54 protein-coding genes and 2 pseudogenes (2 of these 56 only partly in view) are annotated in these 55,184 nt (G+C 70.7%); 25 read left to right on the top strand and 31 right to left on the bottom strand.

Annotated features, from left to right (window positions below):
* The 4 genes from I3F58_RS07410 to I3F58_RS07395 form a co-directional block, all read right to left on the bottom strand.
* Window positions 1-810, bottom strand: the 5' portion of a protein-coding gene (locus I3F58_RS07410) for a hypothetical protein (RefSeq protein ID WP_240107439.1). It extends 279 nt beyond the left edge of the window; only the first 810 of its 1,089 coding nucleotides appear in the window; its start codon is at window positions 808-810; the stop codon falls past the left edge of the window.
* Window positions 807-1,697 (bottom strand): N-acetylneuraminate synthase family protein, encoded by an 891-nt coding sequence (locus I3F58_RS07405; protein WP_240107438.1) that lies wholly within the window; start codon window positions 1,695-1,697, stop codon window positions 807-809. Before I3F58_RS07405 ends, I3F58_RS07410 begins: the two co-directional genes overlap by 4 nt.
* 82 nt (window positions 1,698-1,779) lie before the next feature.
* Window positions 1,780-3,060: an acylneuraminate cytidylyltransferase gene (locus I3F58_RS07400; RefSeq protein WP_240107437.1), complete on the bottom strand. Its 1,281-nt coding sequence runs from the start codon at window positions 3,058-3,060 to the stop codon at window positions 1,780-1,782.
* A gap of 2 nt (window positions 3,061-3,062) precedes the next feature.
* Window positions 3,063-4,334, bottom strand: coding sequence for a DUF6716 putative glycosyltransferase (locus tag I3F58_RS07395; RefSeq protein WP_240107436.1), 1,272 nt, complete (start codon window positions 4,332-4,334; stop codon window positions 3,063-3,065).
* A gap of 166 nt (window positions 4,335-4,500) precedes the next feature.
* Between I3F58_RS07395 and I3F58_RS07390 the strand changes: the two genes are divergently transcribed.
* Window positions 4,501-5,475 (top strand): glycosyltransferase family 2 protein, encoded by a 975-nt coding sequence (locus I3F58_RS07390; RefSeq protein WP_240107435.1) that lies wholly within the window; start codon window positions 4,501-4,503, stop codon window positions 5,473-5,475.
* Complete coding sequence (locus I3F58_RS07385) at window positions 5,475-6,818, top strand: alpha-2,8-polysialyltransferase family protein (RefSeq protein WP_240107434.1); 1,344 nt, start codon at window positions 5,475-5,477, stop codon at window positions 6,816-6,818. Before I3F58_RS07390 ends, I3F58_RS07385 begins: the two co-directional genes overlap by 1 nt.
* Before the next feature lie 269 nt (window positions 6,819-7,087).
* Here the strand turns inward: I3F58_RS07385 and leuE are convergent, their stop codons facing one another.
* The 3 genes from leuE to I3F58_RS29595 all read right to left on the bottom strand — a co-directional run bounded on the left by leuE (window position 7,088) and on the right by I3F58_RS29595 (window position 10,049).
* Window positions 7,088-7,741: a leucine efflux protein LeuE gene (gene leuE / locus I3F58_RS07380; protein WP_240107433.1), complete on the bottom strand. Its 654-nt coding sequence runs from the start codon at window positions 7,739-7,741 to the stop codon at window positions 7,088-7,090.
* 117 nt (window positions 7,742-7,858) lie between these two features.
* A complete protein-coding gene (locus tag I3F58_RS07375) occupies window positions 7,859-9,439 on the bottom strand; it encodes a methylmalonyl-CoA mutase (RefSeq protein WP_240107432.1) in 1,581 nt (526 codons plus the stop codon).
* A gap of 370 nt (window positions 9,440-9,809) precedes the next feature.
* The gene (locus I3F58_RS29595) at window positions 9,810-10,049 is read right to left on the bottom strand and encodes a hypothetical protein (protein WP_308354961.1); all 240 of its coding nucleotides are present in this window, start codon (window positions 10,047-10,049) and stop codon (window positions 9,810-9,812) included.
* Between the two features lie 22 nt (window positions 10,050-10,071).
* Between I3F58_RS29595 and I3F58_RS29590 the strand changes: the two genes are divergently transcribed.
* Entirely contained in the window at window positions 10,072-10,698 is a 627-nt protein-coding gene (locus tag I3F58_RS29590) for a L,D-transpeptidase family protein (protein ID WP_308354960.1), read from the top strand.
* A gap of 352 nt (window positions 10,699-11,050) precedes the next feature.
* On the opposite strand, the gene I3F58_RS07365 is transcribed toward I3F58_RS29590, so the two are convergent.
* The 3 genes from I3F58_RS07365 to I3F58_RS07355 form a co-directional block, all read right to left on the bottom strand.
* Entirely contained in the window at window positions 11,051-12,046 is a 996-nt protein-coding gene (locus I3F58_RS07365) for a hypothetical protein (protein WP_240107430.1), read from the bottom strand.
* A complete protein-coding gene (locus tag I3F58_RS07360) occupies window positions 12,046-12,735 on the bottom strand; it encodes an RNA polymerase sigma factor (protein WP_240107480.1) in 690 nt (229 codons plus the stop codon). Before I3F58_RS07360 ends, I3F58_RS07365 begins: the two co-directional genes overlap by 1 nt.
* A gap of 269 nt (window positions 12,736-13,004) precedes the next feature.
* Complete coding sequence (locus I3F58_RS07355; protein WP_240107429.1) at window positions 13,005-13,565, bottom strand: RNA polymerase sigma factor; 561 nt, start codon at window positions 13,563-13,565, stop codon at window positions 13,005-13,007.
* Window positions 13,566-13,832: 267 nt separating this feature from the next.
* Between I3F58_RS07355 and I3F58_RS07350 the strand changes: the two genes are divergently transcribed.
* Together I3F58_RS07350 and I3F58_RS07345 are read left to right on the top strand one after the other, a co-directional pair.
* Complete coding sequence (locus I3F58_RS07350) at window positions 13,833-14,261, top strand: nuclear transport factor 2 family protein (RefSeq protein ID WP_240107428.1); 429 nt, start codon at window positions 13,833-13,835, stop codon at window positions 14,259-14,261.
* Between the two features lie 65 nt (window positions 14,262-14,326).
* Window positions 14,327-16,258: a hypothetical protein gene (locus tag I3F58_RS07345; RefSeq protein WP_240107427.1), complete on the top strand. Its 1,932-nt coding sequence runs from the start codon at window positions 14,327-14,329 to the stop codon at window positions 16,256-16,258.
* 32 nt (window positions 16,259-16,290) lie between these two features.
* Here the strand turns inward: I3F58_RS07345 and I3F58_RS07340 are convergent, their stop codons facing one another.
* Together I3F58_RS07340 and I3F58_RS07335 are read right to left on the bottom strand one after the other, a co-directional pair.
* Window positions 16,291-16,860: a hypothetical protein gene (locus I3F58_RS07340; protein ID WP_240107426.1), complete on the bottom strand. Its 570-nt coding sequence runs from the start codon at window positions 16,858-16,860 to the stop codon at window positions 16,291-16,293.
* 205 nt (window positions 16,861-17,065) lie between these two features.
* Window positions 17,066-18,703, bottom strand: a complete 1,638-nt coding sequence (locus I3F58_RS07335; protein ID WP_240107479.1) for a glycoside hydrolase family 20 protein — start codon at window positions 18,701-18,703, stop codon at window positions 17,066-17,068.
* 350 nt (window positions 18,704-19,053) lie between these two features.
* On the opposite strand from I3F58_RS07335, the gene I3F58_RS07330 reads away from it, so the two are divergent.
* The 11 genes from I3F58_RS07330 (at window position 19,054) to I3F58_RS07280 (ending at window position 27,079) form a co-directional block, all read left to right on the top strand.
* Window positions 19,054-19,566, top strand: coding sequence for a 2-oxo-4-hydroxy-4-carboxy-5-ureidoimidazoline decarboxylase (locus I3F58_RS07330; RefSeq protein WP_240107478.1), 513 nt, complete (start codon window positions 19,054-19,056; stop codon window positions 19,564-19,566).
* A 161-nt stretch (window positions 19,567-19,727) separates the two neighbouring features.
* Window positions 19,728-20,108 (top strand): succinate dehydrogenase, cytochrome b556 subunit, encoded by a 381-nt coding sequence (gene sdhC, locus I3F58_RS07325; RefSeq protein WP_308354959.1) that lies wholly within the window; start codon window positions 19,728-19,730, stop codon window positions 20,106-20,108.
* An 8-nt stretch (window positions 20,109-20,116) separates the two neighbouring features.
* Window positions 20,117-20,593: a succinate dehydrogenase hydrophobic membrane anchor subunit gene (locus tag I3F58_RS07320; RefSeq protein WP_240107425.1), complete on the top strand. Its 477-nt coding sequence runs from the start codon at window positions 20,117-20,119 to the stop codon at window positions 20,591-20,593.
* A gap of 19 nt (window positions 20,594-20,612) precedes the next feature.
* Window positions 20,613-22,367, top strand: coding sequence for a succinate dehydrogenase flavoprotein subunit (sdhA, locus tag I3F58_RS07315; protein ID WP_240107424.1), 1,755 nt, complete (start codon window positions 20,613-20,615; stop codon window positions 22,365-22,367).
* Entirely contained in the window at window positions 22,367-23,125 is a 759-nt protein-coding gene (locus I3F58_RS07310) for a succinate dehydrogenase iron-sulfur subunit (protein WP_240107423.1), read from the top strand. The genes sdhA and I3F58_RS07310 overlap by 1 nt, the downstream gene beginning before the upstream one ends.
* Window positions 23,126-23,250: 125 nt before the next feature.
* Window positions 23,251-23,787 (top strand): hypothetical protein, encoded by a 537-nt coding sequence (locus I3F58_RS07305; protein ID WP_240107422.1) that lies wholly within the window; start codon window positions 23,251-23,253, stop codon window positions 23,785-23,787.
* Window positions 23,788-23,905: 118 nt separating this feature from the next.
* Window positions 23,906-25,102: a cytochrome P450 gene (locus I3F58_RS07300; RefSeq protein WP_240107421.1), complete on the top strand. Its 1,197-nt coding sequence runs from the start codon at window positions 23,906-23,908 to the stop codon at window positions 25,100-25,102.
* A gap of 19 nt (window positions 25,103-25,121) precedes the next feature.
* Complete coding sequence (locus tag I3F58_RS07295) at window positions 25,122-25,316, top strand: ferredoxin (protein WP_240107476.1); 195 nt, start codon at window positions 25,122-25,124, stop codon at window positions 25,314-25,316.
* 184 nt (window positions 25,317-25,500) lie between these two features.
* Entirely contained in the window at window positions 25,501-25,908 is a 408-nt protein-coding gene (locus tag I3F58_RS07290; RefSeq protein WP_240107420.1) for a hypothetical protein, read from the top strand.
* Window positions 25,909-25,921: 13 nt separating this feature from the next.
* A complete protein-coding gene (locus I3F58_RS07285; protein WP_240107419.1) occupies window positions 25,922-26,317 on the top strand; it encodes a thiol-disulfide oxidoreductase DCC family protein in 396 nt (131 codons plus the stop codon).
* 9 nt (window positions 26,318-26,326) lie between these two features.
* Window positions 26,327-27,079, top strand: coding sequence for a TetR/AcrR family transcriptional regulator (locus I3F58_RS07280; protein ID WP_240107418.1), 753 nt, complete (start codon window positions 26,327-26,329; stop codon window positions 27,077-27,079).
* On the opposite strand, the gene I3F58_RS07275 is transcribed toward I3F58_RS07280, so the two are convergent.
* The 3 genes from I3F58_RS07275 to I3F58_RS07265 form a co-directional block, all read right to left on the bottom strand.
* Window positions 27,080-28,642: an ABC transporter substrate-binding protein gene (locus I3F58_RS07275; protein ID WP_240107417.1), complete on the bottom strand. Its 1,563-nt coding sequence runs from the start codon at window positions 28,640-28,642 to the stop codon at window positions 27,080-27,082.
* A gap of 179 nt (window positions 28,643-28,821) precedes the next feature.
* Window positions 28,822-30,114, bottom strand: coding sequence for a metallophosphoesterase (locus I3F58_RS07270; RefSeq protein ID WP_240107416.1), 1,293 nt, complete (start codon window positions 30,112-30,114; stop codon window positions 28,822-28,824).
* A gap of 10 nt (window positions 30,115-30,124) precedes the next feature.
* Complete coding sequence (locus tag I3F58_RS07265; protein ID WP_240107415.1) at window positions 30,125-30,373, bottom strand: SCO4848 family membrane protein; 249 nt, start codon at window positions 30,371-30,373, stop codon at window positions 30,125-30,127.
* Between I3F58_RS07265 and I3F58_RS07260 the strand changes: the two genes are divergently transcribed.
* The gene (locus I3F58_RS07260) at window positions 30,372-31,739 is read left to right on the top strand and encodes a D-alanyl-D-alanine carboxypeptidase family protein (RefSeq protein ID WP_240107414.1); all 1,368 of its coding nucleotides are present in this window, start codon (window positions 30,372-30,374) and stop codon (window positions 31,737-31,739) included. The genes I3F58_RS07265 and I3F58_RS07260 overlap by 2 nt on opposite strands.
* Here the strand turns inward: I3F58_RS07260 and I3F58_RS07255 are convergent.
* From I3F58_RS07255 to glyA, 4 genes are all read right to left on the bottom strand, one after another.
* Window positions 31,645-32,652 carry a YihY/virulence factor BrkB family protein gene (locus I3F58_RS07255; protein ID WP_240107413.1) on the bottom strand — a complete coding sequence of 336 codons (1,008 nt, stop codon included), beginning with the start codon at window positions 32,650-32,652 and terminating at the stop codon, window positions 31,645-31,647. The two genes, I3F58_RS07260 and I3F58_RS07255, sit on opposite strands and share 95 nt — an antisense overlap.
* A gap of 55 nt (window positions 32,653-32,707) precedes the next feature.
* Window positions 32,708-33,301, bottom strand: a complete 594-nt coding sequence (locus I3F58_RS07250) for a 2'-5' RNA ligase family protein (RefSeq protein WP_240107412.1) — start codon at window positions 33,299-33,301, stop codon at window positions 32,708-32,710.
* Between the two features lie 136 nt (window positions 33,302-33,437).
* Complete coding sequence (trpS, locus tag I3F58_RS07245; RefSeq protein WP_240107411.1) at window positions 33,438-34,454, bottom strand: tryptophan--tRNA ligase; 1,017 nt, start codon at window positions 34,452-34,454, stop codon at window positions 33,438-33,440.
* Window positions 34,455-34,766: 312 nt separating this feature from the next.
* Window positions 34,767-36,041: a serine hydroxymethyltransferase gene (gene glyA, locus I3F58_RS07240; protein WP_240107410.1), complete on the bottom strand. Its 1,275-nt coding sequence runs from the start codon at window positions 36,039-36,041 to the stop codon at window positions 34,767-34,769.
* Between the two features lie 317 nt (window positions 36,042-36,358).
* Between glyA and rocD the strand changes: the two genes are divergently transcribed.
* A complete protein-coding gene (gene rocD / locus I3F58_RS07235; protein WP_240107475.1) occupies window positions 36,359-37,543 on the top strand; it encodes an ornithine--oxo-acid transaminase in 1,185 nt (394 codons plus the stop codon).
* Window positions 37,544-37,639: 96 nt separating this feature from the next.
* Here rocD and I3F58_RS07230 read toward each other — a convergent pair whose 3' ends face one another.
* The 3 genes from I3F58_RS07230 to I3F58_RS07220 all read right to left on the bottom strand — a co-directional run bounded on the left by I3F58_RS07230 (window position 37,640) and on the right by I3F58_RS07220 (window position 40,724).
* Complete coding sequence (locus I3F58_RS07230; protein WP_240107409.1) at window positions 37,640-38,824, bottom strand: glutathionylspermidine synthase family protein; 1,185 nt, start codon at window positions 38,822-38,824, stop codon at window positions 37,640-37,642.
* 5 nt (window positions 38,825-38,829) lie between these two features.
* Entirely contained in the window at window positions 38,830-39,135 is a 306-nt protein-coding gene (locus I3F58_RS07225) for a hypothetical protein (RefSeq protein WP_240107408.1), read from the bottom strand.
* A 155-nt stretch (window positions 39,136-39,290) separates the two neighbouring features.
* Complete coding sequence (locus I3F58_RS07220) at window positions 39,291-40,724, bottom strand: PLP-dependent aminotransferase family protein (RefSeq protein WP_240107407.1); 1,434 nt, start codon at window positions 40,722-40,724, stop codon at window positions 39,291-39,293.
* 47 nt (window positions 40,725-40,771) lie between these two features.
* Between I3F58_RS07220 and I3F58_RS07215 the strand changes: the two genes are divergently transcribed.
* Window positions 40,772-41,296: a carboxymuconolactone decarboxylase family protein gene (locus I3F58_RS07215; RefSeq protein WP_240107406.1), complete on the top strand. Its 525-nt coding sequence runs from the start codon at window positions 40,772-40,774 to the stop codon at window positions 41,294-41,296.
* 328 nt (window positions 41,297-41,624) lie between these two features.
* On the opposite strand, the gene I3F58_RS07210 is transcribed toward I3F58_RS07215, so the two are convergent.
* Complete coding sequence (locus I3F58_RS07210; protein ID WP_240107405.1) at window positions 41,625-42,101, bottom strand: ATP-binding protein; 477 nt, start codon at window positions 42,099-42,101, stop codon at window positions 41,625-41,627.
* Window positions 42,102-42,346: 245 nt separating this feature from the next.
* Here I3F58_RS07210 and I3F58_RS07205 point away from each other — a divergent pair, with 245 nt between their 5' ends.
* The 3 genes from I3F58_RS07205 to I3F58_RS07195 all read left to right on the top strand — a co-directional run bounded on the left by I3F58_RS07205 (window position 42,347) and on the right by I3F58_RS07195 (window position 44,572).
* Window positions 42,347-43,198 (top strand): helix-turn-helix transcriptional regulator, encoded by an 852-nt coding sequence (locus tag I3F58_RS07205; RefSeq protein ID WP_240107404.1) that lies wholly within the window; start codon window positions 42,347-42,349, stop codon window positions 43,196-43,198.
* Window positions 43,199-43,208: 10 nt separating this feature from the next.
* The gene (locus I3F58_RS07200; RefSeq protein ID WP_240107403.1) at window positions 43,209-43,400 is read left to right on the top strand and encodes a hypothetical protein; all 192 of its coding nucleotides are present in this window, start codon (window positions 43,209-43,211) and stop codon (window positions 43,398-43,400) included.
* 500 nt (window positions 43,401-43,900) lie between these two features.
* Window positions 43,901-44,572: a hypothetical protein gene (locus I3F58_RS07195; RefSeq protein ID WP_240107474.1), complete on the top strand. Its 672-nt coding sequence runs from the start codon at window positions 43,901-43,903 to the stop codon at window positions 44,570-44,572.
* Window positions 44,573-44,957: 385 nt separating this feature from the next.
* Here I3F58_RS07195 and I3F58_RS07190 read toward each other — a convergent pair whose 3' ends face one another.
* Window positions 44,958-45,917, bottom strand: coding sequence for an alpha/beta fold hydrolase (locus I3F58_RS07190; protein ID WP_240107402.1), 960 nt, complete (start codon window positions 45,915-45,917; stop codon window positions 44,958-44,960).
* Window positions 45,918-46,106: 189 nt separating this feature from the next.
* Between I3F58_RS07190 and I3F58_RS07185 the strand changes: the two genes are divergently transcribed.
* Both I3F58_RS07185 and I3F58_RS07180 read left to right on the top strand, forming a co-directional pair.
* Complete coding sequence (locus I3F58_RS07185; RefSeq protein WP_240107401.1) at window positions 46,107-47,114, top strand: YafY family protein; 1,008 nt, start codon at window positions 46,107-46,109, stop codon at window positions 47,112-47,114.
* 9 nt (window positions 47,115-47,123) lie between these two features.
* A pseudogene (locus I3F58_RS07180) lies at window positions 47,124-47,804 on the top strand (IS3 family transposase); the annotation flags it as partial.
* 235 nt (window positions 47,805-48,039) lie between these two features.
* Here the strand turns inward: I3F58_RS07180 and I3F58_RS07175 are convergent.
* The 3 genes from I3F58_RS07175 to I3F58_RS07165 all read right to left on the bottom strand — a co-directional run bounded on the left by I3F58_RS07175 (window position 48,040) and on the right by I3F58_RS07165 (window position 50,709).
* The gene (locus I3F58_RS07175; protein ID WP_275678245.1) at window positions 48,040-48,474 is read right to left on the bottom strand and encodes an immunity 49 family protein; all 435 of its coding nucleotides are present in this window, start codon (window positions 48,472-48,474) and stop codon (window positions 48,040-48,042) included.
* A 96-nt stretch (window positions 48,475-48,570) separates the two neighbouring features.
* Window positions 48,571-49,215 (bottom strand): hypothetical protein, encoded by a 645-nt coding sequence (locus tag I3F58_RS07170; protein WP_240107399.1) that lies wholly within the window; start codon window positions 49,213-49,215, stop codon window positions 48,571-48,573.
* A gap of 9 nt (window positions 49,216-49,224) precedes the next feature.
* Window positions 49,225-50,709 carry a hypothetical protein gene (locus I3F58_RS07165; protein ID WP_240107398.1) on the bottom strand — a complete coding sequence of 495 codons (1,485 nt, stop codon included), beginning with the start codon at window positions 50,707-50,709 and terminating at the stop codon, window positions 49,225-49,227.
* Window positions 50,710-50,766: 57 nt separating this feature from the next.
* Here I3F58_RS07165 and I3F58_RS07160 point away from each other — a divergent pair.
* A pseudogene (locus tag I3F58_RS07160) lies at window positions 50,767-51,276 on the top strand (transposase); the annotation flags it as partial.
* A gap of 140 nt (window positions 51,277-51,416) precedes the next feature.
* Here I3F58_RS07160 and I3F58_RS07155 read toward each other — a convergent pair.
* The 4 genes in view from I3F58_RS07155 to I3F58_RS07140 are tightly spaced (at most 35 nt apart) and all read right to left on the bottom strand, a layout consistent with a single transcriptional unit that may run on beyond the window.
* The gene (locus I3F58_RS07155; protein WP_240107396.1) at window positions 51,417-51,995 is read right to left on the bottom strand and encodes a hypothetical protein; all 579 of its coding nucleotides are present in this window, start codon (window positions 51,993-51,995) and stop codon (window positions 51,417-51,419) included.
* A complete protein-coding gene (locus I3F58_RS07150) occupies window positions 51,952-52,410 on the bottom strand; it encodes a hypothetical protein (RefSeq protein WP_240107395.1) in 459 nt (152 codons plus the stop codon). Before I3F58_RS07150 ends, I3F58_RS07155 begins: the two co-directional genes overlap by 44 nt.
* 28 nt (window positions 52,411-52,438) lie before the next feature.
* Window positions 52,439-53,254: an immunity 49 family protein gene (locus tag I3F58_RS07145; RefSeq protein WP_308354957.1), complete on the bottom strand. Its 816-nt coding sequence runs from the start codon at window positions 53,252-53,254 to the stop codon at window positions 52,439-52,441.
* 35 nt (window positions 53,255-53,289) lie between these two features.
* Window positions 53,290-55,184, bottom strand: the 3' portion of a protein-coding gene (locus I3F58_RS07140) for a hypothetical protein (protein WP_240107393.1). Its footprint extends 1,021 nt past the window's final position; the window shows 1,895 of its 2,916 coding nt (coding positions 1,022-2,916); its start codon lies off the right edge, out of view; its stop codon occupies window positions 53,290-53,292.

Here is a 55,184-nt window from a genome sequence, read left to right as displayed (position 1 = left end):
GTGCAGCTTCGCGGCGCTCTCGCGGCGGTGCGCGTAGTAGCGGTTCAGCCCGTGGGTCCGCGCCAGGGCCGCCACGGCCTCCGCGTACCTGTCGGGGTCCACCACGCCCGTCTCCACCAGCGACGTGCCCACCAGGTCCGCGCCCCCCGTCACGCGCGGCGGGCCGAAGCGGGCCCGGGTCCAGGCGAAGGTGTTGCGGGTGACCTCGGTGCCCGGCGGCGCCGCCTCCAGCGGAAGGGACGTGAAGATCTCCACCGTCCGGTCCTTGCCGGGCGCCATCCGGCGGCGTGCCACGGCCGTGACCGGCGCCAGGGCCAGCTCGCGCGGGCCGCGGCCCGCCCCGCGGTGCCAGCGCACCAGCCGCTCGCCCCGGCTCAGCCGCTCCGCGTACTCCATGGTCGCCGTGCCGTCGTCGACGACCGTCAGGCGGCGCGGGGTGAACAGCGACAGCAGCAGCTGCACGTACCGGGAGAAGGGGTCTCCGATCAGGACGTGCCCGGCGGCGCGCAGCAGCGGCGCCAGGTCCCGCAGGGTGCCCGGCAGGGACCCCTCGCCGCCGCGGGCCTCCTGCCAGCGCACGGTGACCCCCTCGTCGCGGGCCAGCTGGGCCATCCGGCGCAGCTGGCCCCGCGACATGGGGTCGGTGGGCGGGAGGACGACCAGGGTCAGGGGCTTGCCCGTCCCGGCCGGTCCTCCCGCCTCGCCTGCGGGGCGCGGCTCGGAGGAGAGCCGCGTGTACGTCCACTCCAGGACGTTCAGGAGCTGGACCGGGCTCTCGACGAACGCAAGGTGCTCGGTCGGCCGGCTCATGCCGGGGCCATCACGCGGCGCAGCTTCTTCATGGGGGCCAGCTCCGACTCGTACACCCGCTTCACGCCGTCACCGAGCGCGGTCTCGATGGTGCGGATGTCGCGCACGAGACGGCTGAGGCCCTGCGGCTCGACGGAGGCGGCCTGGTCGGAGCCCCACATCGCGCGGTCCAGGGTGATGTGACGCTCGACGAAGGCCGCACCGAGGGCGACGGCGGCGAGCGTGGTCTGGAGGCCGGTCTCGTGGCCCGAGTAGCCGATCGGGACGTTCGGGTACTCCTGCTTCAGCGTGTCGATCACGCGCAGGTTCAGCTCCTCGGCCTTCGCCGGGTAGGTGGAGGTGGCGTGGCACAGCAGGATGTTGTCGCTGCCCAGGACCTCGACCGCGTGGCGGATCTGCTTCGGGGTGGACATGCCCGTGGAGAGGATGACCGTACGGCCGGTCGCACGCAGGGCGCGCAGCAGCTCGTCGTCGGTGAGGGAGGCGGAGGCGACCTTGTGCGCCGGGACGTCGAACTTCTCCAGGAACGCGACGGCCTCGGTGTCCCACGGGGAGGCGAACCAGTCGATGCCCCGCTTCTTGCAGTGCTCGTCGATGGCGCGGTACTCGTCCTCGCCGAACTCGACGCGGTGGCGGTAGTCGATGTACGTCATCCGGCCCCAGGGGGTGTCGCGCTCGATGTCCCACTGGTCGCGCGGGGTGCAGATCTCCGGGGTGCGCTTCTGGAACTTCACCGCGTCGCACCCGGCGTCGGCGGCGGCGTCGATGAGGGCGATGGCATTGTCCAGGTCGCCGTTGTGGTTGATGCCGATCTCGCCGGTGACGTAGACCGGGTGGCCGGGGCCGGCGGTGCGGGTGCCGAGGGTGCGGTGACGGATGTCGTTCATGATCAGCTTTCCTTGTTGCGGGGTGGGGTGAAGCCGGTACGGGAGGTGGTTCCGGCACGGGGACGGTGGGCGGCGCGGCGGCTCACGGCGTGGCCGGGCGCGCGGTCAGCTCGGGGCCGAGGAGCCATCCGGCGATCTCGCGGACGGCGCCCTCTCCGCCCGGGACGGTCGTCACGGCACGTGCGGCGGCCCGTACGGCGCCGTGCGCGTTCGCCACGGCGACCGGCCAGCCGACGAGCCCGAAGCAGGGCAGGTCGTTCACGTCGTTGCCGGCGTACAGGACCCGCTGGGGGTCGACGCCGTACTCCTCGCACCAGTGCTTCAGGGCGAGGTCCTTGCGGTCGATGCCGTGCAGGACGGGGACACGCAGCTTGCGGGCGCGGGCGGCGACGACCGGGTTCTGCTCCGTGGAGAGGATCAGCAGGTGCAGGCCCGCCCTGCGCAGGGCGGCGATGCCCAGGCCGTCGCCGCGGTGGACCGCGACGGTCTCGCGGCCGTCCGCGTCGACCAGCACACGGTCGTCGGTCTGGGTGCCGTCGAAGTCGAGGACCACGGCGTCGACGTCTCCGAGGACGGGGGTGTCCGCGGCGTCCAGCAGGGGGGCGAGGGCGCGGGCACGGGCCAGGTCGTGCGGGTCGTCGATCTCCAGGACCCGGGCGGGGTCGGTGGGCACCAGGGTGGTGCGGCCGAAGAAGCGGTGGCGGTGGCGGCGGAACCCCCGGGCGTCCATGGCGTACGCGGCGCCGGTCTCCAGCAGTTCCGCGGGGCGGTCCTGCCGACGGGGGCGGGACGCCTTGTCGTGGTTCACCCCGGAGGCGCCCTGCGGTGCCGGTTCCCCGGTCTCGGGGTGCGGGGCCGGGGTGGGCCCGAGGGCGCCCGCCCCGGAGGGCACCGCCTGAGCGTCGGGGCCCGGGCGCCACACGAAGCCGTGGAACGGGGCCGCCGTCAGGGCCGTGTCCGCCTCGCCGTCCAGGACCTCCGCCGCGACCCCGTCCACGTCCCCCGCCGTCAGGAACGGGCTCGTGCACTGGACCAGGAGGACCACGTCCGCGGCCCGGCCCGTCAGGTGCTCGTGTGCGTCCAGGGCGTGGAGGAGGGCCGCCTCGCTCGTGGCGGTGTCGCCGGACAGCTCGGCGGGGCGGGGGACGGGCAGGGCGCCGGCCGCGCGGGCCGCCTCGGCGATCGCGGGGTCGTCCGTCGAGACGGCGACGTCCGTGACCAGGTGGGCGCCCAGGCAGGCCCGTACCGCGCGGGCCACCAGCGGGACGCCGCCCACGGGCGCCAGGTTCTTGCCGGGCACGCCCTTGGAGCCGCCGCGCGCGGGGATGACCGCCAGGACGGTACGTCGTTCGGTCGAGGTCACGGTCACAGCTCTCCCAGCCTGCGGATCAGCGGCGCCACACGCTGGACGCCGTGCCGGTAGGCGCCGCGCGCCGTCTCCCTGACGGCGTCGCGCAGCACCCGGCGTACTCCAGTGGTCTCCGGCCCGGCCTCGGCCGCCTCCAGGCGGTGTCGGGCCAGCACCCCCGGCAGATAGCCGGGGGCCGTCGCCGCCGTGTAGTACGGATCCACGGGCGGCAGTTCGTCCTGCTTCAGCAGGTCCTCGATCCGGGCCCGGGCCGCCGCGAAGGGATCCGAGGCGGGCGCCCGCAGGCCCTGGTCGGTCAGCCAGTCCTCGTCCGGCACGGGCTCCTCGCCCGCGTCCAGCCGGTCCCAGGAGGTCAGCAGGCCCGAGCCGGTGAAGTAGTGGTTGCCCAGCGCCTCCCGTACGCCCAGGTCGCTGAGCAGAGCCGTCGGCACACCCCGGTGCAGGGCCTCCATCGCGGCCGTCGAGGAGACCGTGACCAGCAGGTCCGTACGGTCCAGGACATCGCCCATGTTCCCGTACACCAGGCGCAGGTTGGGCGGAAGCGTCAGACCGCGGGCCAGCTTCTGGTACGGGAGTTCCTCGATGTGCGTGGTGTGCTCGCCCGGCTTGGAGCGCAGCTTCAGCAGCACCTCACGGCCCGGGTGCAGCCGGGCGTATCCGGCCAGCCGCCGCAGCAGGTACGTCCGGTCGGCCTTCGAGACCGGTACTGAGGGCTGCGCGGCGAACACGACGGTGTGGCGCCCCGGTATCGGCTGGTAGGGCTTGCCGCCAAGGAAGGGGAGCGCCGCCTCGGTCACCGATGACGCGTCGGCGCCCACACCCTCGTACACCGCCCTGAACCGGCGCGCGTCGAACGGCGAGTTCGCGAGGACCAGGTCCGCGCCGTGCCGCAGGAGCAGGCCGTCGGTGAGCTTCTCGTAGACGACGCCGACATAGCCGGTGACGGTCACCGGGCGCCGGTCCGGGACCAGTTCGGCCAGTCCGTGCAGCACCGCCTGGACGGTGCCGCCGACCAGGGCCAGGACGACGACGTCGTACCGCTCTTCCCTGACGGCACGGAGGAACTCCGCCCCGGTGACCTCACGGGGCGTTCCCAGCCCGGTCTCGGCGAGCTGCCGGGCCGTCGGGGTCGCCCGGCCGCGCAGGGCGAAGCCGGTGATGTCCGGGGCGGATTCGGGCGGGGAAAGGCGGCGCGCGGTCTGCGCGCCCCATTTCCATCGGGTGTCGGAATCCGCGATGACCGCGATCCGATACGTGAGCGAGGGCACGACGAGGACGTTAGGAAGGGATTCCGCTTCGCAGCCCAACTCAACGGCAACAAAGAGTGAACAGAAGCTTGCCGCAGTCTGGTTAAGCGCCGCGCCGCCCATTGTTCACCTGGCGTCCCTCCGCCGGTCGGAAAGAGGGATCGGGTGGCCGCCTAGCGTCCGTCGGGTGGTCAAGCTCTCCGTCATCGTGCCGTTCTACAACGTGCGGCAATACGCGCCCGACGCCCTGCGGAGTCTGCGCGCGAACGTACGTGCCGACTTCGAGTTCATCCTGGTCGACGACTGTTCGACGGACGGGACCGGGGAGATCGTCGAGCGCGCGGCGCACGACCTCCCCGGTGCCGTCCACGTCCGGCGCGAGGAGAAGGGGGTGTCGGCGGCACGCAACCAGGCGATGGGACTGGCCCGGGGCGAGTACGTCACCTTCATGGACGCGGACGACTGGGTGGCGCCCGGGTACTTCTCCCGACTGGTGGGCGCCATCGAGGAGTTGGGCTGCGACTTCGTCCGCACGGACCATGTGCGCTGCACCGGGAACGCGCGGGAGATCCAGCGGGTGCCGTTCGGTCCGCGCAACGTCGTGGTGGACCCGAGGGACGTGATCCTGCCGTCCGACCGCTCGACCCCGGTCGACTACCCGTACTCCTGGGCGGGCGTCTACCACCGACGACTGGTGGACGAGGGGCTGCTGCTGTTCCCCGAGCACCTGCGGACGGCGGAGGACCGGCCGTGGATCTGGCGACTGCACCGGGAGGCGAAGTCCTTCGCCGCGGTGGACCTGCTCGGCATCTTCTACCGGCGGGGTGTCACGACCTCGCTGACACAGATCGGTGACACCCGGCAGCTCGATTTCATTCCCGCATTCGATCAGGTCGTCGAAGAGACCTCGCAGGACCCGGAGGCGGACCGTTTTCTACCGAAGGTGATCCGTACGTATTGCGCCATCATCGCGCATCACCTGAACACGATCGAGAAATTCGAACCGGCGGTCGCCCGGAAACTGCGGGCGCAGAGTTCGGCCGCGTTGAAGCGCATGCCGCAGGATCTGCTGAAGGAGGCGCTGGACTCGATGGACCACGAACGCGCGGCCCGGCTGCGGCGGCTGCGGCGCCGGCCCGTCGGGGCGGAGGTGGCGGCCTGATGGCCCGTACGACGCAGATCTTCTGCGCCTCCACGCTGTACGGGGTCGCCACACTGGCCGCCGCGCTGGACGCGGACCGGTTCGGCCCCGCGGACCGGCGGATCCTGCTGGTCAGCAACAACGCGGCGAACCCGGAGATCAGCCCGTCGGTCGACACGATGGACGGCTTCGAGCGGCTGCGGTCGCGCTTCGACCGGGTGCTGTCCTGGAACGAGGCGATCCATCCGTTCCATCCGGTCGGCTGGTCACCGCGCGCCAACGACACGGTGCTGTTCGAGCGGTACCTGCGGCTGCTGTGGGGGCTCGGGGACGACCGGGTCGAGCTGGCCGTCGAGTCCATCCAGGTCAACCCGGCGACGGCACTGTGCCAGGTGTTCACCGGGGCGCCGGTCGACGTGTACGCGGACGGGCTGATGAGCTACGGTCCGACCCGCTTCAAGATCGACCCGCTGGTCGGTACGCGGGTGCGGCGGGTGCTGCATCTGGACCTGGTGCCGGGGCTGCGGCCGTTGCTGCTCACCGAGTTCGGGGTGACGGCGGAGACGGTGCCCTCGGACGTGTTCGGGAAGGTGCTGGCGGAACTGGCGGATTCGGGCGTCGCATTGCCCTTCCCTTCAGGGGAGCGCCCCGCCCTGCTGCTGGGGCAGTACCTCTCCGCGCTGAACATCCTGACCGGGGAGGAAGAGGAGGAGCTGCACGTCCGGATGCTGCGGGGAGCGCTCGCACTCGGCCACACCCGGATCGTGTTCAAACCGCACCCGACGGCACCGGCGCGGTGGTCGCGGCTGCTGGAGGAGGAGGCGGCCCGGCTGGGAGCCGAACTGGTGGTGCTGGACGTGCCGTTGCTGGCGGAGGTCGTGTACCGGCGGATGCGGCCGGCGCTGGTGGTGGGCTGCTTCTCGACGGCACTGCTGACCGCGCACACCCTGTACGGCCTGCCGGTGGCGCGCACGGGCACGGACCTGCTGCTGGAGCGGCTGACCCCCTACCAGAACAGCAACCGGATCCCGGTGACGGTCGTCGACGCGCTGGTCCCGGACCTGGAGGACCGCGCGGCCGTCGGGGCCCAGCGCCTCGACCCGTCGGCGGTACGGCTCCAGGAACTGGTGGACACGGTCGGGTACGCCATGCAGCACAGGATCTACCCGGACCTCCGCCCCCAGGCCGAGCGCTATCTGAGGTCCCGTCTGTCCCCACACACCTGGCGCTACTTCAAACGTCGCCGCCTCACGGCTCTGGCCCTCCCGGGCGGCGTGCCCCAGCAGCTCGGCTTCATCCCGCGCAACCCGACGGTACGCCGCATGGCCCGCCGGGCGCGGGCGCTGAAGAAGGCCCTCGGGTGAGCGGCACGACGGACCTCGCCCCGGCCGCGCCGCGCCCTCGGGCCTGGCCCGCCGGAGCCCCGGCGTCCCGCGCGGCTCCTCGGCGCCGAGCTCGTCGTCCGCGCCCGCCCGGACCTGGAACGGCGTGAACCCGAGGCTCCTGAGCGTGCCGGTCCGGCCGGGGCGGGCCGCCGCGTCCGGAAGGACACCGTGCCGTGCGGAGCGCGTGACGGTGAACATCCTGGCTCCCGCGGCACTGCCTCACCCGGCGTGAGGGCCGGGCGCCGCGGCTACGCGCTCGCGAGGGACAGCTTCACCGCGAAGCCGAGGAACAGCGCCCCCGCCGCGGAGGTGGCCCCGGCCGAGAGCCGCCTGCGGCGCCGGAAGGCGGCGGCCAGCTTCGTGCCGCCGAAGATCAGCGCGCTGAGGTAGAGGACGCTGGCGAGCTGGGCGAGGGTGCCGAGGACGACGAAGGACAGCGCGGGGTAGGCGTAGGCCGGGTCGACGAACTGCACGAAGAAGGCGATGAAGAACAGGATCGCCTTGGGGTTGAACAGGCTGATGAGCAGGGCGCGGCGGAAGGGCCGCTCCTCGGTGGCGGCGGAGGCCGGTCCTCCGGCCTCCGCGTCCGGCTCGCGCCGGGTGCGCCACATCCCCCACGCGGCCCGCAGCATGCCGATGGCCAGCCAGGTCAGGTACCCGGCCCCGGCGTACTTGACGATCCCGAACAGCAGGGCGTTGGCCTGGAGGAGCGACGCCACACCGGCGGCCGACAGAGTCATCAGCACGGTGTCCCCGCACCAGACCCCGGCCGCCGCGGTGTACCCGACACGCACCCCGCGCCGGGCGGCGATGGAGAGGACGTACAGCGAGTTGGGCCCGGGCAGCAGGATGATCAGGAGCAGACCCGCGAGGTACGTGGGAAGGTCGATGACGCCGAACATGAGGGGAGTGTCGCACGGAGGTACGGCACCCCCCTCGGTGTTCCGCAGACCGAGACGGCCCAGCACGCCATGGGCCGCCGCCGGTTCGGGCGCGCGGAGCGCGCCGAGCGGGACCCGTCAGAACGCGTCCGTCGGGACGTACGTCCCCCAGACCTCCCGCAGCGCGTTGCAGACCTCGCCCACCGTCGCCCGGGCCTTCAGCGCGTCCTTCATCGGGTAGAGGACGTTGTCCGTGCCCTCCGCGGCCTTCTTGAGGGCCGTGAGCGCCGCGTCCACCGCCGCCTGGTCCCGCTCTGCACGCAGCTTCGCGAGACGGTCGGCCTGCTGGGCCTCGATCGCCGGGTCGACGCGAAGCGGCTCGTAGGGCTCCTCCTCGTCGAGCTGGAAGCGGTTCACGCCGACGACGACCCGCTCCCCGGAGTCCGTCTCCTGCGCGATCCGGTACGCGCTGCGCTCGATCTCGTTCTTCTGGAAGCCGCGCTCGATCGCGTTGACCGCGCCGCCCAGCTCCTCCACCTTGCCCATCAGCTCCAGCGCCGCGGCCTCCACCTCGTCGGTCATCTTCTCGATGACGTACGAGCCCGCGAACGGGTCGACGGTCGCCGTCACGTCCGTCTCGTACGCCAGCACCTGCTGCGTACGGAGGGCGAGCCGGGCGCTCTTGTCTGTCGGCAGCGCGATGGCCTCGTCGAAGGAGTTGGTGTGCAGCGACTGCGTGCCGCCCATGACGGCGGCCAGGCCCTGGACGGCGACCCGGACCAGGTTGACCTCGGGCTGCTGGGCGGTGAGCTGGACGCCGGCGGTCTGGGTGTGGAAGCGGAGCATCCACGACTTGGGGTTCTTCGCCCCGAACTCCTCCTTCATCACCCGCGCCCAGATCCTGCGGGCCGCGCGGAACTTCGCGACCTCCTCCAGGATCGTCGTACGGGCCACGAAGAAGAAGGACAGACGGGGCGCGAAGTCGTCGACGTCCATCCCGGAGGCGACGGCCGTGCGGACGTACTGGATGCCGTCGGCCAGGGTGAAGGCGATCTCCTGCGCGGGCGAGGCCCCGGCCTCCGCCATGTGGTAGCCGGAGATCGAGATGGTGTTCCACTTCGGGATCTCGGCCTTGCAGTACTTGAAGATGTCCGCGATCAGGCGCAGGGACGGCTTGGGCGGGAAGATGTACGTCCCGCGCGCGATGTACTCCTTGAGCACGTCGTTCTGGATCGTGCCGGTCAGCTTGTCGGCACCGACGCCCTGCTCCTCCGCGACCAGCTGGTAGAGGAGCAGCAGCAGCGCCGCCGGGGCGTTGATCGTCATCGACGTGGACACCCTGTCCAGCGGGATGCCGTCGAAGAGGACCCGCATGTCCTCGACCGAGTCGATGGCGACGCCCACCTTGCCGACCTCGCCGTGCGCGATCGGCGCGTCGGAGTCGTGGCCCATCTGGGTCGGCAGGTCGAAGGCGACGGACAGGCCCATGGTGCCGTTGGCGATGAGCTGCTTGTAGCGCGCGTTCGACTCGACGGCGGTGCCGAACCCGGCGTACTGCCGCATGGTCCACGGGCGGCCGGTGTACATGGTCGGGTAGACGCCGCGGGTGTACGGGTACGCTCCCGGCTCCCCCAGCCTCTCCGCCGGGTCCCAGCCCTCCAGGGCGTCCGGCCCGTACACCGGCTCGATGGGCAGACCCGACTCCGACTCGCGCGCCATGTGCTGTGACCTTCCGGTAGACCTACTCGCAGGTATCTCCGACCCTTCGCGACGGACTGTAGCGGCGAGCGTGCGACCGGTGGAGAGCCGCACGCTGGGAGCTTGCTCACAGCCGCGCGTACGGAGGGGGTGACCGGTGCGTACGGGCGCGCCTCCGGGCTCCGTCACAGCCTCGTCACAACCGCCGCGGGCGCAGGCAACCAGTTCGGGCAGGGAAGTATCCCTACGAGCGGAAACGACTGAACCCCGGGGGGGATCCGATGCATCGCCGTACGTTCCAGGTCCAGAGAGTCCCGTCGTCCCGCAGCGGCGTGGTCCGCAGGGCGCTGCTGGCCGCGGCCGCGGTCGCGCTGGCGACGGGCTGCACCGCTCAGGCGGTCGGGGCGGCGGGCCAGCCGTCCCCGGCGCCGTCGGCGGCGCCGTCGGGTGCGCCGTCGCCCTCGCCGGCGGTGCCGTCGGCGTCCGCGCCCTCGCCGTCCACGGGGTCGCCCTCCGCGGAGTCGCCCTCCGCGGGGACGCCCTCCGCGGGGACGCCGTCGGCGCCCTCGCCGGGGGCCTCGTCCGGCAGCCCGTCGGCCTCCTCCCCCGCCTCCGTCCCCGCCGATGACAAGCCGTCCGGCGGCCGGATCCTGATGGCGAAGGGCGCGGAGAACGAGCAGGTACGGGAACTCCAGGCGCGGCTGCGGCAGATCGGGCACTTCCACCGGGCTCCGACCGCGTTCTACGGCACGATCACCACCGAGGCGGTCTCGGCGTTCCAGAGGAAGCGGGAGCTGCCGGTGACCGGGAAGGTCGACGAGACGACCTGGCGGCGGCTGCTCGCGATGACCCACCGGCCGACCGCCGACGAGCTGCGGCCCGCCACCTCCAACCCGCTGGCCAAGCCGGACGAGCGGTGCATGACGGGCCGGGTGCTGTGTATCAGCAAGGAGTCCCGGACCCTGGCGTGGATGGTCGACGGCAAGGTGATCTCGGCCGTGGACGTCCGCTTCGGGGTGGAGGGCACGGAACTCGCGACCCGTGAGGGCACGTTCAAGGTGGACCGCAAGGAGCGGACCTGGACGTCGACGCTCTACCACACGCCGATGCCTTACTCGATGTTCTTCAGCCGGGGACAGGCGGTGCACTACTCCTCGGACTTCGCGGCGCGCGGCTACAACGGCAACTCCCACGGCTGTGTGAACGTCCGTGACAAGGAGCGGCTGGCGAAGCTGTTCGACGAGGTGCGGGTGGGCGACAAGGTCGTCGTCTACTGGTGACCCGCGAGGTCCCGGACGGGAGAGAGATGGGCGCGGGCGGGACCGGGGGAACGTGTCCCGCCCGCGCCGAATGCGCTGAGCCGTAGGTACGGGGGGAACCCCGGCTCTTTCTTGCGCCGCCGATGACCAGTCGGCTCACTCAGTACTGCGTCACCCGCTCGAAAAGTGTCACACCTCTGGGAAACTTTTCTGAATTCGCAGGTCAGAGGGGGTGCGCCCGCAGCCGGAGCCCGACTCCGGCCCGCCCGGTACTTGAGCGCGAGCGCCGTTCCCGGGCGCGCGTCGGAGGTCTGGGGACGGTTCCCCCGGCTCCGAGAAGGGCGCGGGTCCGGGAGAAGAACCCCCGGAGGCTCTACGGCCTGGCGCCCCTGCCGGGAGTCGGCTTCACCGGGTCACGCGGCGCGGGCCGCCGGCCCTGCGCCCCTTCACCCTCGCCGTCGCCGTCGCCGTCGCCGTCACGGTCGCCCGCCCCCGCGCTCTTGTCCGCCCCGGTTCCGCCGCTCTGCCGCCCCGCGCCCAGCACCTGGTCGCAGTAGCGCTGCACGCCGCCGTCGGTGCGGGCCGCGGACTCGAGCTGCCGGCGCCGCACCTCGTCCAGATGCCCGTCGCGGAAGTCCCGGCAGGCCTGCGCGGTCCGGTCGGGCAAGGTGGCCCCGGGGGTCCGGTCGGCGCCGTCACGGTCACCGGCGTGGTCGCCGCTCCCGTCCGGGTCGCCTGGGCGGTCCGTACGGGTGCCGCCATCGTTGTCAGCCGACGCTCCGCCGGGTTCGGTGACCATGCCGCGGCCGGGGGTCTCGCCCGGGGACGGCGAGGTCACGCCGGGGGAAGGCGAGGTGCCGGGACTCTGCGGCACCGGAGGCGTGACCCAGCCGGGCGGCCGGACGGCGGGTTCCTCGGCGATCCGGTGCCCGGGGGTGAGCGACGCCGACGCGGCGGGCGTCGGTTCGGGCCGGGGGTCGCCGCCCAGTGCGGGCAGCACACCGGTGCCCGCGGCGACGGCCACGCCGCCCACGGCCAGCCCGGCGACCGACGCGACGAGGCCCCAGCGGGCGGGCCGCAGCCACCGCCCGGCGCGGCTCCCGGAAGCGGACACGGAGGCCTCCGCGCCGGCCGGACCCGCGGCCTTCGCCGCCCGGGCCGCGCGGAACGCCACCAGGGCGTCCTCCTCGCCCGGCAGTTCACCGGCCGGGCCGGCGGCGGTGAGCGAATCGGCCCGTACGCCGTCCAGCGCCTCCGCGAGGCGTTCGGTCTGCAACCGTGTGTAATCGTCGGTGGCGACGACGGACTCGCCACGCAGCAGTCGCTCCGCCGCCTCGTGGTCGAGCCATCCGTACCGCTCGTCGGCCATCACATGTCCTTCTGCGTCCGCGCGCGCAAATGCGTCACAGCGCGACGCGTCACCGGGGTCCGCGCGCCGGACCTGCCCCGGGGCCCCGGCTGGGGCGGTACGCCGCTCAGCGGCAGGCCGCTGCCCTGTCCCGGTTCGGCGGCGGCGCCCAGCAGTTCGGCCAGCCGCTTGAGGCCCCGGTGCGCGGCGGTGCGCACCGCGCCGGGGCGTTTGCCGAGCGTCTCGGCGGCGGTTTTGGCGTCGAGCCCGACGACGACACGCAGGATGACCGCCTCGGCCTGGTCCTGCGGCAGCTGGGCGATCAGGCTCATGGTGTGGCCGGTCGCGAGGGAGTCCATGGCCTCCAGGGCCGTGTCGGCGTCGGCGGGTTTCTCGGCCAGCTCGGTCTCGTCCCCGCCCTGCGCGGGGCGCCGCCCCCGCATCCGCAGATGGTCGAGGGCACGGTTGCGCGCGATCCGTGCGGCCCAGCCGCGGAAGCGGTCCGCGTCGCCGCTGAACCGGTCCAGGTCCCTGGCTATCTGCAGCCAGGATTCGGACGCCACGTCCTCGGCGTCCGGTTCGCCGACCAGCGTGCGTATGTATCCGAGCAGCCGCGGGTGCACGGCGCGGTACACAGTACGGAAGGCGTCCTCGTCTCCGTCCTGTGCCGCGAGCACTGCGGCGGTCAGCTCCGCGTCGTCCCCCAGCACTCCCACTACCTGTTCTATAGCGCGGCAGGTCAACCCAGGCCGCTCCGCCCGGCGCGCAGCAGCACGCTACGTGCTGCCGCTACGTCTCGTCCATGTTTGTACAACATGGAACAGCTTCGGTCGCAGGGTGGTGTGACAGAAAACGCACCGGCGGCGCTGAAAGGAATACGGGGCCGCCCTGCGGCTCCGCGGACGGCGACCGGGGCCTCTCCTGTGGGGGGTGGCGGCCCCGGTCGTCCTCCCTCCGCCTCTCCCCCGTTCTCCGGCTTTCATTCTTCCGGCCCGGTACGGCCGAGCCGCGCTGCGAGCCTTTTGAGCCCCCGGTGCGCGGCGGTGCGTACGGCACCGGGGCGCTTGCCCAGCACCCGCGCGGACGTGGGCGCGTCCAGTCCGACGACCACGCGCAGCAGCACCGCCTCCGCCTGGTCGCGTGGCAGACCCCGGATGAGGGCGAGCGCCCGCGCGGTCGACAGGGACTCCAGGGCCGCCCCGGCGGTGTCGTGCCGGTCGGGTATGTCGAGCAGTTCCGCCTCGCTCCCGGACGCGCGGGGGCGCCGCCGCCGACGGCGCAGATGGTCCAGGGCCCGGTGCCGGGCGATGGTCATGGCCCAGCCCCGGAATCCCGCGCCGTCGCCGTGGAACCGCGCCAAGTCACGGGCGATCTCCAGCCACGCGTCGGCGGCCACGTCCTCCGCGTCGTCCCCGACGAGCACCCGCACCGACGCGAGCAGCCCCGGCTGCACCAGTCGGTAGACCTGCGCGAACGCGTCCTCGTCGCCCCCTTGCGCGCGTGCGACCGCAGTACCGAGCTCCGCATCGTGTCCCCCCACACCGACCTCTTCGCGCCGCGTGTCCGGTTCGTGCCCCTGCACAGGACTGCGTGTGGACGTGTCGAAGTGTCACAGGGCAGGGCAGGCGGACGAGGCGAGAAAGCACCGCGACGGCTGGAACCCCCACTCCGTGCCCCGGCGGCGCCTTCACCGACGGACCCGTCTGTCCCAAGCGGCGGAAATCAGGTATTCAAGTTTGACTACATGAACCGCCGGGCATGCCTGCTTCACCCCAGCACATAGTCAAACTTGACCAGTGGAGCCCGTATGACCCTCCTGCCCGACACCGGATACACCCCCACCCCCGAGGACCGGGCGAGCCTGGACGCCTGGTTCGCGGAGTACGACGCCCGCAGCGGCCGGCGCGACGTCGAAGGCATGGCCGACATGGCGGTGTTCCCGCTGAACCTCGTCAGCGACGACACGAAGGGAGACGGCCGGTCGGCACAGTGGGACCGCGAGCGGTTCGTGGCGACCATGACGCACGTCATGGGGGACGGCGCCGAGGACATCGTCTTCGAGTCGGCCCGCACGCCCGTGTTCCTCTCTCCCGCCATGGCCGTCGTCTTCACCGACTCCGTCATGACGGCGGGCGGCGAGACCCGGCACCTCCGGTACGCCGACGTCCTCGTCCGGAAGGAAGACGCGTGGGCGTTCCAGACGATGATCCAGGGGGGCTGGGGCGACAACCTCTGACGGCTGCTCAGGCGGCGGCTCCGGCACCCCGTCCGGCGGCTCGTCGATCTCGCGATAATGCGGGCGTGAACACTCCTCCGGTGCCCCTCCCCGCCGAGCGGATACCGCCCGGCACCGCCGAGTGGCGGTCGGCCGACGCACGGCGCTGGCTGGCCGCCGTTCCCGCGCCCTGGGCCCATCCCCTGTGGGCGACCGGCGCGTTGGCCGCCGCGACCGTCTGGACCATGGAGAGCGGACCCGAACAGCCCTGCACCACGGCCTCGCCGTGCGGCGCCGAGGACTGGCTCGGGTTCGCCTTCTTCGCCGTGCTGCTGCTCACCTTCTACTGGCTCTGGCGGCAGCCCCGGCTCGCGCTCGCCGGGCTCGGCGGGCTGCTCGCCGCGTTCCTCGTGGGCGGCGACGACGCCGGTGACGTGGTCGCGGACCCGTCGGGGCTCGGGTTCACCGCGGCGCTGGCGTTCGCCGCCGCCGGGCTCGGCCACCGGCTGTCCGCCGCCGCCCGGCAGCGGGCGCTGGCCCGTGAGGCCGCCGGGCCGGTGGTGGCCCCGCTCCCCGACGCCGCCCGCGGGTTCCGGCGCGGGCGGGTGTCCCTCGTGCTGGCCGCCCTGCTGCTCGCCTCGGCCGGGTACGGCTACTGGCAGGTGACGGACGAGATCGCCGCGTACGAGGAGCGCGCCGCCCGGCTCGTCCCGGTGACCGCCGAAGTCACCGCGAACAGGGTGAACGACGACGAGGTGGACGTCCTGACCCTCGACACCGGGAGCCTCGGCACCCGCACCGTCGAGACCCTCTACCCCGGGGACTTCCCCGTCGGAAGCCGCGTCGACGTGCTCGTCGACGGCGACTGGACCCGGCTCGTGGCGGAGCCGTACGACACCGTCGACGGGGAACTGCTGACACTGGCCGCGCTGGTCGCGGGGCTGGGGTTCTTCGCCAACGGGGTCGACGGGCGGTCGCGCGCCGAACGGCTGCGGCGCGGGCCTCTCCCCGTGCTGAAGGTGCTGGTGCGCGAGGGCGAGGACGACGGCCGTGTGTGGGTCTACGCCGCCGACGACCCGACCGGCGCGCGGCCCCTGCTGCACTTCCACACCCTGTACGCCTCCGACGGAGAAGAGGACGAGGAGGAGGACGCCGACGGCGAGGGGGACGCACGCGAGGGGCTGCGGCGGCTCGGGGCGATCCTCAAGGGCGAGGAGCCGCCCGCGCCGCTGCGGGAGGCCGTCCTCTACGGCGTCCCGTACGCCGGGGCCGAGCTCGCCTTCGTCGCGCGGGAGGACGAGGACGACGCCGAGGTGTCGGTGGAGTGCAGTGTCACCGCCGTGAAGCCCGTCGTCCCCAAGCTGCTCACCGGCCGTGCGCCCCGCCCGGAGCGGAAGGTTCCGGGCAGCCCCTCGGACGGACGCCCCGCCCATGGCCGTACGACACCTCCGCAGCGGCCCATCCAGGAGATCGCCGCCGGGATGGCGCCGACCGCCGCACCCCGGGTGTGGTCCGCCCACGGCATGTCCCGGGCCGTGGGGCTGTGCCTGCTGGCGTTCCAGGGCGGCAGCATCTGGGGCATCGTCGACGACGGGCTGTCCTGGAGCTGGCTGCTGCTCCCGCTCACCGTGCCGTGGCTGACGAAGTCCGTGTCCACCGCGCTCGGCTGGCGGGTGACCGCCGACCGCGACGGGGTGTGGATCACCGGCCCGTGGCGGGTGCGGCACCTGCCGTGGGACGCGGTCGCGGCGGTGTGGCACAAGGAGGACGGCATCCGGATCGACCCCGTGAAGGGCGAGCGGATCGGCCTGTCCCCCACCGGCTGGTCCTGGCTGGAGCGGCGCCTCGGGCGCGAGCCGCACGCACAGCGCACCGCCGACGAGCTGCGGGCGCTGCTGTACGACCAGGGCCTGCGGCCCCTGGAGGAGGCCGGGCCCGGGCAGCAGGGCATGCCGCTCGGCCCCGTGCTGGTCGCGGTGTCCGTGGTGTGGGGCACGGCGGTGCTGCTTCTGCTGTGACGTTTCGGCCCGTAAGGCTCCGGGCCCCGAGCTCAGGCCGTGCGGGCCCGCCGGGAGACCACCGCCTGGAGGACGCGGCGGCCCTCGGCGGACAGGTCCAGTGCGCGGCGCAGTCCGTGGGTGGCGCCGTCCGCGAGGACCTCCAGCACGCGGGCCTGGCGGCGCAGTTCGCCTGCGGCCAGGGGGCCCGCGCCGTCGGGCTCGCCCGTGCGGCAGCGCTCCAGTAGGCCCGCGGGGTCCGTGTCCTGCGCCCCGGAGCCGAGGCGGTGATGGACCTCCAGCGCGGCCAGCGAGCAGGCGTCGGCCCAGGTGCGCAGCCCGGGGGCCGCCCACTGGGCGGGGGCGGCGTCCAGCATGGCCTTCACCAGCCGGGCCTCGGGTCCGTCCCCGGCGGCCGGGCCCACCGCGTCCCGCGCCTCCGCCAGGCGCTGCGGCCACTCGGCGCCGCCGCGCGCCACACCCACCCACAGGGGGCGCAGCTGGTCCCCGGCCTCCGGGACGAGCAGAGGGAGGCAGCGGTCCAGGCAGGCGAGCGCGGAGGCGGCGAGGCCGCGGTCGTCGGCCTGGGCGAGCAGGTCCACCAGGTGGGGGGTGGGGGTCATGACAGTCTCCCGTCGCGGTGCGGACGCCGGTACTCCCCTTACTGCGCCGCGACCCCGGAAAGCGTCACGCGCCGTGTCCATCCCGTGTCGCAGCCGTGACGTCGCCGTTCCCCTGCCCCGCCCCTTCCCGCCTGCGCCGATGTGCGGCGCCGCCGCGTGAACGGCCCCGCCCCGGGCCCCGTCGCCGCGGATCCGCCGCCCGTCCTCAGACTCCCCCGGAGGGGGCACCCCCGGACGGGCCGGCAACGCGCCCCGCCAGCTCCGTGAACGCCTGCCAGCTCAGCTGCGGGGACCGCGGGTCCCAGACCCGCTGGGCCAGGGCCCGCAGGGGCAGGCGGATGCCCGCCGCGACCTGGGCCTGGGTCTGGGCGTTCGCCAGGTCGCACCAGACGGCGAACCGGGCGCCCGCTATCCGGGACGAGTAGCGGGACGGGACCGGGCTCGTACCGCGCAGCACCAGGGGGTTCCAGGCCTCGTAGATCTCCCGGCCCGTGGGGTACGTGAACTGGTTCGGCTCACCGAGGACGTAATAGAGGTACCGGTCGTTGACGTTCACGACCGTCCGGCCCTCCGCCAGGTACTCGGACGGGGGGCGCGCCCCGATCTCGCGGCCGGTCCAGTACTCGACCTCGATGCCCTGGTCCGCGCGTACGACACCGCCCCGGAAGAAGCCGTCGTTCCAGGCCTTCGGCTGCTTGCCGGCCGTCCGGACCACCGCCGCCCGGTCGTTGAGCCAGCCCGTCGCCAGGTCCTGGACACCCGCCCCGGCGCCGTACCTTCTGCGTGCCTCGGCGGCGAGCGCCGGGTACGCGGCATCGGGGTCGCGCGCCATGAGCGCCGCGTACTCGTCGGCGCCGACGTGGAAGTACGGGCCGGTGAACAGCTCGGCGTACTCGCGGAGGAGGTCGTCGACGAGCCGTGCCGACGCGGGGTTCGCGATGTCGATGGCGCCGCGCGGCATCGTGCCGGCGGCGCTGCGGAGCCGCAGCGCGGGGTGGGCGGCGAGGACGGCGCCGAGGTGACCGGGCGAGTCGATCTCGGGGATGACGGTGACGTGCAGGGAGTCCGCGAGGGCGATGATCCGGCGCACCTCGGCCTTCGTCAGGTGGGGACTCGACACCACCTCGGGGTGGGACGTGGACTCTATGCGGAACGCCTGGTCGTCGGAGAAGTGCAGCCCGAGCTGGTTGAGCTTCAGGTCGGCCATCTCCCGTATCCGGTCCTCCAGCCATGCCGCGGTGAAGTGCTTCCGGGCTATGTCGACCATCAGTCCGCGCTGCGGGCGGTCGGGCCGGTCGCGTATGACGCCCTCCGGCACGGCGCCGCCGGACCGTACGGCCTGCTTGACCGTGCGCGTGCCGTAGAAGACGCCCGCCTCGTCGGGGCCGCTGATCCGCACCCGGCCGTCGCGGACCACGAGCGCGTACGACTCCGGGCCGCCGCCCTGCCGGGTGTCCAGCGCCAGTTCGATGTCGCCCGCCCGCGCGGGCGTCTCGCCCCGGTGGTCGAGCCCCAGTTCGCGGGCGAGCAGCCGGGCCTCGTCGTCCAGGACGCCGCTGCCGGGCGCGACGACCACCGCCCGGCCGGGCTCCGGCCGCCATCCGGGGCCCCGGGCGGCGGCGTGTTCCCGCACGGCGGGGATGGTCAGGGGCGGTACGGACGGGGGGTGGGTGCGGGTGGGGGCGGGCGTGGGCGTCCCGGGCGGGGTGGGGGACCCGGGCCGGAGCGAAGGGGAGGGAGTAGGTGCCGTGCGGGGCCGGGTGGCCGCCGTCGGAGCCGTACCGCCGTCACCGTCGCCGCCGCAGCCCGCCAGGCCGCCGGACAGCGCCAGGGTGACCGCCATCAGCACCGTCCTACGCAGCGTCCTGTTCACGCACCCGCCCTTCGTCGGTCACTCCGCCGCACCCCGACACGCCGAGTGCGTCCATCCCTCGCGTTGAAACTCTGCCTTCCGGGTGAAATACGGAAGGGCTTCGGACCACTCCTGCTCACCCTGGGTAGCGTTGCGTCCCTTCCCACACTTCTTTCTGACGACTCCTGGAACCTCCCCCACACCATCACCGTCTCCCGCAGCGCCCGCCACCCCCGCCCCCTTCGTCGACTGCTGTTCTGTTCGAGGAGCCCACGCTGTCCCGCGAATCCGCCGCCGGAACTCCGACGACCTTCAGCGCCACCGGGTCGACCACCGCGGCCATACCTCCCGCCCCGCGTGCCCCGGAGGGCCCCGCCTCGCCGCTCGCGGTGTTCAACACCGCCCCCGGCGAGGCCGCCGAAGCCTCCCTGCTGGCCTGCTGCGGCAGCCGCCGCTGGGCCCGCCGGGTGGCCGCCCACCGCCCCTACCCGACGGTCGACGCCCTGCTGGCCGCCGCCGACGAGGCCGGTTACGACCTTTCCCGTGCCGATCTGGACGAGGCGCTGGCCGACGAGGCGGCGCCCGCGCTGCCGCCCGGCACGCCCCCGGCGGCGCACACCGCGCTGCGCGCGGCGCACGACGTGTACGAGGGGCGGTTCGGGCACGCGTTCGTCATCTGCCTGGCCGGGCACCACCCCGCGGAACACCTGGACCAGGTGCTCGGCGGGATCCGGTCACGGCTCGGCAACGACCCGGACGAGGAGCGGGCGGTCTCCGCGGAGGAGATGCGCAGACTCACCCGTGCCCGGCTTGCCCGGCTTATCGGCCATACGTCGTATCCATCGTTCGAGTGATTTCACCCGATCTGACTGCCTGTTTGATCACACCTGTGGACCCCGCGCGAGGGAACCGACATCGCGTCGCTACCATGACCGGGGCCGGTGGACCGTACCCGGCCGGGTCTGACCGACAGAGAAGCCGGCCGACCCCAATCCCGCTCCCGGAGGACATTTCCGTGCCGGCTGGAACGTTGTACCGCGGCCGGGAAGGCATGTGGTCGTGGGTGGCTCACCGAGTCACCGGCGTCCTCATCTTCTTCTTCCTGTTCGTGCACGTACTGGACACCGCCCTCGTCCGCGTCTCACCCGAGGCGTACGACGACGTCGTGGCGACGTACAAGACGCCGATCGTGGCGCTGCTGGAGTACGGCCTCGTGGCCGCCATCCTCTTCCACGCGCTCAACGGCCTCCGTGTCATCGCCGTGGACTTCTGGTCCAAGGGCCCGCGCTACCAGAAGCAGATGCTGTGGACCGTCATGGGCATCTGGGTCGTGCTGATGGCGGGTGCCGTCTACCCCGTCCTCGGCCACGCCGCACGTGAACTGTTCGGGAGCTGACGCCAGACATGTCTGCTGACACCACCTCCGCCGGGGCCGCGTTCCAGGACACGGGCCTGTACGACGCCGACAACCCGGCCCCGCTGATCGAGCCGCCCCGCGCGCGCACGAAGAAGACGCCCAAGTCGACCCGCGGCAACTTCGAGCTGGCCGCGTGGCTGTTCATGCGCCTGTCCGGTGTCGTCCTGGTCGTCCTGATCATCGGCCACCTGCTGATCCAGCTGGTGCTGGACGGCGGCGTCTCCAAGATCGGCTTCGCCTTCGTGGCCGGCCGCTGGGCGTCCCCGTTCTGGCAGGTCTGGGACCTGCTGATGCTGTGGCTCGCGATGCTGCACGGCGCGAACGGCCTGCGTACCGTCGTCAACGACTACGCCGAGCGCCCCAACACCCGCCTGTGGCTGAAGGGCCTGCTGTACACCGCGACGGTGTTCACCATCCTGCTGGGCACGCTGGTGATCTTCACCTTCGACCCGAACATCCGCTGAAGCCGGGGCTGACGAGAACATGAAGATCCACAAGTACGACACCGTCATCGTCGGCGCCGGCGGCGCCGGCATGCGCGCCGCCATCGAGGCCACGAAGCGCAGCCGTACCGCCGTGCTGACCAAGCTGTACCCCACCCGCTCCCACACGGGCGCCGCGCAGGGCGGCATGGCCGCCGCGCTGGCCAACGTGGAGGAGGACAACTGGGAGTGGCACACCTTCGACACGATCAAGGGCGGTGACTACCTGGTCGACCAGGACGCCGCCGAGATCCTGGCGAAGGAGGCCATCGACGCCGTCCTCGACCTGGAGAAGATGGGCCTGCCGTTCAACCGGACCCCGGACGGCACCATCGACCAGCGCCGCTTCGGCGGCCACTCCCGCAACCACGGCGAGGCCCCCGTCCGGCGCGCCTGCTACGCGGCCGACCGCACCGGTCACATGATCCTCCAGACGCTGTACCAGAACTGCGTCAAGGAGGGCGTGGAGTTCTTCAACGAGTTCTACGTCCTGGACCAGCTGATCACCGAGGTCGACGGCGTCAGGAAGTCGGCCGGTGTCGTCGCGTACGAGCTGGCGACCGGCGAGATCCACATCTTCCAGGCCAAGGCCGTCATCTACGCGTCCGGCGGCACGGGCAAGTTCTTCAAGGTCACGTCGAACGCGCACACCCTGACCGGCGACGGCCAGGCGGCCTGCTACCGGCGCGGTCTGCCGCTGGAGGACATGGAGTTCTTCCAGTTCCACCCGACGGGCATCTGGCGCATGGGCATCCTGCTGACGGAGGGCGCCCGCGGTGAGGGCGGCATCCTCCGCAACAAGGACGGCGAGCGCTTCATGGAGAAGTACGCGCCCGTCATGAAGGACCTCGCGTCGCGTGACGTCGTGTCCCGCTCCATCTACACGGAGATCCGCGAGGGCCGCGGCTGCGGCCCCGAGGGCGACCACGTGTTCCTGGACCTGACGCACCTGCCGCCGGAGCAGCTGGACGCCAAGCTCCCGGACATCACCGAGTTCGCCCGTACGTACCTGGGCATCGAGCCCTACACGGACCCGATCCCGATCCAGCCGACCGCGCACTACGCGATGGGCGGCATCCCGACGAACGTCGAGGGTGAGGTCCTGGCGGACAACACGACGGTCGTCCCGGGGCTGTACGCGGCCGGCGAGGTGGCCTGCGTGTCGGTGCACGGCGCCAACCGGCTGGGCACGAACTCGCTGCTCGACATCAACGTGTTCGGCCGGCGGGCCGGTATCGCCGCCGCCGAGTACGCGGCCGGGGCCGACTTCGTCGAGCTGCCGGAGGACCCCGCGTCCCTGGTGCAGGAGCAGGTCGAGCGGCTGCGCGAGTCCACCGGCGGCGAGCGGGTCGCGGACCTCCGCAAGGAGCTCCAGGAGACCATGGACGCCAACGTGATGGTGTTCCGCACCGAGCAGACGATCAAGACCGCGGTCGAGAAGGTCGCCGAGCTGCGCGAGCGCTACAAGAACGTCGCCATCCAGGACAAGGGCAAGCGGTTCAACACAGACCTGCTGGAGGCCATCGAGCTGGGCAACCTGCTCGACCTGGCCGAGGTGATGGCCGTCTCCGCGCTGGCCCGCAAGGAGTCCCGCGGCGGTCACTACCGCGAGGACTACCCGAACCGCGACGACGTCAACTTCATGCGCCACACCATGGCGTACCGCGAGGTCGGCGCCGACGGCACCGATTCCGTCCGCCTCGACTACAAGCCGGTCGTCCAGACCCGCTACCAGCCGATGGAGCGTAAGTACTGATGGCTACCCCGACCCTGGAGAAGACGGCCGACACCTCGGCCGCCTCCCCCTACATCACGGTCACGTTCCGGATCCGCCGCTTCAACCCCGAGGTGTCGGACGAGGCCCAGTGGCAGGACTTCCAGGTCGAGATCGACCCGAAGGAGCGTGTCCTCGACGGTCTCCACAAGATCAAGTGGGACCTGGACGGTTCGCTGACCTTCCGCCGCTCCTGCGCGCACGGCATCTGCGGCTCGGACGCCATGCGCATCAACGGCAAGAACCGGCTGGCCTGCAAGACCCTGATCAAGGACATCAACCCGGGCAAGCCGATCACGATCGAGCCCATCAAGGGCATGACGGTCCTCAAGGACCTGGTCGTGGACATGGAGCCGTTCTTCCAGGCGTACCGGGACGTGATGCCGTTCCTGATCACGTCCGGCAACGAGCCGACGCGTGAGCGGTACCAGTCGGCGGAGGACCGGGAGCGGTTCGACGACACGACGAAGTGCATCCTGTGCGCCGCCTGCACCTCGTCCTGCCCGGTGTTCTGGAACGACGGCCAGTACTTCGGCCCGGCCGCGATCGTGAACGCGCACCGCTTCATCTTCGACTCGCGCGACGAGGCGGGCGAGCAGCGCCTGGAGATCCTCAACGACAAGGACGGCGTGTGGCGTTGCCGCACCACGTTCAACTGCACGGACGCCTGCCCTCGCGGTATCGAGGTCACGAAGGCGATCCAGGAGGTCAAGCGGGCGCTGATCACGCGCCGCTACTGAGCTCCGCGCGGTTCTCCGCGGCACCCCGCGCATCACCGCGGCCCCGCTTCCGGCAACGGAGGCGGGGCCGCGGTGTGTTGTGCCAGGATCTGTGAGCGCACCAGCGAACAGGAGAGTGGGGGACCATGAGCGACCCGAATGCCAACCCGAACGCCAACCCGAACCCGTACGCGGGAGGCGAAGGCGGCTACCAGTGGGGCCCGACCCAGCCTGCCGGCCAGCCGCCGCAGACCGCGCCCGGCGGGTACGGGTACCCCGGCACCGCGCCCGGGTACGGCTACCCGCAGCCGGTGCCCGCCTACGGGGCGCCGGGCGGCGGGGCGCCGCTGGTGTCGCTCGGGGACATCACCGTGCTCCAGGACTCCATCGTCACGCCCACCGGCACACTGCCGCTGAAGGGCGCGGTGTGGAACGCGACGGACATGTCACGTACCGAGGAGAAGATGCCGACGCACGCGATCGTGCTGGCCGTCATCTTCTTCCTCTTCTGCTTCCTGGGACTGCTGTTCCTGCTGATGAAGGAGAAGACGACCACCGGCTTCGTCCAGGTCACGGTCGCCAGCGGCGGGAAGACCCACTCCACGATGATCCCGGCGAACAGCCCGGAGACCTTCCCCTGGGTGATGGGCCAGCTCAACTACGCGCGGTCGCTGAGCGCGTAGCGGGCGTCCGGGTGGCTGGTTGGCCGGAATGCGCGTAGACCGGATGCGTGTGCACGGCATGTAGTGGAGATCGGTACGTCCGATCGAACTCGTCTGACTCGTCTGCGAGGGCCGCGCCATGCCGGAGACCACCGACGTCACGTTCCCCCAGGACCGTACGTGTCCCTACCACCCGCCGACCGGATACGCCCCGCTGCGCGAGGCCCGCCCCCTGGCCCGTACGCGCCTCTACGACGGCCGTCTGGTGTGGATGGTGACCGGCCACGCCGCCGCCCGTGAGCTGCTGGCCGACCAGCGGCTGTCCACGGACAGCTCGCACCCGGACTTCCCGGTCCCGTCCGCACGGGCGGAGGTGGTCCGCGAGCGGCCCCCGGCGGCGCTGCTGTCACGGGACGACCCGGAGCACAACCGGCAGCGGCGCATGCTGATCTCCAGCTTCTCGCTGAAGCGGATCGCGGGACTGCGGCCCCGCATCGAGCGGATCGTGGACGCCCTGCTGGACACGATGGTGGCGGCGGGCCCGCCCGCCGAGCTGGTGAGCGCGTTCGCGCTGCCGGTGCCGTCCATGGTGATCTGCGAACTGCTGGGCGTCCCCTACGCGGACCACGAGTTCTTCGAGGAGCAGTCCCGGCGGGCGCTGCGCGGGCCGACGGCCGGGGACTCCAAGCGGGCCGTGGAGGCTCTGGAGGGGTACCTGGGCGAACTGGTGGACGCCAAGCGCCGGAAGCAGGGGGAAGGGCTGCTGGACGACCTGGTGGCGGAGCAGTACGTCCCGGGGCGGGTCGGCCGTCAGGAGTTGATCGAGCTGGCGCTGATCCTGCTGGTGGCCGGGCACGAGACGACCGCGAACATGATCTCGCTCGGTACGTTCACGCTGCTGCGGCACCCGGAGCGGCTCGCGGAGCTGCGGGCGGACCCGGCGCTGATGCGGACGGCGGTGGAGGAACTGCTGCGGTTCCTGTCCATCGCGGACGGGATGCTGCGCTTCGCCCGTGAGGACATCACGGTCGGGGACACGACCATCAGGGCGGGCGAGGGACTGGTCTTCCCGACCTCGGTCATCAACCGGGACGCGGCGGTGTACGCGTCTCCCGACCGCCTCGACTGGGCACGGCCGGCCCGCCACCACGTGGCGTTCGGCTTCGGAATCCATCAGTGTCTCGGGCAGAACCTGGCGCGCGCGGAGATGGAGATCGCGCTGGGGGCACTGCTGTCCCGGCTGCCGGGCCTCCGTCTGGCGGCTCCGCCGGAGGAGATTCCTCATAAACCGGGCGACACGCTTCAGGGAATGGTGGAGCTTCCGGTGGCCTGGTGAGGAGGCTGGACCCATGAGCATGCGTATCTCCATCGACAGTGACACCTGCATCGGCGCGGGGCAGTGCGCGCTGACGGCACCGGATGTCTTCACCCAGGACGACGACGGGTTCGGCACGGTGCTGCCGGGGCGGGAGGACGGGGGCGGGAACCCGCTGGCACGGGAGGCCTCGCGGTCCTGCCCGGTACAGGCGATCACCGTCACGGACGCCTGACGGGGCCGACGGCCGGGAGCCCCCGCCTCGCCCCGGGCCGGGGGCTCCGTCCGCTCTCCCGCACCTGAACGGCACCCCCGCGCACGCCGTGCCCGCATATCCGCACCCCCCTGTTGAACGCGTTCAAAAGACGGCGTACAGTCATGTCTGCCATCGATTTGAACGCGTTCAAGGAGCGTGCGGCATGGACCTCACCGTGGTCGCCTACATCACCTACCTGCTGATCAGCGTCGGACTCACCATCTGGGTCGGGCGCACACTCAGCCGGAACGGCAAGGTCTTCCTGGCCGATGTGTTCAAGGGGAACGACACCCTGGCCGACGCCGTGAACCACCTGCTGGTCGTGGGCTTCTACCTCGTCAACCTCGGCTTCGTCGCGCTCTACCTGCAACGCGACGCGGCCGTCACCGACGCCCGGGAGCTGTTCGAGGCCCTGTCGGTGAAGCTCGGGGTCGTCCTGCTGGTCCTGGGCGTGCTGCACCTGTTCAACTTCTACGTCCTGAGCCGCATCCGCCGCCGCGGCACCCTGGACCGCCGGCAGCAGCCGCCCGTTCCGCCGCAGGGGTGGACCGCCCCCGTCGCCCGGGCCTGAGAGCGGCGCGGCCATGCGGCTCACCGTCCTGTACGACGCCCAGTGTCCTCTCTGCGTGCACCTGAGGGCCTGGATGCTGCGGCAGGCCCGGCTCGTACCGCTGGACCTCGTACCCGCCGGGTCCCAGGAGGCGCGGCGTCGGTTCCCGGGACTCGATCACCGGGAGACGCTGGAGGAGATCACCGTCGTGGGGAACGACGGCGCGGTCTACCGGGGGACCGATGCCTGGATCGTGTGCCTCTGGGCCCTCGCGGAGCACCGCGCGAAGGCGTACTGGCTCGCCACCCCGGCCGGACGGCCCGTCGCCCGCCTCACCGTCCTCGCCGCCGCCAAGTGGCGGCAGGCCACCGCCCCGTCCTGCCCGGCCGGCGAGGACGGCCGGTGCGGGGCCGGGGAGACGTCCCGTTAGGCTCCTCCTGTGAAGGAGCAGCAGGAGCAGAACACCCCGAAGGGCGGCGGCAAGGCCGCCAAGAGCGAGCAGACCCGCACACTCATCCTCGAAACCGCGCTCCGGCTCTTCCAGGAACGCGGCTTCGACAAGACGACCATGCGGGCCATCGCCCAGGAGGCCGGGGTCTCCGTCGGGAACGCCTACTACTACTTCGCCTCCAAGGAACACCTGGTCCAGGGCTTCTACGACCGGATCGCCGCCGAGCACGAGGCGGCGGTCCGGCCCGTTCTGGCCGGCGACAAGGACCTGGCCGTACGGATCCGGGACTCCCTGCTGACCTGGCTGGACGTGGCGGAGCCGTACCACCGTTTCGCCGCGCAGTTCTTCAAGAACGCGGCCGACCCGGAGAGCCCGCTCAGCCCCTTCTCGCCCGACTCGGTCGACGCCCGCCGCGCGGTCATCTCGATCCACGAGCGGGTCCTGTACGGCTCCGACACCAAGACCGCGCCCGAACTCGCCCCGCTCCTCCCCCACATGATGTGGCTGATGCACATGGGACTGGTGCTGTACTGGGTGTACGACCGGAGCGAGGGCGCCGAGCGCAGCCGCCGTCTCGTGGAGCGCACCGCGCCGCTGGCCGCCCGCGCCATCGCGCTGTCCCGGTTCCGCGTCCTGCGGCCCCTCGCCCGCCAGGCCCACGACGTGATCGTGGAGTTCATGCCGGGGGCGAGGGACGCCATGGAGCAGGACACCGCGGCTCGGGACGACCGGAAGGACTAGCTAGAGCCAGCTGAGGTGCCACAGGCGCCAGATGCCCGTGCCGTCCGACAGGTACTGCGAGCCCGCCACATCACCCGAGGCCAGCACGTAGTCCTTCTTCTGCCACAGCGGCACCAGCGGGACGTCCTCCGCGACCCGCCGCTGGATCGACTTGAAGTCGTCCACCGCCCGCGCCCGGTCGCTGTACTGCTGGGTCGCGGCGATCAGCTGGTCGATGCCGCCGCTGACGTACCCGTTCTGCAGCGCGTTGTCCCGCCCTACGAGCGGCTGGGTGAAGTTGTCCGGGTCCGGGAAGTCCGGGAACCAGCCCAGCCCGTAGGCGTCGAACTCGCCGCTCGCGTAGCCCTTCTGGAAGCCCTTCCAGTCCAGGCCCCGCACCGACACCCGGAAGAGGCCGGTGGCCTCCAGCTGGCGGCGCAGCTCGGCCGCCTCCGCCGCCCAGACCTCGCCCTCGCGGTGCACGTACGTGAAGTGCAGCGGCGTCTCGACGCCCGCCTCCGTCAGCAGCTTCCGCGCCCGGTCGGCGGTCTTGTCACCCTCCGGGTAGCGGTCGAAGAAGGGCGTGCTGTGGCCGATGAAGCCGCGCGGGATCAGCGAGTACAGCGGCTCGACCGTGGAGTCGTACGCCGTGGTCACGATCCGCGGCCGGTCGATGACCGTCGCCACCGCCCTGCGCACCGCCTTCTCCGCCATGGGCGAGCCCTTGCGCATGTTGAAGATCAGCATGCGGATCTCCGCGCTCGACGCCTCCGTCATCTGGAAGCCGTCCTTGCTCGGGTCGAGCGAGGAGACCGTCTGCGGCGGCAACTGGCGGTGGGTGACGTCGACGTCCCCCCTGCTCCACGCCTGGGCGAGCTGGTCGCTCTCGGCGTAGTAGCGCAGCTCGATCGTGGCGGCGGGGCGGCCGTTGGCGCCCTGGTATCGGGGGTTGGGCTCCAGCAGCGCCCGCACCCCCTCCTCGTACTCCTTCAGGATGTACGGCCCCGAGCCGTCGACCGCCGCGTCGGTGCGCAGCTGCTCCTCCGGGTAGCGGGTGCGGTCCACGATGGAGCCCGCGCCGGTGGCGAGCTTCTGCGGGAACGTCGCGTCCTTGGCGCCGAGCTCGAAGGTGACCGTGCGGCCCTCGGCCCGCACGCTCTCCAGCGTCGGGAACAGCGGCGCGGGGCCGACGTCCGCGGCGATGCCGAGCATGCGGTCGAAGGAGTACTTGACGTCCTCCGCCGACACCTCACGGCCGTTGGCGAAGGTCAGCCCCTCGCGCACGGTGCACCGGTACGTCTTCAGGGACGAGCCGACGAACCCGCAGCTCTCGGCGGCGTCCGGAACCGGGGTCGTCGAGCCCGACTCGAAGGTGAGCAGCGACTGGTAGACGTTGCTGTAGACGGCCCAGGACCCGGCGTCGTAGGCGCCTGCCGGGTCGAGCGAGGTGACCTCGTCCGTGGTGCCGACCACGATGGGACGGCCGTTCTTCCCTTCTGCGGGAAACAGCTGCCAGGCCCCTGCCCCGGCAGCCAGCAATAGCGTGCATATGACAATGATCCGGATGCGGATCGGTGATCGCATAGCCGTGAATTCCTTTCACGCCCTCCCCTGGCGATGGCTGGAACTCAACCACAGGGCTACGCGGCGGTGAAAGGCTCCCCCTCTCGCTTCGTAGCCATTTGTGCGCATTGAGCTACGAAAGCAAGGGGTGGGGTGAGGGAAACCCCCCTATCGCGGGCGGGTTACCGGCTGGTTGGCAATCAGGCCTGGAGGGACGCGAGTTGGACGACTGTGACGTCCGACGGCGCACCCACACGGACCGGCGGGCCCCAGGCGCCCGCGCCCCGGGTCACGTACAGCTGGGTGTCGCCGTACCGCTCCAGGCCCGCGAGGGTCGGGTTGGCGAGGTCCGCGAGCAGGTTGCCGGGCCACATCTGGCCGCCGTGGGTGTGGCCGGACAACTGGAGGTCCACCCCGTGGCGTACCGCCTCGTCGATCAGCACCGGCTGGTGGGCGAGCAGCACGGCGGCGCGGGCGGGGTCACGGTCCCCGAGAGCGCGGGCGAAGTCCGGGCCGTCGCCGTGGTTGGCACCCGCGACGTCGTTGACCCCGGCCAGGTCGAAACCGCCCGCGATCTCGACACGCTCGTTCCGCAGCGGGCGCAGGCCCAGTTCACGGACCTCGTCGACCCATTCCTCGGCGCCCGAGAAGTACTCGTGGTTGCCGGTCACGAAGAAGCTGCCGTAGCGGGCGCGGAGGCGGGCGAGGGGCTCGGCGGCGGGGCCGAGGTCCGCGACACTGCCGTCGACGAGGTCGCCCACGACGGCGACGAGGTCGGGCTGGGCGTGGTTGATGGTGTCGACGATGCGCTGGGTGTGGGCGCGGCCGAGGACGGGACCGAGGTGGATGTCGCTGACGACGGCGATACGAAGGCCGTGAGCGGCGCGGGGCAGCTTGGCCAGGGGGACGGTGACGCGCTTCAGGGCGGGGCCCTTCAGGACGCTGTACGTGCCGTACGCGACGGTACCCGTCGCCGCGGCGGCGGCGGTGCCGGCGAGGACGCGGCTGACGAACATGCGGCGGGCCAGGCCCGCGCCGGGAGGCGCCTGCGGCGGGGCAGCTGCGGCCGCCCGCACGGCTGTCGTGGTTCCCGCCGAACCCGTCGCCGACGGCGCGGGGTCGGCGTCACCGCCGCCCTCGGCCCCGTCCGCGGCGGAGGAGGCGCGGACCGGCGCGCAACCGGCGCGGCGGCGCAGCAGGAAGGGGCGGACGATCTCCGTGGCGAGCAGCGCCAGGAACAGGTACAGCAACAGGGCCAGCCACAGATAGCCCGGCCAGGCCAGGGTCTGCTCCAGCCAGAAGGGGGCGCCCGCGCGGCCCGACACCAGGGCGGCGACGGACAGCAGCGGGAGGGCGAAGGCCGCCGCCGTGCCCGCGCGGCGGGCCGCGCCGCCGGGGCGGGTCACGTCACGGACCAGGCGGCGCCAGAGGTACCAGTGGGCGCCCGCCAGGACGGCCAGCACCACCACGATGACCAGCAGGAACAGCAGCACGGCCCGGCCCCTAACCCTCGACGCTCACGCGGCGTGCCGCGCGCACGCCCCGCAACCCGATCACGCCGATGGCCGTCCCCAGGAGAAAGGACGTCACGGCCAGCACAAGATGAACCCAGAAGTACCCGGTGGGCTCTCCGTCCTCGAAGGCGAGACCGCTCGCGTCGTTCCACAGGTTCCTGACGAAAGAGATCCAGATGAACCAGCTCCACACGCCGAACGCGAGCAGGAACCAGGAGACGGGGCGGCTCAGCTTCATGGAGCCAGTATCCGGTGCACCGGTGTCGGCCGCCGCGCCGGGTGGCGGTACGTTCTCGACCGTGCTCGCCTTCAAGAAGCTCTCGGCCGCCGTCGCCCTCGCCGTGCTGCTGCCCGCGCTCGCCGCCGGACCCGCGCACGCCGCGGAGACGGCCACGCCCAGCCCCACCCCGACCCCGACGCCGCCGGCGAACATGTCCAAGGTCGGCGGGGAGCTGCTCGGCAGGCCCGGCACCCAGGTGCTGCCCGCCGGCGGCGCGCCCGTCCTGCCGAAGGAGCTGACCGCCCGGTCCTGGATCGTCGCCGACGCCGAGAGCGGCGAGGTGCTGGCCGCGCACAACGCCCACTGGCGGCTCGCCCCCGCCTCCACCCTCAAGATGCTGTTCGCGGACACCCTGCTGACGAAGTTCCCCCAGACGCAGAAGCACCGGGTGGCCCCGGAGGAGCTGTCCCGGCTCGGGGAGGGCTCCAGCCTGGTCGGGATCAAGGAGGAGCACACCTACACGGTCCGCGACCTGTGGCTCGGAGTGTTCCTCAAGTCCGGGAACGACGCCGTACACGTGCTGTCCGCGATGAACGGCGGCATAGCCGAGACCGTCGAGGAGATGAACGAGCGCGCCGACGAACTCCAGGCACTCGACACCCGGGTCGTCTCCCCGGACGGGTACGACGCCGAGGGCCAGGTCTCGTCCGCGTACGACCTGACGCTCTTCGCCCGCAGCGGCATGCAGAACAAGGACTTCCGGGAGTACGCCTCGACGGTGCGGGCCCAGTTCCCCGGCGAGGAGAAGAAGGGCGAGAAACGCGGCTCGTTCGAGATCGCGAACACCAACCGGCTGCTCACCGGGGTGCAGGGTGTCCTGAAGCCGTACCGGGGCGTCGCCGGGGTGAAGAACGGCTCGACCACCCACGCCGGGCACACCTTCACCGGAGTCGCGGAGCGCGGCGGGCGGGTGCTGCTGGTGACCGTCATGAACCCGTCGTCCGGGGAGTCGTTCGCGGTCTACAAGGAGGCCGCCCGGCTGCTCGACTGGGGGTTCGCGGCGGCGGGGAAGGTCAAGCCGGTCGGTGAACTGGTGCCGCCGAGGTCCGCCCAGGTGGAGACCGGCCCGGAGACGGAGCAGGGCGGTACGGAGGCGGGCAGCGGAACCGGGGAGGGCACCGGCTCCGACCAGCACGCGGCCTCGCCCGCCGGCGCGTCCGGCGGCTTCGGGATCGCGCTCGCGGTGCTCGGCGGCGTCCTGGTCCTCCTCGCGGGGATCGTGCTCGTGGTCAATCAGTGGCTGCCGCTCCGCCGCGCCCAGACGCCCCCGGAGCCGGAGGAGAGCAAGGAGGAGGCGGAGGAGCGGAAGGCCGAGGTCCCGTAGCGGACGCGGGCGCGGGCGCGGGTTCCGGCTCCGGCTCGGGTTCCGGCTCGGGTTCCGGCTCCGGCTCCGCACGGCCCACCGCCGTCCACGCCGCGCAGAACAGCAGCAGCTTCGCGGTGAAGTTGATCCACAGCAGCAGCGCCACCGGCACGCCGAACGCCCCGTACATCGACTTCGCCGCCACACCCCGCATGTAGCCGCCCAGCAGCGCCTTCAGCAGCTCGAAGCCGACGGCGCCGATCAGCGCCGCGACGACCAGGTCCCGGCGCCGCGGCTCGACACCGGGCAGCAGCTTCAGGACGTACAGCAGGAGCAGGAACGCGGCCAGAACGGCGAAGCTCAGCGCCCCGGCCTGAATCAGGGCCCCGACCGCGCCGTCGTGGGACAGGCCCAGCCGGTCGACGGTCCAGCCGATCGTGGTGGAGCCCAGCACGGACGCGGCCAGCGACACGAGGGCGGTCGCACCGAGACCCAGCAGGATCAGCGCGTCCTCGCCCTTGCGGACGAACGGGTTCCCGGGTTCCTCCTCCAGCCCCCACACCGCGCGCAGGCAGCCGCGCAGGGAGCCGATCCAGCTGATGCCGGTGAAGAGCAGCACGCCGCCGGCGATCAGCCCGATGGTGCCCGCGTTGTCGACGAGCCCGCCGATGTCGAGCTGGTCGGAGATGCCCGGGACCTGCTCCGCCAGCTTGTCCTCGATCTGCCGCAGCCGGGAGTCGCTGAGCAGTGCGGCGCCGATCGCTGCGGCGACCGTGATCAGCGGGAACAGCGCCACGAAACTGATGAAGGTGATCGCGGCGGCCAGCCGCGACCAGTGGACGCGGTCCAGGGTCTCGTACGCGTGCCAGGCATGGGTGCGCATGAGCCGGGCGGCCCATGGGCCGATGACGGGGAGCTTGGTCAGCCAGTCCATCCCGTACGCCTACCACCGATGTGCGGCGACCATGGCGACCGGGGTCCGCACCCGCTCAGGGTGTCGTCGTGGCGGTCGGCTCGTCGACCGGGCAGCCCTGGGCGGGCACGGTCTTCACGGGACCGCCGCCCCCGAACTCGTACGTGCGCAGCTTCCGCCACACCGAGTCGGCGCCCTGCTCGTACAGGGCGAAGGAGCAGACGGTCCACTCGGCCTCGAAGCCGGACAGCTCCCCGTACGCGCGGTCCATCGCCTCCTCGGCGATGCCGTGCGCGACGGTCACGTGCGGGTGGTACGGGAACTGCAGTTCCCGTACCAGGGGGCCCTCGGCGTCCCGTACGCGCTCCTGCAGCCAGCTGCACGACGAGGTGCCCGCCACGACCTGGACGAACACCACCGGGGAGAGCGGGCGGAACGTGCCGGTGCCGCTCAGCCGCATCGGGAAGGCGCGGGCACCGGCCGCGACCCGCTCCAGGTGGGCCCGGACCTCCGGCAGGCGCGCCTCGTCGACCTCGGTGGGCGGGAGGAGGGTCACATGCGTGGGGATGCCGTGGGCCGCGGGGTCACCGAAGCCCGCGCGCCGCTGCTGGAGCAGGCTGCCGTAGGGCTCCGGGACCGCGATCGAAACGCCGAGCGTTACGGTCCCCACGTCGTTCTCCTCATCCGTCGGTCATGCGGTGGTGCGGCCGAGGCGGCCGTACGTCCGGGCCGTGCGGGCCCGGACGCATACGATCCGCTCGTCAGTGTGGCGCCTCGGCCGGTCCCGTGGCCAGCGTCGTTTGGACTCAGTGCTTGGCGGGCAGGAAACCCACCTTGTCGTAGGTCTGGGCGAGGGTCTCGGCCGCGACCGCCCGGGCCTTCTCGGCGCCCTTGGCCAGGATCGAGTCCAGCGTCTCCGGGTCGTCCAGGTATTCCTGGGTGCGGGTCCGGAAGGGCGTGACGAAGTCCACGACGATTTCCGCGAGGTCCGTCTTCAGGGCGCCGTACATCTTGCCCTCGTAATCCTGCACCAGCGCGTCGACGGACCGGCCGGTGAGCGTCGACATGATGGTCAGCAGGTTGCTGACGCCGGGCTTCTCCTGCCGGTCGAAGCGGATCACGGTGTCGGTGTCGGTGACCGCGCTCTTGACCTTCTTGGCGGTGGCCTTCGGCTCGTCGAGCAGATTGATCAGGCCCTTGGGGTTGCCCGCCGACTTGCTCATCTTGGCGGCCGGTTCCTGGAGGTCGTAGATCTTCGCGGTCTCCTTGAGGATGTACGCCTCCGGGAGCGTGAAGGTGTCGCCGAAGCGGCCGTTGAACCGCTCCGCGAGGTCGCGGGTCAGCTCGATGTGCTGGCGCTGGTCCTCACCGACGGGGACCTGGTTCGCCTGGTAGAGCAGGATGTCCGCGACCTGGAGGATCGGGTACGTGAAGAGGCCGACGGTCGCCCGGTCGGCACCCTGCTTGGCGGACTTGTCCTTGAACTGGGTCATACGGCCGGCCTCGCCGAACCCGGTGAGGCAGTTCATGACCCAGGCGAGCTGGGCGTGCTCCGGGACGTGGCTCTGCACGAAGAGCGTGCACCGGTCCGGGTCCAGCCCGGCGGCCAGCAGCTGGGCGGCGGCGAGCCGGGTGTTGGCGCGCAGCGCGGCGGGGTCCTGCGGCACGGTGATGGCGTGCAGGTCGACGACCATGTAGAAGGCGTCGTGGGTCTCCTGCAGCGCGACCCACTGACGGACGGCGCCGAGGTAGTTGCCGAGATGGAACGAGCCGGCGGTGGGCTGGATTCCGGAGAGCACGCGAGGTCGCACAGCAGAGGCCATGGGGTCATTGTCTCAGGTCGGGCACGCGCCCCGTACGGGGTGGTTCCCTCCCCGGACCACGCCCCTCCCGGTTCGTGTGGCGCTGCCCCGGACCCCCGCTTCCCCGGAACTCCCCCAGGCTGTCCGGGCATGGGGGACCCCGGGAAGACGGTCTTCGGCCCACCCGGGGTCCGCCCGCCGGGAGAGTCCGAGGACGAGCGGGGAAGCCGGGAGGAAGCGGCCGGGGCGGTGCCCCCGTGCGGCACGACCGCGGACCGGGCACCGCCCCGGAAGGGCGGAACAGGGGGAGACGGCCGCCGACGGCTCCCCCCCCTACGCCACCGGCACGCCCGGCGCCGGGTACTGCGCCATCAGGTCCACGACCTCCGCCCGGATCGCCGCGAGCGCGTCCTCGTCGGCCTTCCGCGCGGCCTCCACGCCCCGGTCGATCCACTCCGCCACCGCGGCCATGTGCTCGGCCTCCAGCCCCCGGGACGTCAGCGACGGCGTCCCGATCCGCACCCCGGAGGGATCGAACGGCTTGCGCGGGTCGTACGGCACCGTGTTGTAGTTCACGACGATCCCCGCCCGGTCCAGCGCCTTCGCCGCGATCTTCCCCGGCACGTCCTTCCCCGTGAGGTCCATCAGGATCAGGTGGTTGTCGGTGCCGCCCGAGACGAGGTCGAAGCCCCGCGCCAGCAGCGCCTCCGCGAGCGCCTTCGCGTTGGCGACGACGGCCTGCGCGTAGTCGCGGAAGGACGGCTGCGCCGCCTCGTGCAGGGCCACGGCGATCGCCGCGGTCGTCTGGTTGTGCGGCCCGCCCTGAAGCCCCGGGAACACGGCCTTGTCGACCGCCTTGGCGTGCTCCTCCCGGCACATCAGCATCGCGCCGCGCGGACCCCGCAGCGTCTTGTGGGTGGTCGTGGAGATCACGTCCGCGTGCGGCACGGGCGACGGATGGGCACCGCCCGCGATGAGCCCGGCGATATGGGCGACGTCCGCGACCAGCACCGCCCCCGCCTCCCGCGCGATCTCCGCGAACGCGGCGAAGTCGATGGTGCGCGGCAGCGCCGTGCCGCCGCAGAAGATCACCTTCGGCCGCTCGGCCAGGGCCAGCTCCCGGACCTGGTCGAAGTCGATGAGCCCGGTGTCCTGGCGTACGCCGTACTGGACGCCGCGGAACCACTTCCCGGTCGCGGAGACACCCCACCCGTGGGTGAGGTGACCGCCCATCGGCAGGGCCATGCCCATGACGGTGTCGCCGGGCTGGGCGAACGCCAGGTAGACCGCGAGGTTCGCGGGGGAGCCGGAGTAGGGCTGGACATTGGCGTGGTCGACGCCGAAGACGGCCTTGGCACGCGCGACCGCGAGGCTCTCGACCTGGTCGACGACCTGCTGGCCCTCGTAGTAGCGGCGGCCGGGGTAGCCCTCGCTGTACTTGTTCTGGAGGACGGTCCCGGAGGCCTCCAGCACCGCTGCGGAGACGTAGTTCTCGCTGGGGATGAGCCGCAGGGTCTCCGCCTGGAGACGCTCCTCGGCGCCGACGAGCCGGGCGAGTTCGGGGTCCGTGGCGGACAGGGCGGGGTGGTGTTCGGGGGCGGGGGTCATGGCGTGACGTCCTCCGGATCGGGCAGCGCGTGTCTCGTGGTCGGGGTGCCCAGGCGGGCGGCGCCCCGTGCGGTCTGCCGCGCACGGCTCCCCCGAGGTCGCTTCCCCGTACGCCAGTCGCCGTGCGTACCGCCCACCTTAGCCGCGGGGTCATGCGGGAGGATTCTCCTGTCCGTATCGCGAGCAACGATAGAAACCGAAGGAACACCCCGACCGGCCGTACAAAGACGAACGGAGACACCGTGTCGAGCACGTCGCACACGCCCACCTCTTCGAGCACGCCCCCCGCCGGCCCCACGGCGAGGACACGCGAGGCCCTGGCCTCCGCGGACGCGCACAGCGCGCACAACTACCACCCGCTGCCGATCGTCGTCGCGACGGCGGAGGGTGCGTGGATGACGGACATCGAGGGGCGGCGCTACCTCGACATGCTGGCCGGCTACTCGGCCCTGAACTTCGGCCACGGCAACCGCCGGCTGATCGACGCCGCGAAGGCGCAGCTCGACCGGGTGACGCTCACCTCGCGGGCCTTCCACCACGACCGGTTCGGGGAGTTCTGCGAGCAGCTCGCGGAGTTCTGCGGCATGGAGATGGTGCTGCCCATGAACACCGGCGCGGAGGCGGTGGAGACCGCCGTGAAAACCGCCCGCAAGTGGGGCTACCGGGTCAAGGGCGTCCCGGACGGCACCGCGAAGATCGTCGTCGCGGCGGACAACTTCCACGGCCGTACGACGACGATCATCAGCTTCTCGACGGACCCGGAGGCCCGGGCGGACTACGGCCCGTACACGCCGGGCTTCGAGATCGTCCCGTACGGCGACCTGGCGGCGATGCGGGAGGCCGTCACCGACAACACGGTGGCCGTGCTGCTGGAGCCGATCCAGGGTGAGGCGGGGGTGCTGGTCCCGCCGCCCGGCTACCTGCGAGGGGTGCGGGAGCTGACCCGCGAGCGGGACGTGCTGTTCATCGCGGACGAGATCCAGTCGGGCCTGGGCCGCACGGGGAAGTCCTTCGCGTGCGAACACGAGGGCGTCGTCCCGGACATGTACCTGCTGGGCAAGGCGCTGGGCGGCGGGGTCGTCCCGGTGTCGGCGGTGGTGTCGAGCGCGGCGGTGCTCGGCGTGCACCGGCCGGGCGAGCACGGCTCGACGTTCGGCGGCAACCCGCTGGCCTGCGCGGTGGCGCTGGAGGTGCTGGCGATGCTGCGCACCGGCGAGTACCAGCAGCGGGCGACGGAGCTGGGCGAGCACCTGCACCGCGAGCTGGGCCTGCTGGTCGGCGGCGGCGCGGTGGAGGCGGTGCGCGGGCGCGGGCTGTGGGCGGGTGTGGACATCGTCCCGTCCAAGGGCACCGGCCGCGAGGTCTCCGAGAAGCTGATGGACCGCGGCGTCCTCGTCAAGGACACCCACGGCTCCACGATCCGCATCGCCCCACCACTGGTGATCAGCAAGGAGGACCTGGACTGGGGCCTGGACCAGCTGAGGGCGGTCCTGGCGGACTGACACCCGCCTCGGCGCGCGCCCCGACGGGCGCGCGCCCCCGTCCCCCCTGCCGCATCACGTCCGCGGCCCGCATCACGTCCGCGGCCCGCGTCCCCGCTAAAGGATCACGTGCGGGAGGAACCGGGCGTACCCGTCCGTGATCAGCCCGTCCGACTCGCGGATGCCCAGCCCCGCGGCCTCGCCCTCGACGACCCACGCGCCCAGCACGACCCGGTTGCCGTCGAAGTCGGGCAGCGGGGCGAACTGCTGGTAGCAGCAGGGCTCGTCCCGCACGGCCGGGGCGGCGCCCGGCTCGTGCACGGTGACGCCCTCGCCCTCGCGGCCCAGCAGCGGCTTGGCGACATAGCCGCCGGAGTCCGCGAGCTCGCGGGGCCCGTCGAGGTAGGCGGGCAGCAGGTGGGGATGGTCCGGGTACAGCTCCCACAGGACCGCCAGCAGCGCCTTGTTGGAGAGCAGCATCTTCCAGGCGGGCTCGATCCAGCAGGTGGTGCCGGTGCCGCCGCCGTTGTCGAGCGTGTCGAGGACGTGCGGCCCGAAGGCGTCGGTGACCAGCCACTCCCACGGGTACAGCTTGAAGCAGCTCCGGATGAACTTCAGCCGGTCGTCGACGAACCGCCCGGAGATCCGGTCCCAGCCGATCTCCTCCACCGACAGCGCCTCGGTCTCCAGCCCGGCCTGCTGGGCGGTCTCGCGGAGGTAGGCGACGGTCATCAGGTCCTCGCCGATCTCGTCGGCCTCGGTGTGCACGAAGTGCACGGGCCCGGGCGGCAGCAGACGCGCCTGCCGCTTCCAGGCGTCGACCAGCCGCTCGTGCAGAGAGTTCCACTGGTCGGCGCCCGGGAAGCGCTCCTCCATCCAGAACCACTGCGGGCTGGCGGCCTCGACCAGGGAGGTGGGCGTGTCGGCGTTGTACTCCAGCAGTTTCGCCGGGCCGCCCCGCCCGTCGTACCGCAGGTCGAACCGCCCGTAGAGGGAGGGCAGTTCCTCCCGCCGCCGCCAGGACTCGGCGACCAGGGAGGCGAGCCGCGGGTCGGTGATCCCGAGGTCCCGGAAGCGGTCGTGCTCGACGATGTGCGCGGCTGCCGCCAGGCTCATCGCGTGCAGCTCCTCGACGACCTCCTCCAGGGCCTCGACCTCGGGGAGGCTGAAGGAGTAGTAGGCGCTCTCGTCCCAGTAGGGGCGCAGGGACCCGTCCGGGTGCCGGGTGAGCGGATAGACGCAGCCCTGCTCCTCGACGGTGCGCTGCCAGCCCGGGCGGGGTTCGATGGTGTGGCGCTTCATCCGGCTCAGCCGCCGCCACCGCGGGAACCGCCGAAGCCGCCCCGTGAGACGGCCGACTTGTTGAAGCTGCCGCCCTCGACCTTGCCGTTGCGGACGCTGCCGCCGTAGTAGTACGAGCCGCCGCCGCTGCCGTAGCTGCCGCCACTGCTTCCGCTGCTTCCGCTGCCGTCGCTGCATCTGTAGTCGGGCAGCAGCTCGCGGGTGAGGCGGTCGACGCAGCGCTTGTCGGGCTCGCTGCTGCAGGACGTGAGGGTCAGCGCGAGCGCGCCCATGCCCCCGAGCACGACGTAACCGGATCGCCGTTTTCGCATGTCTCTCCCCCGTGGACGCGTGGAACGCCGCCAGGGTAGAGGCCGGGGGCGAGGACGTGGAAGCCGGGGTGCAGGAAGCGCGTCCGGTCACAGGCTTCCGGGATGCGGCAACTCCTGATCCCCTCCGGCACCTGCGGCCAGGCCCCCGCCACCCCCTACGGCAGCACCCCGCACAACGCCTCCAACGCCCCCGCCCAGGCACTGTCGGTGGGCGTCGCGTACCCCACGACCAGCCCGTCCGGCCCCCGCCCCGGCACGTCCGGGTGCCGGAACGACCCCAGCCCCTGCAGCCCCAGCCCGTGCAGGGCTGCGGCCTTCAGGACCCCCCGCTCCGTCCCCGCCGGAAGCTCCAGCACCGCGTGCAGCCCCGCGGCGATCCCGCTGACCCGCACCTCCGGCGCCCGCTCGGCCACCGCGGCCACCAGCTGGTCCCGCCGCCTCCGGTACCGCAGCCGCATCGCCCGTACATGCCGGTCGTAGGCGCCGGAGGCGATGAACTCGGCCAGCGTCAGCTGGTCCAGCGTCCCGCACGTCCAGTCCGCCTCGCCCTTCGCGGCGACCACGCCCCCGACGAGGTCCCGGGGCAGCACCATCCAGCCGAGCCGCAGCCCGGGGGCGAGCGACTTGCTGGCCGTCCCGAGATAGACGACCCGCTCGGGGTCGAGCCCCTGAAGCGCCCCGACAGGCTGCCGGTCGTACCGGAACTCCCCGTCGTAGTCGTCCTCCAGCACCAGCCCGCCCGATGCCCGTGCCCAGTCGACGACGGCGGCCCGCCGGTCCGGCGGCAGGGCACCGCCCAGCGGGAACTGGTGGGCGGGGGTGATGAGCACGGCCCCGGGACGCCCGGCACCGACGGCGTCCAGCGCCTCCGTGCACGTGCCGCGCTCGTCGAGCGGGACGGCCGGGGTGCCCAGCCCGGACTCGGTCAGCCGCCGCCAGTAGACCCCTAGCCCGTACGACTCCACGGCGACGTCCCGGACCCCGCGGGCGCGCAGGGCGGCGCCGAGCAGGATCAGCCCGTGGTAGAAGCCCGAGCAGACCACGATCCGGTCCGGCTCGGCGTGCACGCCCCGCGCCCGGGCCAGGTACTCCGCGAGGACGTTGCGCAACTCGGGGCGGCCGCGCGGGTCGCCGTAGCCGAAGGCCTCGTGCGGGGCTTCGGTCAGGGCGCGGCGGGCGGCCTTGATCCAGTCGGCACGGGGAAAGGCCCCGAGGTCGGGGGTGCCGGGGTGCAGGGTGTACCGGGCCGCACCGGCTCCGGGCCGGGAGGCCCAGGGCAGCCGCACACCGGCTCCCGCCGCGGGGGGCCGCCCCGCAGGGGCGGGCGTACGCCGGGCGACGCGCGTCCCCGAGCCCTGCCGGGCGGTGAGCCAGCCCTCCGCGACCAGCTCGGCGTACGCGTCGGCCACGGTGTTGCGGGCGACGCCCAGGTCGGCGGCCAGGGCACGCGAGGAGGGCAGCCGGGTCCCCGGGGCGAGCCGCCCGGTCCGCACCGCGTCCCGCAGGGCCTCCATGAGCCCGGCCCGCAGCCGGGGCCCACGTATGTCCAGGTGGAAGTCCGCACCGGTATTGGCCCAGGAATCCGTCATGGAAATGGACCATACAACGGGGTCAACCGCCCCATAGATTCGTCAGCATGACGACGAACACGAACGCAGCGACCGACAGCAACGCCACCCCCGCCTACGCCCCCGAGGAGCCGGCCCGCATGAACATGGCCGCGCTGGCCCCCGACGTCTACCGGGCGATGGTCCGCCTGGACGCCGCCGCCCACGAGGGCCTCGACCCGGTCCTGGTCGAGCTGGTCAAGATCCGCGCCTCGCAGCTCAACCACTGCGCGTTCTGCCTGGACATGCACACCAAGGACGCCCTGGCGGCCGGCGAGTCGGTCGAGCGCATCGTCCAGCTGAGCGCCTGGCGGGAGTCCCGCCACTTCTACACGGAGAAGGAGCTGGCCGCGGTCGAACTGACCGAGGCGGTCACGGTCCTGACGGACGGCTTCGTCCCGGACGAGGTGTGGGAGCGCGCGGCGAAGCAGTTCGACGAGAAGGAACTGGCCCGCCTGGTCGCCGCGATCACCGTCATCAACTCCTGGAACCGCTTCGCCGTGACCTGCCGCTCGGTGCCGGGGCACTACACCCCGGGGCAGTTCAAGAACTGATGCGGGGCGTGAGGGTGAGCGGCCCGGCGCCCCGGACGCGGGCGCCGCTCGCCACCGGCGCCGGACGCCCTGCCGGCGGGCGCGCTTGAGCCTCCCGGTCGGACGCGGCCATGAGCGAGACGCCCCCGGCGCCCGCTCCCGGCCCGGCCGGGCTCGCACGTGCCACGGCCGAGCCGACAGCGGGCCTCACCGGCGGAGTGGCTCTGGGCCCCTGGCGATGGCGAGCCTGGCCTACGACCATGACCTCCCCATCGCTCCGCCCAGCGGCATCTGCCTCTGGATCTGCTCAACCGCGAGCGGATCGGGACGACCCCCAGCCCCTGAAGGCTCAACGAGGCAAGGTGACCCAGGTCTTCGTCCCGGCCTGGGGCGGTGCGGCCGCGCGCACACCCCACTCGCCGCCCCAGTCCTCCACGACGGCCGCGAGCAGCCAGAGCGCCCGGCTGCGCCGCTCCCCGCAGAGACGCTCCGCGCCGGGGTCGCGGTGTGTCGGGTGCTGGTCCCACACGACCAGCCGCAGCGCGTCGCCCCGGTGCCGTACGGACACGTACAGGTCCTTGCCGGGCGTCAGCCGCGCGAGCATGGCGGCCAACTCGGACACGGCGACCTGAGCGGGCAGCAGGAACCTCTCCAGCCCGTGGGCGGCCAGCACGGCCCCGACCGAGGCCCGCGCGACGGCGGCACTGCGCAGCTCGCCCGGGAGGGTCAGGCTGTACGAGAGGGAACGGGGTGCCCGGACGGGACGGACGGCGCGGTGCGGCGGGACGACGGGACAGAGGGCACTGCGCAGAGCAGACGACGACATGGCGAACTCCCTGATGGGCGAGGCGGATTGTCGTGACTCACGGGCGCGACGGGTGGCCTGTCGGCGGGCGTTGCGGGGCATGGCACGCCGATGCACTTCCAGCTATGCGCTGAGTGAGCGATGCGCTACCAACTGTAGAGCATGCGGAGTACGTGTACTACTGGCTGTGAAACGCTCGCTCCAGATGGACCGCCACCTCGGACCGGGGTCACACTGGCCCCGTCCACGCTCATCGGGAGGGACCCATGCCGCCACGGAACAAGCCGACTCTGCGACAGCGGCGCCTGGGCGCCGAACTGCGCAAACTGCGCACGGCAGCAGGACTGACCACCGAGGCTGCGGCGGCGCTGCTGGACGTCCCACGCACCAACATCCCGAACATGGAGTCCGGTCGGTCCGGCATCAGCGCCGAGCGGGTACGCACCCTCGCCAAGAACTACGACTGCGAGGACACGGACCTGGTGGACGCGCTGGCCTCAATGGCCACCGACCGCTCTGAAGGCTGGTGGGAAGCCCACCGGCATGCCCTGCCCTCCGGGCTCCTGGACATCGCGGAACTGGAGTGGCACGCCCAGCACCTGCGAGTAGGACTGACCGTTCACATGCCGGGGATCCTGCAGACCGAGGAACACGCCCGAGCCCTGTTCCAGCACGTGATCCCCCGACTCCCGGCGGAGGCAGTAGAAGCCCGAGTGGCACTCCGCGCCGGCCGCCAGGCAGTGCTGGACCGCCCCGGTCCCCCGACCGTCCACGTCGTGCTCCACGAGGCTGCCCTGCGCATGCAGTTCGGCGGTCGGCATGCGGCGCGCCACCAGCTGGAGCACCTGCTCACGGCCTCAGAAAGGCCCCATGTGACGGTTCACATCCTCCCGTTCGAGGCTGGGGGCTTCCCCGGCGCGGGCCAGTCCGTGATCTACGTACGAGAACGCGTCCCGCAACTGGACACCGTGCAGCTGGACAGCACCCACGGGCCCGACTTTCTCCACTCGGAAGCACAGCTTGGGAAGTACCGTGCACACCTGGACGAGATGGAGACCCTGGCCCTGACCGCCAAGGCGTCACGGGACCTGATCCGGGCCATCGCCAACGACCTGTAGGAGCCACATCATGCACTCCATCAAGTGGGAAGACCCGTTCTGCGGCGAAGGCGCCAACTGCTTCCGCATAGGCACCGACACCGACGGCAACGCCTACATAGCGGTCCAGGGCCAGGAGGACCACGCCATCCGCGACACCCGCGAGGCTCTCCGGAACCTCATCCACGAGATCAAATCCGGCAAGGCCGACCACCTCCTCTGAGGCCGCCTCCCAGAACGGGCTCAGCATGGAAGGCCGATCAGTCCCCAGCCGCGCCGATCAGCCTCAGTGACGGTCTCGCCCCACTCGCCCATGAGTGCCGCAGTGTGGTCGAAGCCCTTCGGCCGCCCCGCCCAACGTGTCGCCTCGGCGTCGAAGGGTTCACGAAGCTCGCCCAGCCTGGGCGAGGCCCGCTCCCACGAGCGCGCGAGGGCGGGGACCTCGCCCGGGGTACAGAGCAGAAGCGACTTGGGCCTCCAGGGGGTGGGGTCGTCCGGACGACCACCTGCGAGCGGTGGACAGTCGGATGCATCCGTCTCGGTATCGCCGTCCCAGCCCTCCCACACCACACCGCCCCGCACTCCAGCTGTAGATCGTGATCTCGCCGGTGAGCTAAGGCCGGGGTGGGACAACGGCACAGAGGAGTGTTGTCACCGGTGCCTGCTGGGGTGCTTCAACCGTGCGAGCGGGAGAGTGTCGGTGGTATCGGCTTGGATGTCGGCATGACGGTTCATGATGTCGCCCGCATGCTTCCCGCTATCCCGGCCCTTCGGAACCTTTGCCGGTCGATGGCCATGATCGAGGCAGTGCTGTACCCAGACGGTGAGCGGTACCACTCGTTCAGTGCGACGTGGTCGCGGACGGAGGAGATCTCCTCTATGCGCAACGGATCCGGTGACGAGTTCGACATCGTCTTCTCCGAGTCGGGTGTGTACATCCGAGGCTTCGACCACGAGTCACCGATGAGCCCCTACGTCAACGACGGGCCCTGGCCCGGGGTGGTGGACTCGGTTCCCGAAGCCTTCCGGGGTCATGTCATGGAGCCGGCCTTCATGCATGACGGCGATCCCCGCGTGACCGTTTGCATGTGGCGTGAGTCAGGGAGTGACCGATGGCGGGCGGGAGAGATCGACTTCCCCGATGGGCACGAGGACCCTGACGGTGCCGACTGGTTGTTTCAGTCGCTGACCGGCTCGACGCCGGAAGCATTCCGGGAATGGGCCGAGGACTACTACGAGACTGCGGTGGCCATCGACGCGGTGCGCCAGGTGTATGACTTTCGCCCCCTCAGCCGGCAGATCGTTCGCGCTCTGAACAGCACCGTGTCCATGACGACTGCCGCAGACATGGCTGCTGCGATCGGCTATCCGACAGACAGGGACCTGGTCGCCTGACGCGAGTCGAGCAGGACACAGCGGCCGCTTGATCTCCGATCGTGGCCGGCCAGCGGCATGCCTCCCCGGCGGCAAGCAGCGTGCTCCGGTCCGCCTCCCGCCGACAGCGGGATCTTGCTCGGCCGAAGACGTCACCGGTGCAGGCGAGTTCCGCGTCGATGCCCTGGCGGCGAAGGCGCCGAAGCGGTCCTGGCAGAAGCTCGTCCAGCCGGTCCACGACGCAGCCCACCGGCTCGGCTGGTCCGACTGGCGACGCCGCCACCAAGCCCGGTCCCGCACCAGCCATTACCAGCGGCAGGCCGCGCCCCAGACATGAAGGTCACGATCTGCAGCTGGAGTACAGACCGCACGACGACCTCGCCGCCGCGCCCCTCACCCTCAAGCGTCAGCGCCGAGAAGCCTCAAGGGCATCCTGCTGTTCCAGCCATTTCATGATCACCTGGTTCGTTTCTTCCGGCTTCTCCTGCTGGATCCAGTGACCGCAATCCAGACTGGCCACTTCCACATTGGGCACGAACTCCGCCAGTTTCTCAGACCTCTGGACCAGGTCCCGGTCACCGTAGATCATGAGTGTGGGCTGCTGGATGATCGGATCCACGTCCGCCAGCAGATGCCAGTTGCGGTCGAGGTTCCTGTACCAGTTCACGCTTCCCGTGAATCCTGTCGCTTCGAAGGCGGAGACGAAGACAGCCAGCTCGCTGTCGCTCATGACGGGATCACCGAGTGGCGTCTCCGCCCTGGCGAGATCGATCATCGCCATACCCGGCTGAGGCGCCCTGAGGGGCTCGTTCTTCCGGTACATGTTGCGAAGGAACTGGGAGGTGTTCTCATCGAACACGGCGTCCGCGACGCCCGGCTGCCGGTTGAAGTGGACGAAATAGAAGTCGCCGCCGAGCACATCTTCCATGACCTCGATCCAGGGCCTCTCTCCGCGCTCCTGGTAGGGCAGACTCAGATTGATCACTTTGTTCACACGGTTCGGATGCAGCAGGGTAAGCCCCCAGACAACCATCGCACCCCAGTCATGGCCGACAAAGGTGGCATCCTCGTACCCGTAGTGATCGAGAAGTGCGACAAGATCACCCGTCAGGTGTTCGATGTCGTATTCCGTCACTTCGGCCGGACTGGATGAATTGCCATAGCCCCGCTGGTTCGGGACGATGACGTGGTAGCCCGCTGCGGCGAGGACGGGCATCTGGTGGCGCCAGGAAAAGGCGTGCTCCGGCCAGCCATGACAGAGCACGATGGGCTTTCCGGCATTCTGTCGGCCCGCTTCGAAGACTTCGAGCTCCACACCGTTGACCGAAACAAGGGTGGGCTTGGGAAAATCGGCCGGATCGAACATCGTATTTCCTCTTTCGTTTTTCGGGGTGATCAGACGACGAAGATCCCAGAAGACAGCGTCGGCGCACCCCCGACAGGCCGGTGGCCGTCACGATCGCGGGAAGTGGGACTCGTCGGTGAGGACATGTCGCCATCCTGCCGACCTGAACCGGTCACCTCGTGACCGGTTTTATGTGGGAGTGTCGTCGATATGCGAACCGACCGGCTGGTGGCCATCCTTCTCCTGCTGCAACGGCGCGAGCACGTCACGGCAGCAGAGGTCGCCCGAGAGCTGGAGATCTCCGAGCGCACCGCCCGCCGCGACCTCGACGCCCTGGCCATGGCCGGGGTGCCCGTGTACTCCACGCAGGGCCGAGGCGGCGGCTGGCGCCTCGTGGGCGGCGCCCGCACCGACCTGTCCGGGTTGACCGCGAGCGAGGCCCGCGCCCTGTTCCTGGTCGCCGGCCCGGCCTCGGCTGCGACGCCGGCCGTGAAGGCGGCTCTGCGCAAGCTCGTCCATGCCCTGCCGGAACCCTTCCGGGGGCAGGCCGAGGCAGCAGCGTCGTCGCTGGTCAAAGATCCGCAAAGATGGGGGGCGAGTCGGGTCGAGGACAGACCGCCTCGCTTCCTCGACGAACTCCAGGACGCGGTGATCCGCGGTGTCCAGGTGCGGCTCGGCTACGTCGACCGCAGGGGCGCCGAAACCGAGAGGACCGTCCACCCGCTGGGCATCGTCGCCAAAGGTCCGTCGTGGTACCTCGTCTCCAACACCGAGGCCGGCCGACGGACCTTCCGGATCGACCGTGTGTCGTCCGTCGACCCGACCGACGATCCCGTGGAGCGACCCGAGGACTTCGACCTCGCCCAGAGCTGGCGCGAGATCGCCGACGAGGTCGACCGCAAGCGAACGCCTCTCGAGATCCAGGCGGTGTGTGTGCCCCACGGGGTAGGCCTGCTCCGGATGGCGCTCGGCGGTCGGCTCGAAGTGGGAGGCTCCACGCCCGACGGCCGCGTCGAGGTCGTGATCCGCGGCCCCAACGAGTACATGCTCGCCGGCGAGCTTGCCGGGCTGGTCGAATGGCTCGAGGTGACGGGCCCCCCGGGTGTGCGAGACCACCTGGCCTCGATCGGCGACGCGCTCGTCGAGCGATACGGCCGAGACCGTCCCGCTGGCCCCGAAAACCCCGCTCTGCCCCAAGAACAAAGCAGCTCTGCGTGACTTTCAGGTCGGTTCCTGGCGGACGAAGCACGCAATGCCGGAGCCCGGATGGCCGACCGGACCGCGTGGCGGATCTGCCGCGAAAACCGCTGGTGGAGCGTGTTCGGCAAGAAACGCGGCCTGGGTAAGAAGGCCGGCCCGCCGGTGCACGACGATCTCGTGAGCCGCAACTTCACCGCGAGCGGACCGGACCGGTTGTGGCTCGCCGACATCACCGAACATGCCACCGGCGACGGCAAGCTGTACCTCTGCGCGATCAAGGATGTCTTCAGCAACAGGATCGTGGGCTACTCCATCGACGCGCGGATGAAGTCCCGCCTGGCCGTGACTGCTCTCGAGAACGCCGTGGCCCGGCGTGAAAACGTCGACGGGTGCATCCTGCACAGCGATCGCGGCTCGCAATTCCGGTCCCGGAAGTTCGTCCGGGCGCTCGACCGCCACCGGATGGCCGGATCGATAGGGAGAGTCGGGGCGTCCGGCGACAACGCGGCCATGGAGTCCTTCTTCAGCCTGCTGCAGAAGAACGTCCTCGACCGCAGGAAGTGGGCCACCCGCGAGGAACTGCGGATCGCCATCGTGACCTGGATCGAGCGGACCTGCCACCGCCGTCGCAGACAAGCCGCACTCGGCCGACTGACCCCCGTCGAATACGAGACCGTCATGACCACACCGGCCCTCCAGGCCGCGTGACTCAACCTGTCACTCGAACTTGCACCAGACCCGTCCTCCTGGAGCACGGTGATTCCCTCTTCCGCGTTCTCCGTGGGAAACGGGTGGCGGGAAATGTTGGCGCCGGCGCGACCGCTCATGCTTCACCAATTGGTTGCAGGACACTCACACTCCGTTCACTGACGTCGCCCCCTTGGGCCCTTATGGCCAGGCCAGATCCCCGTATGGCTGCCCAGCAAGGCATGTCGGCGAACGCCTATGTCGGGAACTCTCCCAGCCAACCGTGCGTGAGGAGGTACTTGGGAATGAACGGCGAGTCCACGTCCACTGGAAGCTTCCCGTCATAGGCCAGGCAAGCCATGGCGAGCGGCCCCAGGGCGAGAGCGCCGTCGATGTCAGCCGCTCGCTCCTCGTTCAGGGTCCAGTACGCCTTGTGCAGGTTCAGCGCCTCGGCCAGAGCCGGGCCGAACTCCTGCTCATGCTTCCGTACGAAGTGATAGAAGAGGTTGAGCGGTGGATACATCACGCCCCGCAGAGCGTCGGGCGGAGTATTGCGTGCAACTCCGGGGTCCGATGCCTCAAATGCGGCCATGAGCTTCTCGACCAGCCCAGGCCGCCGGAGCCAGTAGGTCTGTTGGACGTCGACCCAGTGATAGACGAATTCGTCGTACACGCCTTCCGGCGAGCGCAACTACTCCAGCGGAATCTCGCACAGCTGAGTCATCCGCTTTCGCTCGTGGCAGACGACGGTCAGCCAGAAGGCGTTGACGCTGGCCTATGTCGCTGCTTACAGATGATCGGTGAGGTCGGGCCCGACTCCGTCGATGATGTCGGGTGTCTTGAGGCTGTAACCCTCGGCGACTCCGAAGTAGGTCGGCTCGCCGGGCTCGGCCGCCACTCCCAATGCGTCGTCCAGAGCACGCAGCGCTGCCTCAAGGCGTGGCGCGTTGTGCGTGTGCACGGCAAGGTGGGGTACCCCTCGAAAGTCGCACAGGCCCCATACGTCGTGGTGCACCGACAGCTCCGCCGAAGGGCCGACCGGGTCAGGTGACACACTGAGTTCGACGAGGCGGGATTCGCGATGGGGCTTTCCTCCCGCATCGAGCCACGTACCAGCACCGACTACCAGGATTGCTGACATCTCAGCCTTGGGGTAGCCGACCGGTCGGCAGGATCGCGCTTGCTCAGCGACGGATGGATCATCCAGTGCGCGCCCCACGAGATCGAGGCGGCTGTGCATCCCGAGCCCACCTTTGCCCACTTGGAACCAGCTCCACTCCAGAGAAACCGGCTCCAGGAGTTCGTGCGCCTGAAGAACCGCAGACATGCGGGCAGCTGTCTCCAGCGCCGATTCCAGCCCTGGTGCCGTCACGTCGTCGAGATCCCAGAACCACGAGCCGCACTCCCTCGGCGCGCGCATCAGTATTGACATGGACGTTCCTTATCGCCTCGTCGAGTTGGTCGGATAAACGGTGACGGAACCGTCCTTGAAGCGCAGCTCGAACGAGGCGTTGGTGCGGTCGGCCGCCCTCTGAACGTGCTTCAGTGTCTGGTCGGTCAACGCGCCCTTCACGTCGTGGACGTCGAGGATCGCCACCTTAACATCCACGCCGGCGCCCCCAAGCTGCTTCTCCGCGATCTTCTTGACCGCCGACTTGATTCCGTTGGCGTTGTCCACATCTTTCAGCTGCGCACCGTATTCGATCCCGTTCTCGGATTTCACGAGGACGTCCAGGTCGAGCTTCTGGTCCGGCAGCTTCAACTCAAACTCGATCGAGTCGATGTTCTTGGCCTGCAGTTCTGCCGCATGCTCGAGTGCTTGATGGACGGCCGGCATCATGTCGCGCTGCTTCACTTGGGAAATCAAGTCGATGTACCCCGGCATATGAGCGAAACGTCCACTGGCGATGTAGTCGGCGACGGCCGCCCCGTACTCCGACTTCCGCAACTGGGTCAGCATGCGCTGCTGGTCAACAGGAGCCACCTTCGACTCCGTCAGCGCCGCAGTGACTGCGTCCTCCGACTCGGATGCCATTTTGCCGGTTGGCTGCTGCGCCACGTGATCACCGTGCAGTACCACCGGATGCTCACCAGGTGTTCCAGGGCCGTCTCCGCCAGGGCCGTCTCCGCTCGGGCCTCCCCCGTTTCCGGAGCCAGCGTCGGACGAACCCGGGAGGTCGTGGCCGCCGGACGGCCCATTCCCGGGACCGTCCTGGTGGGGAACGACCTGCGTCTCACCGGAGTGGTTGCTGCCCGACGTGCCTGTGCCCGAGTGGCCGCCGCCGGAGTCGGCGCCGCCGTCCGAACCGGATGCCGTGTGGCCACCAGTCGAGGTGGGATCGCTATGCCCGCCGTTGTCGCCCGCAGCCGAGGAATCGGACCTTCTGGACGAGGACGCCGTCGCCGTCGTAGAGGTTGCCCGTGGGGTCCATGTACCGGGCGGGGCCGTCTCCGAAGAGTTTGACCGTGCCCGTGGGGGGAGGGTGACCGTGTTCTCGGGAAGCTTGATCGTGTCGTTGGGGAGTGCGAGCGCGCCTTCCGGGACGAGGGTGCCCGGGGGGAGGTGGATCGTTCCGTCGGGCAGCATCTTCGCGCCGTCGGGGAGGGCGATGGCGCCGTCGAGGTTGATGTCCGGGGTCTCGAAGGTTCCCTTGCCCTTGAGGCCGGTCATGATGTCGCCGATCTTCGTGACGCTCCCGCCGACGCCTTTGAAGACGTACGTCATCGGGTCGACGGCCTTGCCGGCCTTGTTCGCCAGGGACAGGGCCTTGGCCGCGGCGCCCGCCTTGCCGGTGCCCGCGACCGCGCCGCCGGCGCCGCCGGTGAAGACCGTGGTCAGGACGTTGAAGGTGACCTCACCGGCGGCGCGGGAGGGGTTGGAGCCCCACTTGTCCCAGGCCACGAGCGCCTTGCCGGTCTCCTTCACCGCGGTGCGCGAGTCACGCAGCCAGGACGGGAGCTTGTCGTCGGGAAGGGCCGGACCTGGTCACGGCGGGGCCGGACGCCGCTGGTCAGGGTGACCGGGAAGGGATCGGGCCGGGTCTTGATGGCCGGGTTGGTCTGCGTCAGACCGGGCCACGAGACCCGTCTGATCTACCGGACGCCGACGTACCAGGGCCGTACCGGCGAGAAGAAGGGCTTCCGGGCCCGTGAGTTCGCGGACCTGATCACCTCCGCCCGCCGGCGGCTCGGCGGTGCCCCGCTGATCGTGGTGTGGGACGCCGCCAGCACCCACCACGCCAAGCGCTTACGGGAGTTCTGCAACCGCAACAGCGACTGGCTCACCATCGTCAAGCTCCCGCCCTACGCACCCGACCTCAACCCCGTCGAAGGCGTATGGGCCCACCTGAAGAAGTCCCTGGCCAACCTCGCACCCCGCACGATCGACGACCTCACCCCGCTCGTGAAGAACCGCCTACGCGCCATCCAAAGCCGACCGCAGACCCTCAACGGCTTCATAGCCGAGACCGGACTCGGTCTGGAGCCTCCATAGCCTGTCACCCCACCCTTTCAACCTCAGCGTCAGTACGAAGAAGTCCCTCAGGTCGTCCTTCGCTTCAACGCCCTACATAGCCGTAAATCTGAGGACGTCGAGATACGCCTCACGAACCCATTCCGAGCCGTCCGGATCAGCTACTGATCTTGTCGTTCTGAGCCCGAAACCTTCCCCAATTCCGACAAGCCGAGCACACTCACGACATCATCCTCCGATGCCGACGCCAGTTCTGAAAGAGCCTGTGAGGGCGTCAAGCCCCGATCATGCGCCAGACGGATACGTTCCAGCCACCAGCGCGCGGCCGCATATCTATTATCATCATCCACATCACAGGGCTCGAAACTCGCGGCATTTTCGGTATCGGATGCCCAGAGGTAGCCGAGTGTACCCAGTTCGTCCAGCACGGCAACATACTCGACCGGCCCCATCGCAGAGCGCTTGAATCCGATGTCGCCGAAGCCCGGGGCGTGCCTGAACTCGCTGTAGCGGCGGGGGATCTCGAAGGTCGCCCATACGTCAGAGGCCCGACGATCACTGTCGAAGTAATTCTCGATTCCCGTGTCGGTCGGCTTCCCGAAGTAGCTGGGGTCATCCGGGTCAATCTCCGTACCAAGAGCCTCAGAAAGATCACCGAGCGTAGCAGCGAGCCGCGGAGTATTCGCTGCATAAATATCAGGCTGCGGGTTTCCTTTCAGGTCGTACCGGCATCCAGACATCGGAGAATGTCACGAGATCCACACCGACATAGTCGGCCACAGTCGATGAGCCGAGGCGAAACAGCCTTCGCTCGGACAGAATGCCGCCCGGGCCAGCCACAAGTCCGTCACTTCTGGCATCAGCAAACACAGATCCCATCTCTCCGGGGCGCAGCTCCCTGCGGATCCTCTCAGCGAATTGTTCAGCGGATGCAGGCGAGGCCGCGTCGAACTCAAACTCGCCGACGAACAGGTGGTCGTTTGATTTGCCCGCTTCGTTGATGGTCACGGAGAGAAGCGCCAGGCCGGCAACAAGCCCATGGCCCCACAGAACAACATGCGCGGCCAGCAGGCCTCGGAGACCCCCGACGACCTGATCGCCAGCCTCACCGAAGCGCCCCCACGTCCAACGGGCTACAGGAGTACTGGTGATCACAGCTTCCCCTCCTGGGTAATCCCCAGCGTCACGTGGGGAACTCGCCCAACCAGCCGCGGGTGAGCAGGTGGTGCGGCAGGTATCCGGATTCGACCTCGATCGGCATGCCACCGTCGTAAGCGAGGCAGGCCAACGCAAGCGGGGCCAGGGCAAGATGCCCGTCGGGCTTCTCTGCCCGCTTCTCGTCAGCGGTCCAGTAGGCCTTGTGGAGCTCCAGTGCCTGGACAAGGAACTCGTTGAAGCCGGACGGATTGTTGGTGACGAACAGATAGAAGAGGTTGATCGGAGGGGCGAGAACGGCCTGGAGCAGGGCGCGGGGGGTCATGGTCGCGATGTCCGGGTGTGACGTCTCGACGGCGAGAGTGAGCTTCTCCACCAGGCCGTGCCCCTGGAGCCAGTAGGTCTGGAGGGTGTCCACCCAGTGCCGCACGTACTCGTCGTACCCGTCGGCCGCGATGCGATCCAGCGGAACCTGCGCCAGCTCGGTCATCCGCTTCTGGTCGCGGCACACCACGGCGAGCCAGAACGTCGTCAGCCAGGTACCGAGATCGGCGTAGCTCGCCGGGCCGGTGGCCGGGAGCGTGCGCATCTCGCGGTTGATGCGACACTCCACGGTTCCCTCGTCCGCGCACACGCCGGCGAACATGGCCGACCCCAGCTGGAGCGTGTTGACCACGGCTTCCCAGGTCTCGAGCTTCGCCGCACGCGGGTCGACGGTGCAGCGAGCACCGAGGTGCAGGAGCGCGCCGTTGAAGACCATGGGGAAGGAGTGCGGGTACTCCTCAAGCTCGTCGATGTCCTGGGCCAGATTGCCCCCGAGGTATTCAGCCCATTCCTCTTCCACGGCCCCAGGTGTGAAATGACGAGTCACGATAGTGGTCACGGCAGAGTCCTCTTGGTGATGTCGAAGCGCTGATAGTGGTAGCCATTGTACGCGGTCGCGTTGCGGTCACCCTTGACAACCACATACTCCAGCTCACCCTTCTTCAGAGCGGCCATCAACGCGCGGGCCAGTTCCTTCTCGCTCTTGATCGTCTTACCTCGATCTTCCATCTCTCGGATGATATCTAGGATATATTCCTGGGAGCCCTGAGAAACCCTGCGCCCGTTGGGAAGATTGCGACCTCCGAGTCTCGTATCAATACTACTCTTGGCCTCGACGACGACATACTTACCATCCGGCCGACGCCACACCTGATCAAATTGATCATTACCGTTCTTCGGTCCATGAAGGGTCTGCTTCACGGACCCAGCATGATTCTCCGCGATGTAGTGGTGCTCCGCCACGAACTCGCCGTAGCGCTCCGTCTCCTTGACCATCTGCGTGTGGGATTCCTTGTACACGCCGCGGCTTTCCGACCACAAGCCGCGCGTTTCATCCGTCCCATGGATCTTATGGCTGGATTCCGCGTCCTTCTTGAGCCCTTCGGCGAGCTTGTCCCACTCGATCGCGAAGAAGCGGTCCAGGGTCGCCGCCTTCAACCTCTTCAAGCGCGATGCATCCGACACCGTATCCGCGCCCCTATGAATGAGCTTCGGATCGAGGTAATGGGGCTTGGGAGGCTCGGGAGCATCCTTTGCCCGAATCCAGGGTGAATTTTCGTCCATCCTGGTGAGCTGCGGCGGCGTGGTACCACTCTCGTCTTTGAAGTCGAGATTCTTCCGGTTTCCATTGCTCTTGTAATAGTCCTCGAAATATCCAGGTTCCTCGTTGGCCCGGTAGACCTGGATCTCTTGGATCTGCCGGTCGGTGAGGCGCCCGGGAGGGCCATAGGGGTTGTCGCCGTCCAGCATGAAGCTGGGGCGGTCCACCGGATTGCGCGGGGTGGCAGATCCACCCGTAGCCGCATCATTCGATGCACCTGTGCCCGGAGGCTGGTTGGCGGCGTCGTCAGCTGCGCGGGCGGCGTCGTCCGCGCCCGAGCCGAGGTTGTCGAGGCTGCCGGTGCCTGGTGTGTTCGGGTGGGTGGCGCCTGTGGACGGGCCGTCGGGGTGGCCTGAGGTGCTGGGGCTGTCGGTGTGTCCCGTGCCGACCGGGTTGTCTGGGCGGCCGCCTGTTGTCGGGCCGTCGGTGTGGGGGGTGTTCGGCGGTGGGGTGTCGCCCTGGCCGCCTCGGGAGGTGTTCAGGTCGTTGGAGGGCATGCCGTTGGGCGCGCGGCCTTCGGGCATGTGGTTGGGGGCTGTGCCGCCTGGGGTGGTGTCTGGGTGGCGGGGTGTGGGGGTGGTGTCTGAGTGGCGGAGGGGGTCGGACAGGTCCGAGCCCAGGTTGATGGCGTTCTCGGTGTTGCGGGCGCCGACTCCCGCCAGTTCGCGTTCCGGGATCCTCGCCGTCGCGGGGGTGTTGGGCCGCGGGGTGGTTGCGTCGGTGGTGGGGGTGTCGCCCTCGGGGGCGTCTTCGACCTTCTGGACGAGAATGCCGTCGCCGTCGTAGAGGTTGCCCGTGGGGTCCATGTACCGGGCGGGGCCGTCTCCGAAGAGTTTGACCGTGCCCGGGGGGAAGGTGACCGTGTTCTCAGGAAGCTTGATCGTGTCGTTGGGGAGTGCGAGCGCGCCTTCCGGGACGAGGGTGCCCGGGGGGAGGTGGATCGTTCCGTCGGGCAGCATCTTCGCGCCGTCGGGGAGGGCGATGGCGCCGTCGAGGTTGATGTCCGGGGTCTCGAAGGTTCCCTTGCCCTTGAGGCCGGTCATGATGTCGCCGATCTTCGTGACGCTCCCGCCGACGCCTTTGAAGACGTACGTCATCGGGTCGACGGCCTTGCCGGCCTTGTTCGCCA

The sequence above is a fragment of the Streptomyces sp. MUM 203J genome (genome assembly GCF_022414595.1).
Lineage (GTDB): Bacteria > Actinomycetota > Actinomycetes > Streptomycetales > Streptomycetaceae > Streptomyces.
The sequence above is the reverse complement of the archived record's forward strand: the minus strand, read 5'-3'. Positions and strand labels throughout refer to the sequence as shown.

What these genes read in the sequence shown, in the direction of transcription:
- I3F58_RS07185 (WP_240107401.1), top strand. Translation starts at nt 46,107, where the DNA reads ATGCGAACCGACCGGCTGGTGGCCATCCTTCTCCTGCTGCAACGGCGC.
- sdhA (WP_240107424.1), top strand. Translation starts at nt 20,613, where the DNA reads ATGAAGATCCACAAGTACGACACCGTCATCGTCGGCGCCGGCGGCGCC.
- I3F58_RS29590 (WP_308354960.1), top strand. Translation starts at nt 10,072, where the DNA reads ATGGCGAAGGGCGCGGAGAACGAGCAGGTACGGGAACTCCAGGCGCGG.
- I3F58_RS07205 (WP_240107404.1), top strand. Translation starts at nt 42,347, where the DNA reads ATGCCGCCACGGAACAAGCCGACTCTGCGACAGCGGCGCCTGGGCGCC.
- I3F58_RS07230 (WP_240107409.1), bottom strand. Translation starts at nt 38,824, where the DNA reads ATGAAGCGCCACACCATCGAACCCCGCCCGGGCTGGCAGCGCACCGTC.
- I3F58_RS07295 (WP_240107476.1), top strand. Translation starts at nt 25,122, where the DNA reads ATGCGTATCTCCATCGACAGTGACACCTGCATCGGCGCGGGGCAGTGC.
- glyA (WP_240107410.1), bottom strand. Translation starts at nt 36,041, where the DNA reads ATGACCCCCGCCCCCGAACACCACCCCGCCCTGTCCGCCACGGACCCC.
- I3F58_RS07225 (WP_240107408.1), bottom strand. Translation starts at nt 39,135, where the DNA reads ATGCGAAAACGGCGATCCGGTTACGTCGTGCTCGGGGGCATGGGCGCG.
- I3F58_RS07350 (WP_240107428.1), top strand. Translation starts at nt 13,833, where the DNA reads ATGACCCTCCTGCCCGACACCGGATACACCCCCACCCCCGAGGACCGG.
- I3F58_RS07300 (WP_240107421.1), top strand. Translation starts at nt 23,906, where the DNA reads ATGCCGGAGACCACCGACGTCACGTTCCCCCAGGACCGTACGTGTCCC.
- I3F58_RS07340 (WP_240107426.1), bottom strand. Translation starts at nt 16,860, where the DNA reads ATGACCCCCACCCCCCACCTGGTGGACCTGCTCGCCCAGGCCGACGAC.
- I3F58_RS07170 (WP_240107399.1), bottom strand. Translation starts at nt 49,215, where the DNA reads ATGTCAATACTGATGCGCGCGCCGAGGGAGTGCGGCTCGTGGTTCTGG.
- leuE (WP_240107433.1), bottom strand. Translation starts at nt 7,741, where the DNA reads ATGTTCGGCGTCATCGACCTTCCCACGTACCTCGCGGGTCTGCTCCTG.
- I3F58_RS07220 (WP_240107407.1), bottom strand. Translation starts at nt 40,724, where the DNA reads ATGACGGATTCCTGGGCCAATACCGGTGCGGACTTCCACCTGGACATA.
- I3F58_RS07200 (WP_240107403.1), top strand. Translation starts at nt 43,209, where the DNA reads ATGCACTCCATCAAGTGGGAAGACCCGTTCTGCGGCGAAGGCGCCAAC.
- I3F58_RS07335 (WP_240107479.1), bottom strand. Translation starts at nt 18,703, where the DNA reads ATGGCGGTCACCCTGGCGCTGTCCGGCGGCCTGGCGGGCTGCGGCGGC.
- I3F58_RS07275 (WP_240107417.1), bottom strand. Translation starts at nt 28,642, where the DNA reads ATGCGATCACCGATCCGCATCCGGATCATTGTCATATGCACGCTATTG.
- I3F58_RS07285 (WP_240107419.1), top strand. Translation starts at nt 25,922, where the DNA reads ATGCGGCTCACCGTCCTGTACGACGCCCAGTGTCCTCTCTGCGTGCAC.
- I3F58_RS07290 (WP_240107420.1), top strand. Translation starts at nt 25,501, where the DNA reads ATGGACCTCACCGTGGTCGCCTACATCACCTACCTGCTGATCAGCGTC.
- I3F58_RS07320 (WP_240107425.1), top strand. Translation starts at nt 20,117, where the DNA reads ATGTCTGCTGACACCACCTCCGCCGGGGCCGCGTTCCAGGACACGGGC.
- I3F58_RS07260 (WP_240107414.1), top strand. Translation starts at nt 30,372, where the DNA reads ATGGAGCCAGTATCCGGTGCACCGGTGTCGGCCGCCGCGCCGGGTGGC.
- I3F58_RS07405 (WP_240107438.1), bottom strand. Translation starts at nt 1,697, where the DNA reads ATGAACGACATCCGTCACCGCACCCTCGGCACCCGCACCGCCGGCCCC.
- I3F58_RS07210 (WP_240107405.1), bottom strand. Translation starts at nt 42,101, where the DNA reads ATGTCGTCGTCTGCTCTGCGCAGTGCCCTCTGTCCCGTCGTCCCGCCG.
- trpS (WP_240107411.1), bottom strand. Translation starts at nt 34,454, where the DNA reads ATGGCCTCTGCTGTGCGACCTCGCGTGCTCTCCGGAATCCAGCCCACC.
- I3F58_RS07375 (WP_240107432.1), bottom strand. Translation starts at nt 9,439, where the DNA reads ATGGCGCGCGAGTCGGAGTCGGGTCTGCCCATCGAGCCGGTGTACGGG.
- I3F58_RS07255 (WP_240107413.1), bottom strand. Translation starts at nt 32,652, where the DNA reads ATGGACTGGCTGACCAAGCTCCCCGTCATCGGCCCATGGGCCGCCCGG.
- I3F58_RS07265 (WP_240107415.1), bottom strand. Translation starts at nt 30,373, where the DNA reads ATGAAGCTGAGCCGCCCCGTCTCCTGGTTCCTGCTCGCGTTCGGCGTG.
- I3F58_RS07365 (WP_240107430.1), bottom strand. Translation starts at nt 12,046, where the DNA reads ATGGCCGACGAGCGGTACGGATGGCTCGACCACGAGGCGGCGGAGCGA.
- I3F58_RS07155 (WP_240107396.1), bottom strand. Translation starts at nt 51,995, where the DNA reads ATGTCTGGATGCCGGTACGACCTGAAAGGAAACCCGCAGCCTGATATT.
- I3F58_RS07310 (WP_240107423.1), top strand. Translation starts at nt 22,367, where the DNA reads ATGGCTACCCCGACCCTGGAGAAGACGGCCGACACCTCGGCCGCCTCC.
- I3F58_RS07385 (WP_240107434.1), top strand. Translation starts at nt 5,475, where the DNA reads ATGGCCCGTACGACGCAGATCTTCTGCGCCTCCACGCTGTACGGGGTC.
- I3F58_RS07195 (WP_240107474.1), top strand. Translation starts at nt 43,901, where the DNA reads ATGACGGTTCATGATGTCGCCCGCATGCTTCCCGCTATCCCGGCCCTT.
- I3F58_RS07190 (WP_240107402.1), bottom strand. Translation starts at nt 45,917, where the DNA reads ATGTTCGATCCGGCCGATTTTCCCAAGCCCACCCTTGTTTCGGTCAAC.
- I3F58_RS07215 (WP_240107406.1), top strand. Translation starts at nt 40,772, where the DNA reads ATGACGACGAACACGAACGCAGCGACCGACAGCAACGCCACCCCCGCC.
- I3F58_RS07305 (WP_240107422.1), top strand. Translation starts at nt 23,251, where the DNA reads ATGAGCGACCCGAATGCCAACCCGAACGCCAACCCGAACCCGTACGCG.